Origin of the sequence: Streptomyces changchenzhani (genome assembly GCF_039766235.1) — a bacterium.
Classification (GTDB): Bacteria; Actinomycetota; Actinomycetes; order Streptomycetales; family Streptomycetaceae; genus Streptomyces.
In genome coordinates this window covers 1-57,671 of sequence record NZ_JBDHNH010000006.1, presented here as the reverse complement: position 1 = coordinate 57,671, position 57,671 = coordinate 1, and the positions used below count along the sequence as shown (strand labels likewise).

Annotated in this window: 46 protein-coding genes, 1 rRNA gene and 1 pseudogene (1 of these 48 running past the window's edge); 27 read left to right on the top strand and 21 right to left on the bottom strand. The window is 71.1% G+C overall.

All coding sequences use genetic code 11. The features are described from left to right. Both ABCR94_RS19750 and ABCR94_RS19745 read left to right on the top strand, forming a co-directional pair. Nucleotides 1-513, top strand: partial view of a hemolysin family protein gene (locus ABCR94_RS19750; RefSeq protein ID WP_347120824.1) — the 3' end only. Its footprint begins 819 nt before the window's first position; the window shows 513 of its 1,332 coding nt (coding positions 820-1,332); the start codon falls outside the window, past its left edge; it ends in the stop codon at nt 511-513. Then, nucleotides 510-1,613, top strand: coding sequence for a hemolysin family protein (locus ABCR94_RS19745; protein ID WP_347120823.1), 1,104 nt, complete (start codon nt 510-512; stop codon nt 1,611-1,613). Before ABCR94_RS19750 ends, ABCR94_RS19745 begins: the two co-directional genes overlap by 4 nt. A 46-nt stretch (nt 1,614-1,659) precedes the next feature. On the opposite strand, the gene ABCR94_RS19740 is transcribed toward ABCR94_RS19745, so the two are convergent. Together ABCR94_RS19740 and ABCR94_RS19735 are read right to left on the bottom strand one after the other, a co-directional pair. Then, nucleotides 1,660-3,576 (bottom strand): AAA family ATPase, encoded by a 1,917-nt coding sequence (locus ABCR94_RS19740; protein ID WP_347120821.1) that lies wholly within the window; start codon nt 3,574-3,576, stop codon nt 1,660-1,662. Nucleotides 3,577-3,929: 353 nt separating this feature from the next. Further along, nucleotides 3,930-4,568 (bottom strand): uridine kinase family protein, encoded by a 639-nt coding sequence (locus ABCR94_RS19735; RefSeq protein WP_347120820.1) that lies wholly within the window; start codon nt 4,566-4,568, stop codon nt 3,930-3,932. Nucleotides 4,569-4,751: 183 nt separating this feature from the next. Between ABCR94_RS19735 and ABCR94_RS19730 the strand changes: the two genes are divergently transcribed. After that, the gene (locus ABCR94_RS19730; protein ID WP_347120818.1) at nt 4,752-6,110 is read left to right on the top strand and encodes a C39 family peptidase; all 1,359 of its coding nucleotides are present in this window, start codon (nt 4,752-4,754) and stop codon (nt 6,108-6,110) included. Nucleotides 6,111-6,132: 22 nt separating this feature from the next. Beyond that, the gene (locus tag ABCR94_RS19725) at nt 6,133-6,372 is read left to right on the top strand and encodes an SCO1431 family membrane protein (protein ID WP_347120816.1); all 240 of its coding nucleotides are present in this window, start codon (nt 6,133-6,135) and stop codon (nt 6,370-6,372) included. A 250-nt stretch (nt 6,373-6,622) separates the two neighbouring features. On the opposite strand, the gene ABCR94_RS19720 is transcribed toward ABCR94_RS19725, so the two are convergent. Beyond that, nucleotides 6,623-7,561, bottom strand: coding sequence for a DUF6114 domain-containing protein (locus tag ABCR94_RS19720; protein ID WP_347120815.1), 939 nt, complete (start codon nt 7,559-7,561; stop codon nt 6,623-6,625). Then, nucleotides 7,552-8,100, bottom strand: a complete 549-nt coding sequence (locus ABCR94_RS19715) for a DUF6230 family protein (RefSeq protein WP_347121359.1) — start codon at nt 8,098-8,100, stop codon at nt 7,552-7,554. Before ABCR94_RS19715 ends, ABCR94_RS19720 begins: the two co-directional genes overlap by 10 nt. 253 nt (nt 8,101-8,353) lie before the next feature. On the opposite strand from ABCR94_RS19715, the gene ABCR94_RS19710 reads away from it, so the two are divergent. The 4 genes from ABCR94_RS19710 (at nt 8,354) to ABCR94_RS19695 (ending at nt 13,377) form a co-directional block, all read left to right on the top strand. Beyond that, entirely contained in the window at nt 8,354-8,983 is a 630-nt protein-coding gene (locus tag ABCR94_RS19710; RefSeq protein ID WP_347120814.1) for a TetR/AcrR family transcriptional regulator, read from the top strand. Between the two features lie 169 nt (nt 8,984-9,152). Next, nucleotides 9,153-10,325, top strand: a complete 1,173-nt coding sequence (locus tag ABCR94_RS19705; RefSeq protein WP_347120813.1) for an acyl-CoA dehydrogenase family protein — start codon at nt 9,153-9,155, stop codon at nt 10,323-10,325. Nucleotides 10,326-10,814: 489 nt separating this feature from the next. After that, nucleotides 10,815-11,939, top strand: coding sequence for an Rv3169 family protein (locus ABCR94_RS19700; RefSeq protein WP_347120811.1), 1,125 nt, complete (start codon nt 10,815-10,817; stop codon nt 11,937-11,939). Nucleotides 11,940-12,276: 337 nt separating this feature from the next. Then, a complete protein-coding gene (locus ABCR94_RS19695) occupies nt 12,277-13,377 on the top strand; it encodes a phosphotransferase family protein (RefSeq protein ID WP_347120809.1) in 1,101 nt (366 codons plus the stop codon). Between the two features lies 1 nt (nt 13,378). Here ABCR94_RS19695 and ABCR94_RS19690 read toward each other — a convergent pair whose 3' ends face one another. Then, complete coding sequence (locus tag ABCR94_RS19690) at nt 13,379-13,801, bottom strand: hypothetical protein (RefSeq protein WP_347120807.1); 423 nt, start codon at nt 13,799-13,801, stop codon at nt 13,379-13,381. Nucleotides 13,802-14,006: 205 nt separating this feature from the next. Between ABCR94_RS19690 and ABCR94_RS19685 the strand changes: the two genes are divergently transcribed. The 4 genes from ABCR94_RS19685 (at nt 14,007) to fxsA (ending at nt 18,053) form a co-directional block, all read left to right on the top strand. Next, nucleotides 14,007-14,447: an Lrp/AsnC family transcriptional regulator gene (locus ABCR94_RS19685; RefSeq protein ID WP_347120806.1), complete on the top strand. Its 441-nt coding sequence runs from the start codon at nt 14,007-14,009 to the stop codon at nt 14,445-14,447. A 44-nt stretch (nt 14,448-14,491) separates the two neighbouring features. Then, nucleotides 14,492-16,135, top strand: coding sequence for an amidohydrolase (locus ABCR94_RS19680; RefSeq protein ID WP_347120804.1), 1,644 nt, complete (start codon nt 14,492-14,494; stop codon nt 16,133-16,135). 506 nt (nt 16,136-16,641) lie between these two features. Continuing rightward, nucleotides 16,642-17,409, top strand: coding sequence for a polyprenol monophosphomannose synthase (locus ABCR94_RS19675; protein ID WP_347120803.1), 768 nt, complete (start codon nt 16,642-16,644; stop codon nt 17,407-17,409). A 47-nt stretch (nt 17,410-17,456) separates the two neighbouring features. Continuing rightward, complete coding sequence (gene fxsA, locus ABCR94_RS19670; RefSeq protein WP_347120801.1) at nt 17,457-18,053, top strand: FxsA family membrane protein; 597 nt, start codon at nt 17,457-17,459, stop codon at nt 18,051-18,053. Between the two features lie 224 nt (nt 18,054-18,277). Here fxsA and ABCR94_RS19665 read toward each other — a convergent pair whose 3' ends face one another. The 4 genes from ABCR94_RS19665 to yczE form a co-directional block, all read right to left on the bottom strand. After that, nucleotides 18,278-18,652, bottom strand: coding sequence for an RNA polymerase-binding protein RbpA (locus ABCR94_RS19665; protein WP_250970851.1), 375 nt, complete (start codon nt 18,650-18,652; stop codon nt 18,278-18,280). Nucleotides 18,653-18,908: 256 nt separating this feature from the next. Beyond that, on the bottom strand, nt 18,909-20,318 hold the full coding sequence (locus ABCR94_RS19660; protein ID WP_347120799.1) for an MFS transporter: 1,410 nt from the start codon (nt 20,316-20,318) through the stop codon (nt 18,909-18,911). 50 nt (nt 20,319-20,368) lie between these two features. After that, nucleotides 20,369-21,133 (bottom strand): glycerophosphodiester phosphodiesterase family protein, encoded by a 765-nt coding sequence (locus tag ABCR94_RS19655; RefSeq protein WP_347120797.1) that lies wholly within the window; start codon nt 21,131-21,133, stop codon nt 20,369-20,371. Next, a complete protein-coding gene (gene yczE, locus ABCR94_RS19650) occupies nt 21,130-21,777 on the bottom strand; it encodes a membrane protein YczE (RefSeq protein WP_347120796.1) in 648 nt (215 codons plus the stop codon). Before yczE ends, ABCR94_RS19655 begins: the two co-directional genes overlap by 4 nt. Before the next feature lie 101 nt (nt 21,778-21,878). Between yczE and ABCR94_RS19645 the strand changes: the two genes are divergently transcribed. Then, nucleotides 21,879-23,378, top strand: coding sequence for an SCO1417 family PLP biosynthesis transcription factor (locus ABCR94_RS19645; RefSeq protein ID WP_347120795.1), 1,500 nt, complete (start codon nt 21,879-21,881; stop codon nt 23,376-23,378). A 20-nt stretch (nt 23,379-23,398) separates the two neighbouring features. Here ABCR94_RS19645 and ABCR94_RS19640 read toward each other — a convergent pair whose 3' ends face one another. Then, nucleotides 23,399-24,991, bottom strand: a complete 1,593-nt coding sequence (locus ABCR94_RS19640; protein ID WP_347120793.1) for a hypothetical protein — start codon at nt 24,989-24,991, stop codon at nt 23,399-23,401. Between the two features lie 37 nt (nt 24,992-25,028). Next, nucleotides 25,029-25,223 carry a hypothetical protein gene (locus ABCR94_RS19635; RefSeq protein ID WP_073757949.1) on the bottom strand — a complete coding sequence of 65 codons (195 nt, stop codon included), beginning with the start codon at nt 25,221-25,223 and terminating at the stop codon, nt 25,029-25,031. Nucleotides 25,224-25,485: 262 nt separating this feature from the next. Here ABCR94_RS19635 and ABCR94_RS19630 point away from each other — a divergent pair, with 262 nt between their 5' ends. From ABCR94_RS19630 to ABCR94_RS19605, 6 genes are all read left to right on the top strand, one after another. Beyond that, on the top strand, nt 25,486-25,878 hold the full coding sequence (locus ABCR94_RS19630) for an ankyrin repeat domain-containing protein (protein WP_347120792.1): 393 nt from the start codon (nt 25,486-25,488) through the stop codon (nt 25,876-25,878). A 257-nt stretch (nt 25,879-26,135) separates the two neighbouring features. Continuing rightward, nucleotides 26,136-27,554, top strand: coding sequence for a HEAT repeat domain-containing protein (locus ABCR94_RS19625; RefSeq protein ID WP_347120790.1), 1,419 nt, complete (start codon nt 26,136-26,138; stop codon nt 27,552-27,554). Nucleotides 27,555-27,783: 229 nt separating this feature from the next. Then, the gene (locus tag ABCR94_RS19620; protein ID WP_347120788.1) at nt 27,784-28,509 is read left to right on the top strand and encodes a GntR family transcriptional regulator; all 726 of its coding nucleotides are present in this window, start codon (nt 27,784-27,786) and stop codon (nt 28,507-28,509) included. A gap of 138 nt (nt 28,510-28,647) precedes the next feature. After that, a complete protein-coding gene (locus tag ABCR94_RS19615; protein ID WP_347120787.1) occupies nt 28,648-30,192 on the top strand; it encodes a hypothetical protein in 1,545 nt (514 codons plus the stop codon). Between the two features lie 439 nt (nt 30,193-30,631). Next, entirely contained in the window at nt 30,632-31,582 is a 951-nt protein-coding gene (locus tag ABCR94_RS19610) for a hypothetical protein (RefSeq protein WP_347120785.1), read from the top strand. A gap of 174 nt (nt 31,583-31,756) precedes the next feature. Continuing rightward, entirely contained in the window at nt 31,757-36,730 is a 4,974-nt protein-coding gene (locus ABCR94_RS19605; protein ID WP_347120784.1) for a hypothetical protein, read from the top strand. Nucleotides 36,731-36,924: 194 nt separating this feature from the next. On the opposite strand, the gene ABCR94_RS19600 is transcribed toward ABCR94_RS19605, so the two are convergent. Beyond that, nucleotides 36,925-37,440 (bottom strand): hypothetical protein, encoded by a 516-nt coding sequence (locus ABCR94_RS19600; protein ID WP_347121358.1) that lies wholly within the window; start codon nt 37,438-37,440, stop codon nt 36,925-36,927. A 445-nt stretch (nt 37,441-37,885) separates the two neighbouring features. On the opposite strand from ABCR94_RS19600, the gene ABCR94_RS19595 reads away from it, so the two are divergent. From ABCR94_RS19595 to ABCR94_RS19580, 4 genes are read left to right on the top strand one after another with little or no spacing between them, the layout of a single operon-like run. After that, nucleotides 37,886-40,642 carry a nitrate- and nitrite sensing domain-containing protein gene (locus tag ABCR94_RS19595; RefSeq protein WP_347120783.1) on the top strand — a complete coding sequence of 919 codons (2,757 nt, stop codon included), beginning with the start codon at nt 37,886-37,888 and terminating at the stop codon, nt 40,640-40,642. Next, nucleotides 40,639-41,079 (top strand): roadblock/LC7 domain-containing protein, encoded by a 441-nt coding sequence (locus ABCR94_RS19590; RefSeq protein WP_283521651.1) that lies wholly within the window; start codon nt 40,639-40,641, stop codon nt 41,077-41,079. The genes ABCR94_RS19595 and ABCR94_RS19590 overlap by 4 nt, the downstream gene beginning before the upstream one ends. 10 nt (nt 41,080-41,089) lie before the next feature. Then, nucleotides 41,090-41,488 (top strand): DUF742 domain-containing protein, encoded by a 399-nt coding sequence (locus tag ABCR94_RS19585; protein WP_283521652.1) that lies wholly within the window; start codon nt 41,090-41,092, stop codon nt 41,486-41,488. Then, nucleotides 41,469-42,074 (top strand): GTP-binding protein, encoded by a 606-nt coding sequence (locus ABCR94_RS19580; protein WP_347120781.1) that lies wholly within the window; start codon nt 41,469-41,471, stop codon nt 42,072-42,074. Before ABCR94_RS19585 ends, ABCR94_RS19580 begins: the two co-directional genes overlap by 20 nt. Before the next feature lie 105 nt (nt 42,075-42,179). Here the strand turns inward: ABCR94_RS19580 and glpK are convergent, their stop codons facing one another. The 6 genes and pseudogenes from glpK to ABCR94_RS19550 all read right to left on the bottom strand — a co-directional run bounded on the left by glpK (nt 42,180) and on the right by ABCR94_RS19550 (nt 47,400). Then, nucleotides 42,180-43,715, bottom strand: a complete 1,536-nt coding sequence (gene glpK, locus ABCR94_RS19575; protein WP_347120779.1) for a glycerol kinase GlpK — start codon at nt 43,713-43,715, stop codon at nt 42,180-42,182. Nucleotides 43,716-43,801: 86 nt separating this feature from the next. Beyond that, nucleotides 43,802-43,951, bottom strand: a pseudogene (locus ABCR94_RS19570) (aquaporin); the annotation flags it as partial. A gap of 470 nt (nt 43,952-44,421) precedes the next feature. Next, complete coding sequence (locus tag ABCR94_RS19565) at nt 44,422-45,612, bottom strand: lipid-transfer protein (RefSeq protein WP_347120778.1); 1,191 nt, start codon at nt 45,610-45,612, stop codon at nt 44,422-44,424. Continuing rightward, nucleotides 45,609-46,061 carry a Zn-ribbon domain-containing OB-fold protein gene (locus ABCR94_RS19560; RefSeq protein WP_521977486.1) on the bottom strand — a complete coding sequence of 151 codons (453 nt, stop codon included), beginning with the start codon at nt 46,059-46,061 and terminating at the stop codon, nt 45,609-45,611. The genes ABCR94_RS19565 and ABCR94_RS19560 overlap by 4 nt, the downstream gene beginning before the upstream one ends. Nucleotides 46,062-46,132: 71 nt before the next feature. Further along, nucleotides 46,133-46,480 carry an Mpo1-like protein gene (locus tag ABCR94_RS19555; protein WP_347120775.1) on the bottom strand — a complete coding sequence of 116 codons (348 nt, stop codon included), beginning with the start codon at nt 46,478-46,480 and terminating at the stop codon, nt 46,133-46,135. Between the two features lie 113 nt (nt 46,481-46,593). Continuing rightward, entirely contained in the window at nt 46,594-47,400 is an 807-nt protein-coding gene (locus ABCR94_RS19550; RefSeq protein WP_347120774.1) for a M15 family metallopeptidase, read from the bottom strand. A 213-nt stretch (nt 47,401-47,613) separates the two neighbouring features. Here ABCR94_RS19550 and ABCR94_RS19545 point away from each other — a divergent pair, with 213 nt between their 5' ends. Beyond that, nucleotides 47,614-48,141 (top strand): NUDIX domain-containing protein, encoded by a 528-nt coding sequence (locus tag ABCR94_RS19545; protein ID WP_347120772.1) that lies wholly within the window; start codon nt 47,614-47,616, stop codon nt 48,139-48,141. 167 nt (nt 48,142-48,308) lie between these two features. Here the strand turns inward: ABCR94_RS19545 and ABCR94_RS19540 are convergent, their stop codons facing one another. Further along, on the bottom strand, nt 48,309-50,648 hold the full coding sequence (locus ABCR94_RS19540; protein WP_347120770.1) for a glycoside hydrolase family 31 protein: 2,340 nt from the start codon (nt 50,646-50,648) through the stop codon (nt 48,309-48,311). 215 nt (nt 50,649-50,863) lie between these two features. On the opposite strand from ABCR94_RS19540, the gene ABCR94_RS19535 reads away from it, so the two are divergent. Both ABCR94_RS19535 and ABCR94_RS19530 read left to right on the top strand, forming a co-directional pair. Then, nucleotides 50,864-52,840 carry an acetoacetate--CoA ligase gene (locus ABCR94_RS19535; RefSeq protein ID WP_347120768.1) on the top strand — a complete coding sequence of 659 codons (1,977 nt, stop codon included), beginning with the start codon at nt 50,864-50,866 and terminating at the stop codon, nt 52,838-52,840. Nucleotides 52,841-52,911: 71 nt separating this feature from the next. Continuing rightward, nucleotides 52,912-53,829, top strand: a complete 918-nt coding sequence (locus tag ABCR94_RS19530) for a DUF8829 domain-containing protein (RefSeq protein WP_347120767.1) — start codon at nt 52,912-52,914, stop codon at nt 53,827-53,829. Between the two features lie 71 nt (nt 53,830-53,900). On the opposite strand, the gene ptsP is transcribed toward ABCR94_RS19530, so the two are convergent. Beyond that, on the bottom strand, nt 53,901-55,571 hold the full coding sequence (ptsP, locus tag ABCR94_RS19525; RefSeq protein WP_347120766.1) for a phosphoenolpyruvate--protein phosphotransferase: 1,671 nt from the start codon (nt 55,569-55,571) through the stop codon (nt 53,901-53,903). A gap of 80 nt (nt 55,572-55,651) precedes the next feature. Next, nucleotides 55,652-56,101, bottom strand: a complete 450-nt coding sequence (locus ABCR94_RS19520) for a PTS sugar transporter subunit IIA (RefSeq protein WP_347120764.1) — start codon at nt 56,099-56,101, stop codon at nt 55,652-55,654. Between the two features lie 694 nt (nt 56,102-56,795). Here ABCR94_RS19520 and ABCR94_RS19515 point away from each other — a divergent pair. Beyond that, a 16S ribosomal RNA gene (locus tag ABCR94_RS19515) occupies nt 56,796-57,671 on the top strand; the annotation flags it as partial.

Sequence of the window (57,671 nt, the reverse complement as noted above, 5' to 3'; positions counted from 1 at the left end):
GTGCCGGTGGCCGAGCGGCTGCGGACCTCGGTGTACCGGGTCGCCGTCCCGCCGCTCCTGGTGCCCGAGACCCTGCCGGTTCAGCAGCTGCTCGACCGGCTGCGCAGCGAGCAGCCGATCGCCGTCGTCGTCGACGAGTACGGCGGCACCGCAGGGGTCGTCACCCTGGAGGACATCGTCGAGGAGCTCGTCGGAGAGGTCAGGGACGAGCACGACGACGAGGGCGCCGAGCGTCCTGAGCTCGCCGCGGTGCACACCGAGGACGGCCAGGCCGCCTGGGAGGCCGAAGGCAGCTGCCGGGTCGACGGCCTGCGGTGCATCGGCCTCGAAGTGCCCGAGGGCCCGTACGAGACTGTGGCCGGTCTGGTCGCCGATCTGCTGGGGCGCATCCCCGCCCCCGGAGACCGGGCCGAACTGCCCGGCTGGCGCCTGTGCGTGCGGCAGGTGGACCGCCACCGCGCCGAGCGGGTGCGTCTGGTCCGTACGGCGCAGGTCCCGGAGGCCGTGCGATGAGCGTGTTGCACCTGCTGTTCGCCCTGCTGCTCGTCCTGGCGAACGGGTTCTTCGTCGGGGCCGAGTTCGCGCTGATCTCCGTACGCCGCAGCCAGATCGAACCGCTCGCAGCCGGCGGCTCCGCCCGCGCCAGGAAGGTCCTGCACGGCCTGGAGCACCTGCCGCAGATGATGGCGGCGGCCCAGTTCGGCATCACGATCTGCTCGCTGACTCTCGGCGCGGTGGCGGAGCCGACCGTCGCGCATCTGCTGGAGCCCGTCTTCCACGCGGTGCACCTGCCCGAAGGCCTGATCCATCCACTCGGATTCATGATCGCGCTCGCCGTGGTCGTGTTCCTGCACCTTGTCATCGGCGAGATGGTCCCCAAGAACCTCGCCCTGGCCGCCCCCGAGAAGACCGCGCTGTGGCTCAGCCCCGGACTGGTCGGCTTCGCACGGCTGTGCCGCCCGGTGACAACCGGGCTCGGCGCCTGTGCGCGTCTTGTGCTGCGGCTGTTCCGCGTCGAGCCCAGGGACGAGGTCGGGTCGGTCTTCACCAGCGAGCAGCTGAACCGCCTCGTCGAGGACTCGGGGCAGGCCGGACTGCTGGAGCCGGGGGAGCAGGAACGCCTGGAGGACGCGCTGGAACTGGGCAGCCTCCCGGTTACCGACGTCCTGCTCGACCGCGCCTCGTTGATCACTGTGGACGCCTCGGTCACACCCCGCGAGATCGAGGAGCTCACGGTCAGGACCGGGTACTCGCGCTTCCCGGTGTGCGCCGACGGCGGTGCCTTCATGGGCTACCTGCACGTCAAGGACGTACTGGACCTGGAGGAGACCGAGCGGGCCGTGCCCCAGCAGATCTGGCGTCCGATGGCCGTCCTCAGCGCCGAACTGCCGCTGGACGACGCCCTGACCGTGATGCGCCGCGCCGCGACGCATCTGGCGCAGGTCGCGGACGGGGCGGGACGGGTGCTCGGGCTTGTCGCGCTGGAGGACGTCCTGGAGATGCTGGTGGGCGAGGTACGCGATCCCGCCCACCGGGTGGCGGTGCCCCGGCTGCCCCGGGACGCCACCCCGGCAGTCGGGAACGCCGCCGACCAGGTGGCCCTGGTCGGGTGACGTACGGGTGGTGTGCGTGCCCCGGCCGGGGCACGCACACCACCCGTCACAACAGCGGTGGTTCCTGCTGGCCGCGCCCCACCGGACCGCGGCCCGAAAGCACCTCGCCGTACGCCTGCATCAGGTCCGGCAGCCGCAGCGTGGCCAGGTCGTCGCGGGTGGGGGTGGCCGGGTAGCCGGAGAGCCTCAGGTCGCGGTACGCGCAGCTCTTCTCGTACAGCGTGCGCAGGAACCGGCCGTTGCCCAGCTCGTCGATCCAGCCCTGGTCGACGACGTGCCCGCTGATGCTGCGCAGCTCCTCCAGTGCCTCCTCGTCCCACGCGTCACCGTTCTCGGTGGCCAGCACCCCGCCGATGGCGGTCAGCTCCAGCGGGCGGTAGCTGGGGAAGTCGACGCGGGTGGTGAAGCGTGAGGAGAGCCCCGGATTGACGGCCAGCAGGCGGTCCATGCCCTCCGGGTAGCCGGCCAGGATGACGACCAGGTGGTCCCGGTTGTCCTCGGCGCGCTTGAGGAGCACCTGAAGAGCCTCGTCGCCGTACGCATCGCCCTTGCTGTACCCGGTGTTGGAGAGGCTGTACGCCTCGTCGACGAAGAGCACCCCGCCGAGTGCCGAGTCGATCAGCTCGTTGGCCTTGACCGCGGTCTGGCCGAGGAACTCGCCCACCAGGTCGGACCGTTGGGCCTCCACCAGATGGTCGCCGCCCAGCAGTCCGAGCGCATAGAAGACCCGACCCAGGATCCGGGCGACGGTGGTCTTGCCGGTGCCGGACGGCCCGGAGAAGACAAAGTGACGTTTCGGCGGCTGTACGGGAAGGCCCTCGCCGGACCGCAGACGAGCCATGTTCAGCTGCGCGGAGAGCGCCTTGACCTGGCGCTTCACCGGATCCAGACCCACCATCCGCTCCAGCTCCGCGAGCGCGTCGGCGAGCAGCGCGGGGTCGGCCGCACCGGCCGGAAAGGACGGCACGGCCGCCCGCACCGGGATGACCGCCTTCTCCCGTACGCCATCACCCACGACCGGCGGGACAACGCCACCGAGCGGCGTCTGGACCCCGTCGCCGAGCCGCAGGTCCCGGCCCTCCGGCGGGTCCGGGCCGATCAGGGTGTCCGCATCGCCGGTGGCGTCCGCGGTGTCCTGGCCGAGCCCCGCGAGCGACATCGCGGCGAAGTCCGTGGAGTCCTCGTACCCGTCCCCCTCGGCGATGGCCGCGAGCCGCGCCGAGGTGTCCATGAAGGCCGGGTCCACCCGGTGCACGGCCCGGTAGAGCGGCAGCGCCGCGGCGCTGCGCCCGGTGCCCTCGTGCGCGCGGGCCAGCCAGTAGCGCAGCTCCTTGCGCTGCGGCTGCTCACTGCGACAGCGCATCAGGGCGGCCGACAGCATCGGCTCGGCCTGCCCGAACACCTCCAGGCGCACCCGCGCCATGCCGCCGAACAGACCCGTCTCGATGCCCAGCAGCGGGTCGTTGACGAGCGGGTCCGTATGCCGTACGAGCTGCTCCCAGTCCTTGACCAGATACGCGCGGCACGCGTGCAGGAAACGCACCTGCGGGTCGGCGTCCACCGGCGGCAGGCCCGCCAGCGCCCGGTCCAGCTCGGGTACATGGCGGCCGTCGAGCCAGTGCGAGGCGTGCGCGAGCAGCAGATCGCGCGGGCTCTCCAGCACGGGTTGCACCCACCAGCCCAGCCAGTACCAGGAGTTGATGGTGCGACGGTGCCGGGCGCGCTGCTCGCCGAAGCGCTCGCGGTGGCGGTACATGCGCAGCAGGGCGGTGGTCGTGTCGACGCGCAGGGCGTGCAGCCCCAGCCAGCCGTCGGCCATGCCGGGATCCATTCGCACGGCGGCCCTGAACTCCTCCTCCGCCTGTGGATATCCGCCCATCGTGTAGGCATCGACACCGCGCAGCCAGGCGAGGTCGGCCGGGGCGTTCACACCCTGCGTGCCGAAGTCCGTCACGTCCACCACAAACTGTGCCCCCCGTGATGTGCCGCCGGGCCGGCGCCCGTCGGCAGGTCGCAGAACCAGATCAGAACCGCCTTGCCGCGGACGGGATTTGACCGCACCGAAGGGCATCGTACCTGTGCAGAGAGCTACGGCCCAAGGGTGGCGCAGGTCGGCCGCACACGGTGACCGAGGGTGAGCGAATGACGCCACTGGGCGGCCCGACGGGGGCTGCGGAGGCAGAACGAAGCCCCCGATCACGGGGGAACAACCGGGGGCTTCGCGTCTGCGGCGGCTCCGGAAAGCCGCACATTGAGAACGTAAGACCTGTACGCCCCCTGGGTCAAGCGGAGTTGAGGCACTCCCGAGGGCGGTTTTCAAGCCGTTTCGGGAGGCGGGGGCTGGTGGTCACGCGCAGTGACCGAAAGGGTCGGCCGCGCTGTCGCTGAGGGCCCACAGTGCCACTTGTACCCCTCCTGCCCCTCCTGTACCAGCGCATTCGCGTACGGGCGGGACGGGTCGGCCGCGAAATGGCGCGTCTCCGCCGCTGTCCACCCGTCCCAGAAGCCGGACTGGGCCGGTCCGTCCCTGCGCCGGCCCCGCTCCCACGACTGTCGCGCGTCCAGATCCATCCACAGCAGCCACGCGAGATCCGGGCGCACCGCCCCGCGCCCGGCTCCCACTCCCTCGACGATCACCACCGGCGCGGGGCCCAGGAGCCGCGGCGGGCCGAAGCGGCGCAGCGACCAGTCGTAGGGGGCGTAGTGCGCGCTCTCGCCGCGGGAGAGCGGTCCGGTCACCTGCTCGCGCAGCCGTCCGGTCCAGGCGAAGAGCTCCTCATGGGTGGCCAGGTCGTCGAGATGCAGTACGGGGGCGCCGCCGAGCGCCGCCGCGAGCCGGGCCGCGAAGGTGCTCTTGCCCGAGCCCGCGTGCCCGTCGACGGCGATCAGCCGCACCGGGCCGCAGGAGGGCGGCAGTGCGGTCAGCAGGGCGGCGAGCCGGTCGAGGTGTTTCACTCTGTCCACCCTAGGAGATGTCCGGCCCCGGGCGCCTCGCAGGTCACACCAGTGGTCGATACCAATATTGGTGGGAACCACGCGGTGTCAGGTGCTGGCAGAAGTCCGCCGTAACCGACCATAGTTGGGCCCACTGTCGTGCACCTGCCGCGCCATCCGCATCTCATTTGGGGGTCCATGACCATGACCAGATCCGCTTCGCGCCGAACTGTTCTGACCGCCGCAGTCGCGGTGGCGGCGGGCGCGGCCGCGGCATCCGCCGCGGTCCCCGCCGCCGCTTCGCCCACCGGTGCAGCGGCCGCCCCGCGCACCCCGCTCGTCGACAACCGGTTCTGGTCCACCTACCGGGACTGGCGGGGCGGCGCCGGCTCGGGCACCAGGGTCGCGGCGGGCCGCCGGCCGTCGCTGGTCATCGCCACGCCGTCCGGCCGCACCGAGTACACCGATCCGCACACCGGCACGACCTCCACCTGGGAGAGCGCGACCTGGACCTCGCCGGTCCACCGGTGCCCGGTCCCCGCGACCGAGGTCATCGCCTCCTGGAACGCGCACACCCCGGCCGGCACCTGGCTGGCGGTCGAGCTGAGCGGCACCTACTCGGACGGCGGGAAGACGCCCTGGTACGTGCTGGGCCGCTGGGCCGCGGGCGACACCGACATCAAGCGCACCTCCGTCGACGACCAGAGCGACGGCAGGAGCAGCGTCTGGACCGACACCTTCGCCATCGACGACCCGGCGAGCGGCCTGCGCGTGGCCTCGTACCAGCTGCGGCTGACGCTGCACCGCAAGCCCGGCACCCGGCTCACCCCGGCGGTCTGGCGGGCCGGCGCCATGGCGTCGGACATCCCGGACCGCTTCACCGTCCCGGCTTCCACGCCGCGGGCCGGCCGGGAGCTGATCGTCCCGCGCTACTCGCAGAACACGCATGTCGGGCAGTACCCGGAGTACGACAACGGCGGTGAGGCATGGTGCAGCCCCACCTCCTCGCAGATGATCATCGAGTACTGGGGCCGCAAGCCCACCGCACGCGACCTGGCCTGGGTGAACCCCGCTTTCGACGATCCGCAGGTCTGTCACGCGGCGCGCTACACCTTCGACTACCAGTACGACGGCTGCGGCAACTGGCCCTTCAACGCCGCGTACGCCGCGACGTACAAGGACATGAGCGCGGTCGTCACCCGGCTCCACTCGCTGAGCGACCTGGAGACCCTGGTCCGCGCGGGCATCCCGGTCATTACGTCGCAGTCCTTCCTGGAGAAGGAGCTGACGGGCGCCGGCTACGGCACGGCGGGCCACCTGATGACGGTCATCGGCTTCACTCCGGACGGCGACGTGATCGCGAACGACCCGGCATCGCCGAACAATCAGGCCGTACGCCGCGTCTACAGACGACGTGAGTGGGAGAACATCTGGCTCAGGACCAAGCGCTACAACGCGGCGGGGAAAGTGGTGTCCGGCACAGGCGGCGTCTGTTACGTCTACTGGCCCGCCCACCCGAAACTCGCCCAGCAGCGGGCTCTGGGAGCCGTCGGCATCCGCTGAGCCGTTGGAGGCCCCGGGGTGCGTGACCAACGTCATGTACCTCGGGGCCGGTCCCGCTGTCACTGTGGGGCGTCTCTCGGGGGACATCGACTGCCACGCGACCGAGTGGGATCCCATGACTGCCGCGACCGTGAACACTGCCGAAAGCGCCCGCGCCCGGACCGGCGGCCCCAAGGACGGCCCCAAGGTGCTTGAGCACCTGCTGGGCTGGACCCTGGTCGTCCTCCTGGCCATGTTCGTCACCGGCGCCGGACTCATGTGACCCGAAGCCGAATCTGCCCAGCCGGCGCTCAGGCGGCCCGGGTGAGCTCCTCGTCGGCCCTCCAGCGCTGACGGGGGACGCCCATCAGCCCGTACAAGGGTGAGCGCGAGATGGGGATGGGCGGCGCGGCTGCGCGTCCGTGGGCCATCGCGTCGCACCGACCGCTCCCACCACTGGAGTTGGCGCCCCGCCGGCAGGGCGAAGGTCGCCCCGATCGCGTACGACCAGAACAGCGCCGCCTGGATCTGGATCACGACGCCTCCAGCGTCAGCCCGTCGGTGACGATCAAGTCCGAGGTGACCAGGGCCTGTTCGGCGCTGACATCGGTCATGAAGACGAAGGGCGGCACAACGGGAGGCACCGGCAGGCCGTCCGGGGTGAAAGTGAGGCACAGGATCCCCTGGAGGCATCCGCTGAACTTGGTGAGGTAGAGCGTCACATCGCCGCTCAGGTCCAGGGTGTCCGCGCCGAGGGCGAGTTCGTCGTGGCCGTCGCGGGTCTTGAGCCGGTAGTCGGAGAGGGACGCGGACCGCATCTTGAGGACCATCGCCTTCACCGGTCCTTCGACCGTCTGGACCTCCCGCACCCCGGCGATCAGAAAGCCGTCCGGGGCGAAACGGGATGTGGTCACGGTCGGCGTCGTGCGCGGCACGAGGACGGCGCCGGGCTCCGGTGCCTTGTGCACCGGGCCGCCGCCGAGCGTGGCCAGCAGGACGACGGGCAGCGCGGCCGCGAGGGTCCGTGGTCCCTGCCCGTCGTGCAGCGGTGAGCGCTCCTGCTCCTCCTGCCCGTCCGGGGCGGGCGTCCAGCCGAAGCCCATCGCGCTGCCCGCGATCCCCAGCCCCATCCCGACCAGGAACCCGCCCAGATTCGTCGCGGCGAAGGACAGCACCGACAGCAGCAGCGCGTTGATGCTCACGTAGTGGCGGGTGTGCGGCAGGTACCACAGGAACAGCCCCGCGACGATCAGCGCGAGCCCGATGCCGATCGCCGCGAGCCCGCCGAGCCCGAGACTCACCAGGACCGTCAGCGGCGACAGCGGCACGAGCAGCAGCTCGACGCCCCCGAGCAACAGCAGCAGTCCGCCCCAGAACGGCCGGGTGCGCCGCCAGGCCCGCAGACGGCGCCGCGCGTCGGGGTACGGGAGCCGCTTCTCCAGCCGGCCCCTGACCGGATTCGTCAGAAGCACTTCTTGCCGTCCAGGCTCACATCGATGCTGAGCCCCTTCAGCCGGAAGTTCCCGCCGGTCGCGGACCAGGCGTGCGACTTCACGCCCGCGACCTCGATGTCCCCGGCCTGCAGCCCGAACTTCCCCGCCTCGCCCTTCACCCCCGGCACCTGGTCGAGGGTCGAGGCGTCCCGGCCGATCTCCGCCGTACCGAAGCGGGCGTCACCGACGAGGTCCTCGGCGTCGATGACCAGGCTGCTGGCCGTCACCTCACCGGCCTTGCCGCCCGCGGTCAGCTTGAAGACGACTTTCCCGACGGGCGTCTCGACCTCGGCGGCCTGGCAGATGTCGCTGAGTCTGGCGTCACCGATGCCAAGGAGCGCGACGGGATGCCCCTTGCCGTCCGCCGACCGGTCCGTCTGTACATAACTGGACAGCCCCTGGCTCGTCAGTTTTCCCGACGCCACCTGGAAAGTCGTGCCCGAGACGGCGAACGACGCGGCCAGCGCGCCCTCGCCCATCATGGAAGCCATCACCCCGACCGCCAGCACCGCCGGCATCGCGACGACCGCGGTCTTCTTCCAGGCCGTTCTGCCCTCGGCAGGTGGCCGCTTGGCTGCGCTCACTGTGTTCCTCCCGTACGTCGTCCGGTGCGCAGGGGGAGTGCGTGGAGGTGCGTGGAGGTGCTTGGAGGTGCGTTCAAAGCATGCTGAAAGCACCTCGAAATACCGCCGACAGGACGACGCGGGACCGGAGTTGGGCAGGTCTGTCATACTGCGGGGATCCTGTGGCAGTTGGAGACTAGGGCCGAATTTGAATATTAGTCAACAGCGCGGATCGACCGAACGATCCCAGCTGCGCCGCGCCGAACTCCTCGCGACCGGAAGGAAGTTGTTTGCCGACACGTCGTACGACGCACTGTCGATGGACGACATCGCCCGGCACGCGGGCGTCGCCAAGGGCCTCATCTACTACTACTTCAAGAGCAAGCGCGGCTATTACCTCGCCATCGTCGAGGAATCGGTCGCCGAACTGGTCGCGCGGGCGGGCAGCGACACCGACCTGGCGCCCACCCAGCGCCTCCAGCGCACCATGGACGGCTATCTGCGCTACGCCCAGCACAACCAGGCGGCGTACCGCACGATCGTCACCGGCGGCGTCGGCTTCGACACCCAGGTCCAGGCGATCCGCGACGCGGTGCGCGAGGAGCTGATCGCCACCATCGCGGAGGGTGCCTACGGCCGCCGTGACATACCGTTGATCGCCCGACTGGCGCTGATCAGCTGGATGACCGGCGTCGAAGGGGTCACGCTGGACTGGCTGGGCCATCAGGAGCTGGACCGCGACGAGGTGCGTGAGCTGCTCGTGCGGCTGCTGCGCTCCACTCTTCGTACGATTGGGGAGCTGGTCCCCGAGTGCCCGGCGCCGGCGCCCGCCCCATGACCCGTGACGGAACCCCTTCCATCGGGCATACTCAACCCGCCACAGCCGCTGGCCAGCAACTTCCGTGATCCGGGAGTACGCGGAGCGGCTCTGGTAGTGAGACCCGGCGGCGCCGCCACACCCTGCGCGTGCGACCGCCGCAGTGCCCGAAAGGGAGGAGTACGCCGCAATGCCCGACCGCGCCCCGCAGCCGGTGGAACGACAGCTGCCCACCGAAGAGTCCCGGGATCTGCTCGCGCTCGTACGCGACATGATCCAGCGCGACATCGCACCCCAGGCGGCAGCGGAGGAGGACGCCGGGCACTTCCCGCGCCCCGTCTTCTCGCTGCTCTCCGAGTCCGGCCTGCTCGGCCTGCCGTACGACGCCGAGTACGGCGGCGGCGACCAGCCGTACGAGGTCTATCTTCAGGTACTCGAAGAGCTCGCCGCAGCCCGCCTCACGGTCGGCCTGGGCGTGAGCGTCCACAGCCTCGCCTGCCACGCGCTGGCCGGATACGGCACCAAGGAGCAGCGGCGCGAGCACCTGCCCGCGATGCTGGGCGGCGGCCTGCTCGGCGCCTACTGCCTCTCCGAGCCCGCCTCCGGCTCCGACGCCGCCTCGCTGAGCACCAAGGCGGTGCGCGACGGGGACGACTGGATCATCACCGGTACGAAGGCCTGGATCACCCATGGCGGGATCGCCGACTTCTACACCGTCCTGGCGCGCACCGGCGGCGAGGGCGCCCGGGGCATCTCGGCGTTCCTGGTGCCCGGCGACGCAGCGGGCCTGACCGCGGCGCTGCCCGAGAAGAAGATGGGCATGAAGGGCTCGCCCACCGCCCAGCTGCACTTCGACGGCGTACGGGTGGCCGACTCGCGCCGTCTCGGCGAGGAGGGCCAGGGCTTCGCGATCGCGCTGTCCGCGCTCGACTCCGGCCGTCTGGGTATCGCGGCCTGCGCGATCGGCGTGGCGCAGGCGTCGCTGGACGAGGCGCTGTCGTACGCGACGGGAAGGCAGCAGTTCGGCCGGCCGATCGCCGACTTCCAGGGGCTGCGCTTCATGCTCGCGGACATGGCCACCCAGATCGAGGCGGGCCGGGCCCTGTACCTCGCGGCGGCGCGCCTGCGGGACGCCGGGCGGCCGTTCTCACGGCAGGCCGCCATGGCGAAGCTGTTCTGCACGGACGCGGCGATGCGGGTGACGACCGACGCGGTCCAGGTGCTCGGCGGCTACGGCTACACCCTGGACTTCCCGGTCGAGCGCTTCATGCGGGAGGCGAAGGTGCTCCAGATCGTCGAGGGTACGAACCAGATCCAGCGCATGGTCATCGCCCGCCACCTAGCGGGGCCCGAGTCCCGCTGATCCGCTCTGCCTGCTCCACCCGGGCTCCGGCCAGCCGGGGGACGCCACGAGCCGGACCCACTCCGGGTCGCGGCGTCCCGGCAGGGTCCGCCCCGCGCTGTGCCACTGGTACATGAGGGCGCGGTAGAGGGGCGGATCCGCAGGCTGCGGAACCGATTCTTCCGGCATGGGGGACGCATGGCGCCGGCGTCCCTCACCGATCGCGGTGGTGAAAAGCTGGGTCATGCATGACCAACTGCGCCAGGCCGCCGGGGTTATCGCCCGGCCGATTCGAGCGTCTGTTCATGGTGTGACCGTCCCGTGGGCGGACGGCGGGCGGGCGGTGACACGAGTATGGCCCTGAACGCAGTTTCTGACGTACCGTCATATCTGCCGCCGGGGGCCGCGCCACCTGGTGGCGCCGCATCCCGTCAGGGGGTGTCCGGCGGCTCCCCGTTCACGCCGCGGTGACCCGGCGAACGCCCCACGTCCGCGCCCAGGAGGACAGCCATGGCCGAGGACCGCCCCATCGCGCTCGACGAATACCCCATCCACCAGGCCCCGTTGTCGATGAAGCATGTCGCGACGGGCGACCGCAACGCCTACGACCGGTGCATCTTCCACCTGGTCGACCACACCGGCCGCGCCCTGCTGATCGCAGGCCTCGGCGTCTACCCCAACACCGGGGTGATCGACGCCTACGCGACGCTGCGCATCGGTGATCAACTGCATGCCGTACGCGCCTCCGACGCGCTCACCGACGACCGGATGAACCTCCGCGTCGGCCCGCTGCGGATCACCGTCGACGAACCGCTGCGCCGCTTCACCCTGCACTGCGACGCCGACCCGGAAAACCCGGACTCCCTGTCGTACGACATCACCTGGACCGCGGACTTCCCCGCCGTCTGGGAACCGCACCACGTCCAGCGGCGCGGCGACCGCCTGATGCTCGAAGGGCGCCGCTTCGTCCAGGCCGGCGGCTGCACGGGCGTGATCCGCGCCGGCGGCGAAGAGATACCCGTCGCGGCGGGGGAGTGGACGGGGACACGCGACCGCAGCTGGGGCGTGCGGCCCATCCCGGGCGAGGACGGCGGCCGGGCCGCCGAGGAACACCGCCCCGAGGGCTTCCACTGGCTCTGGGTCCCGGTGCGCTTCGACGACCGCTTCCTGATGGTGATCGCCCAGGAGGACGCCGACGGACACCGCAACCTCAACGAGGCACTCTGGGTGCGCGACGGCGAACACGACATCCAGCTCGGCTGGCCGCACGCCGACATCACCTACCGTCCGGGAACCCGTCACCCGGAGAGCGCCGTCATCCACCTCTCCGACCCCGCCCGCAAGCCGCTTGAGCTGGGCGTGGAGATCCTGAACTCCTCGCCGTTGGCCGTCGGAGCCGGCTACCCGCCCGCCACCGACTGGCAGCACGGCACCTGGATGGGCCGCGACTGGACAGACCGGCGCACCTACGACCTGTCCGACCCCGCGGCCCACCCCATGGCGGCGTACGGCGTCACCGACCACGCCGCCCGCTTCACCCTCGACGGGCGCATCGGCCACGGCATCTTCGAGCACGGCACCTTCGGCCGACACGACCCCAGCGGCTTCACCGGCTACGACTCGGTGGCGCCCTAGGGGGCGCCCGGTCGATCTCCGCGGCGTCGCGGGCCCCGGCGCCCACGCACGGCACGGACGGCACGGACGGCACGGCACGGCACCGCTCACGCACGGCACCGCGCGCTCGGCAGGCACGTACGCCCGGGGCGCACGCCGGGGGCCCGCAAGCCCGCGCCCGCTTATTCGGTGCCCCATCGACCCGCACAACCGGGGCCCGCACCCCCGCAGGCCTCCGAGCCCCGTCAGCACTAAGCCCTGGCCTCCCAGCGGGCCGCCACCTCAGGGGCTCTTGGTCCCGGGGCCCCGGAGCCCGCGAATCGTGAAGTTCCGGAGTCCCCCAGACGGGAGTACCGCCATGACCACCGCACCTCGCCCCCGCACCACCACCCGCGACCCCGAGGAGCTCGGCCGCCGCCTGACCGCCTGGTTCGCAGGCCGCCTGCCCGGCGCGCGCGTCACCGGCGTCCACGCCCCCGCGTCCAACGGCATGTCCAGCGAGACCCTGCTCTTCGACCTCGACCACCCGTCGGCCCCGGCGCCCCGCTGCGCCCTGCGACTGGCCGCGGACCCGGCGGCGTACACCGTCTTCCCCGTCTACGACATGGCCCGCCAGCACCGCGTCATGAGCCTCGTCGCCGAGCACACCGGCGTCCCCGTGCCGCGCGCCCTGTGGCTGGAGGAGGACCCCGGCCCGCTCGGCGCGCCCTTCTTCGTCATGGAGCGGGCCGAGGGGCGCGTCCCGCCCGACGTCATGCCGTACACGTACGAAGGCAACTGGCTGCACTCCGCCACCGACGCCGAGCGCGCCCGTCTCCAGGACGCCACGCTCACCGTCCTCGCGCGGCTGCACGACCAATTCCCGGCGAAGGAGGCGCGGTTCCTGCTGCCGCCGGGCGCGGGCAGCCCGCTGCGCCGCCATGTCGAGGGGCAACGGGCCTACTACGCCTGGGTGGTGGACGGCGTCGCCCGCTCACCCCTCATCGAGTCCGCCTTCGACTGGCTGGAGACGCACTGGCCCGAGGAGTCCGCGCCGGCCGTGCTGAGCTGGGGCGACGCCCGTATAGGCAACATCATTTACGACGGTTTCGAGCCCACCGCCGTACTCGACTGGGAGATGGCGGCCTACGGCCCGCGCGAACTCGACCTGGCCTGGACGGTCTATCTGCACCGCTTCTTCCAGGACCTGACCGAGTCCATGGGACAGCCCGGCCTGCCGGGCTTCCTGCAGCGGGCGGACATCGAGCGTCGCTACGCCGAACTCACCGGCCACACACCGCGGGACATGGAGTTCCACACGCTGTACGCCGCCCTGCGGCACGCCGTCCTGATGCTGCGCATCGGCTACCGGCAGGTGCACTTCGGTGAGGTCCGGGTCCCCGCGGACCCGGACACCATGATTCTGCACAGGGCGTCACTCGACGCCATGGTGCGTGGGACGTACTGGAGTGCCGACTGAGTCAGGCGGCGCGCCGCAGCTGCGCGGCCTTGAGCGGGCGCGAGCCCTGACCGCCGACGTGCGAGAAGGGCTGCGTCCGCCAGTCCAGTCCCTGGGGGAGTGTCAGAATCAGCGCGGTCTCCTGCTCCTGCACGTCCAGGGACGCGTCGGCGGGCTTGGCGTCCGACGACGGCCGGCCCGTGCCGGTGCACGCCGTGAGCCCGAACGGGTTCCACGGGGTGGGGCACTTCGCGTGCTCGGGCAGGACGGTCTCGTCCGCGAGCAGCGCGATGGGCTGGGTGCAGTCCGGGCAGAGCACCCGGTACATCTCGAAGGTGTCGTAGTCGTCGAACTCGTCCTCATCGACGGATTCGAAGGATTCGACAGATTCGACAGATTCGACGGACTCCGGTCCGGTACGTCCGGTGCGCTTCAGTCTCTGCATGGAAGTTCTCCCCCTCAGGTGGGCCGACAAAGGCACTGCGACCTCGACCACAGCAAGCACTTCCCGTCGCGCTCGCGCGGTAACCGTGCAGGCTCGGTGGACACGGCCACAACCCTGTGGTCTTCGTCACATGCCCGCCGCAGGTGCCCCCGCGGACCGCCTCAGGCTGTGCCGGAAGCCCTCCGGGGCAATAGGTTGATCCGTTATGGAGGAGCTGGATCGTCAGATCGTGGATTTGCTCGTCAAGGACGGGCGGATGAGCTACACCGACCTGGGCAAGGCCACGGGCCTGTCCACCTCGGCCGTGCACCAGCGGGTGCGCAGGCTGGAACAGCGGGGCGTCATCCGCGGCTACGCCGCCGTGGTCGACCCGGAGGCCGTCGGTCTGCCGCTCACCGCCTTCATCTCGGCGAAACCGTTCGACCCCAGCGCCCCCGACGACATCGCGGAGCGGCTCGCCGAGGTCGACGAGATCGAGGCCTGCCACAGCGTCGCGGGCGACGAGAACTACATCCTCAAAGTGCGGGTCGCCACCCCCCTCGAACTGGAACACCTGCTGAGCCGGATCCGCTCCCTCGCCGGGGTCTCCACCCGCACTACCGTGGTCCTCTCCACCCCGTACGAGGCGCGCCCCCCGCAGCTCTGACCCCGCGGGCAAAACCCCCCGCGCGAGGGGCGAGACTGGTCGGCATGACCGAGCACAACGCCCCAGGGGCCGCCGAACACCGCACCGTGCTGCTGCGCGGTGGAGAAGTCCACAGCCCCGCCGACCCGTTCGCCACCGCAATGGTCGTCGAGCGGGGACACGTCGCCTGGGTGGGCTCGGAAGGGGCGGCCGACGCCTTCGCCACGGGCGTCGACGAGGTAATCCACCTCGAAGGGGCGCTGGTCACCCCGGCGTTCACGGACGCGCACGTCCACACCACATCCACCGGCCTCGCGCTCACCGGCCTGGACCTGTCCACGGCGCGTTCGCTCACCGAGGCCCTGGAGCTGGTACGGGCCCACACCGCCGCCCGCCCGGACGGGCAGGTCGTCCTCGGGCACGGTTGGGACGCCACGCGCTGGCCCGAGCAGCGCCATCCCTCGCGCGCCGAGCTCGACGGGGCGGCGGGCGGCCGACCGCTGTACCTGCCCCGGGTCGACGTCCATTCGGCCGTCGTCAGCACGGGGCTGCTCGACCTGGTGCCCGGGGTCACCCGGATGGCGGGCTATCACCCCGAAGGACCGCTCACCGGCGCGGCCCACCACGCGGTGCGCACGGCCGCCCACAGGGCGATCACCCCGCGCCAGCGGGCCGACGCGCAGCGCGCGGCGCTCGCGCGGGCCGCCTCGCTCGGCATCGGCGCCGTCCACGAGTGCGGCGGGCCGGACATCTCCGACGAGGAGGACTTCACCGGCCTGCTGAGGCTCGCCGCCGAGCAGCCGGGGCCACAGGTCTTCGGCTACTGGGCCGAGCAGGTCGCCGACGCCGAGGACGCCCGTCGCATCCGCGAACTCGGCGCCATCGGCGCGGCCGGCGACCTCTTCGTCGACGGCTCCCTCGGCTCGCACACGGCCTGCCTGCACGAGCCCTACGCCGACGCGCCCCACACCGGCGCCGCCCACCTCGACGCGGCGGCCGTCGCCACCCATGTGACGGCCTGCACCGAGGCCGGGCTCCAGGCGGGCTTCCACGCCATCGGGGACGCCGCGGTCGGCTCCGTGGTCGACGGGGTGCGCGCGGCCGCCGAGAAGCTCGGTATCGCCCGGGTACGCGGCGCCCGCCACCGTATCGAGCACGCCGAGATGCTCACCCCCGCCACGATCGCCGCCTTCGCCGAGCTGGGCCTCACCGCCTCCGTGCAGCCCGCCTTCGACGCGGTCTGGGGCGGCTCCGACGGCATGTACGCGGGGCGCCTGGGCGCCGAGCGGGCCCGTACGCTCAACCCGTACGCCGCCCTGCTGCGCGCGGGTGTGCCGCTGGCCTTCGGCTCCGACAGCCCCGTCACCCCCCTCGACCCTTGGGGCACGCTGCGCGCCGCGGCCTTCCACCGCACGCCCGAGCACCGGATCTCGGTGCGCGCCGCCTTCGCCGCCCACACGCGCGGCGGCTGGCGGGCGATCGGCCGGGACGACGCGGGCACCCTGGTTCCCGGCGCGCCCGCCGACTACGCCCTGTGGCGCACCGACGAGCTCGTGGTGCAGACCCCGGACGACCGGGTCGCCCGCTGGTCGACCGACCCGCGCTCGGGAACGCCGGGGCTGCCGGATCTCACTCCCGGCGCCGAACTCCCCGTCTGTCTGCGGACGGTGCTCTTCGGACAAACAGTTTTCCTGCGACCGAATGAGTGATGTGTACGGGCCCGATACGGCCGATCGGTGTTCCCGAAGGCTCTCGTGTCACTTGGCCACCTTCCGCACTGACCTGGTGATTTGACCCAAACCCGCAGGTCGGGTGGCTGTTGACAGAAAGCGGCCATCCACGGGTAGGTTCGGCCGGGTCCACCGCAGGACGTCCGACCGCCGAACCTCCACGCAGTCGTCGAACGCCGCTGGGTCATGGGGCGGTGTGCCGCACCGGCGCATCCGCACCCGGAGCCAGGTTCAGCGCCCGCGCCTCGGGGCGAGGGAAGGTTTCAGCAGGTCGGCGGGTGGTACCCGGGTGGGGCCCGGACGTTCAGTAGACAACGGCTTTCGGTCGACCCGCAGCCAGCGGGTCCCAGGTCGGCCCGAAGGACGCCGGGCCCCGATCCGCAGAAACGACTTGGCACTGCCCGACACCCCGGAGCACGCCGTGCGGGGGCGACCGGGCATGCTCGCTATGGTGGTCCCTCTGTGCACGACATTAAGGGGCAGTAGTGAACGACGGCGGTCAGAGGCGTTACGGCCCGCTCGGCAGAGTTCTGGTCATCATTCCGACCTACAACGAGGCCGAGAACATCAAGCCGATCGTCTCCCGGGTCCGGTCCGCGGTGCCCGACGCGCACGTTCTCGTCGCGGACGACAACAGCCCCGACGGCACCGGCAAGATCGCCGACGAGATCGCGGCGGCCGACGACCAGGTCCACATCCTGCACCGCAAGGGCAAGGAGGGGCTCGGCGCGGCCTATCTGGCGGGCTTCCGCTGGGGCATCGAGCGGGAGTACGGCGTCCTGGTGGAAATGGACGCCGACGGCTCGCACCAGCCCGAGGAGCTGCCCCGGCTGCTGACCGCGCTCAAGGGCGCCGACCTGGTCCTCGGGTCGCGCTGGGTGCCGGGTGGCCGCGTCGTCAACTGGCCCAAGTCCCGCGAGATGCTCTCTCGCGGCGGCAGCACGTACTCGCGTATGCTCCTCGGTGTCCCGATCAGGGACGTCACGGGCGGCTTCCGGGCCTTTCGCACCGAGACGCTGGTCGGGCTCGGCTTTGAGGAAGTCGCGTCCCAGGGCTACTGCTTCCAGGTGGACCTCGCCCGCCGCACGGTCGAAGCCGGCTACAACGTGGTCGAGGTGCCCATCACCTTCGTCGAGCGTGAGCTCGGGGACAGCAAGATGAGCCGCGACATCGTCGTCGAGGCACTGTGGCGCGTGACGGCGTGGGGCGTCGGCTCCCGGGCGAACAAGCTGCTCGGGCGCAAGCCCTCCTGATCTTGTCCTTACGCCGTTCAGGCGCCCGCCCAGGCACACTGGGAGGCATGACGACCGGCTCACCGCCCCCGACAGTCCCCAAGCGCTCACGCGCGCGTACCTTCGTGCCGCTGGGCATCGCAGCCTGGCTGGTGCTCGAAATCTGGCTGTTGACCGTCGTGGCGTCCGCCGCCGGCGGACTCACGGTCTTCCTGCTGCTGGTCGCGGGCGCCGTGTTCGGCGCCGTGGTCATCAAGCGGGCCGGCCGCCGCGCCTTCCGGAACCTCACCGAGACACTCCAGCGCCAGCAGGCGGGCCAGACGCCCGAAGAGGCCAAGGAGGAGCGGGGCAGCCAGGGAAACGGCTTCCTGATGCTCGCCGGCCTGCTGCTGATGCTGCCGGGGCTCGTGTCGGACGTGGCCGGACTGGTATGTCTCCTGCCGCCCGTCCGCTCGCTGCTGAGCCGCTACGCGGAGCGGTCGTTGGAGCGCCGGATGAGCGCTGCCGGCGCCGGCAGCCTGGGCAGCGCCTTCCAGCAGGCCCGTATCCACCGCCCCGACGGCAAGGTCGTCACGGGCGAGGTCATCCACGGCGAGGTCATCAGGGAGGACGGCTCACCCGCGCCGCGCCGCGACGAGGGCCCGAGGCCGCCGCTCACCTCCTGAGCCGCCAGACCCGCTGCAGGACTTACTACGGGGCCCGACCGCCTCGGCCCACGACCATTGCGGCCCATGACCGCTTCGGAGCACGATCACTTCAGCGCACGACAAGAGCCGCGGGGCTGTGACACACACTGGGTGTGTCACAGCCCCGCGGCTCTTGTGTTGTACGACTTGCCGTTGTGCGACTGCTTATTGTGCTGACTGCCGTAGGGCGCAGCGCCGAGGCGCTACGCGGACTTGCGGCTGTCCCGCGGATGCACCGCAATGTTCATGGCGCCTGAACGCAGTACCGCCAGCCTTTCGGCCAGAACCTCTTCAAGTTCTTCGCGGGTGCGCCTTTCCATGAGCATGTCCCAGTGCGTACGCGCGGGCTTGCCCTTCTTCTCCTCAGGCCCGTCGCCGTCTACAAGGAGTGCCTGGGCGCCGCACGCCTTGCACTCCCACTCCGGCGGAATGTCTGCCTCAACCGAGAACGGCATCTCAAATCGATGTCCGTTCTGGCATGCGTACTCCACCGCCTGGCGCGGGGCCAGATCGATGCCGCGGTCCGTCTCGTAGCTGGTAACCACGAGTCGCGTGCCGCGGAGAGCTCGCTCACTCATGAATCGTGCCTCCCGGGCTTGTCGCCCACAGGACAGGTGTCGCTGTCGTCGTCATCCGGTCAACGTCCGGTCGTCGGTAAAGATTCCCGTTGCCGGTCATGCGTCGCCGGGCGTGCCGCCCCTTGTTGTACCCACCAGTGCCCGCTTTGTCACCTCTGGCAACATAATGTCACCCAGCGTTGTTGGTATCTGAGCGCGCAGTAACGGTCCGCCTGGCAGGCCAAAGGCGTACACTACCGGCCTTTCACTTCAAGGCCTAAATTCGCGTCGGCACGGGGTTTCCCGCCGCCTCCACGGCCCGCCGTACGGGTACCCGTACGAGCAGCACGAAACCCACCGCGAAGAAGACCACCAGCGAGACGATCGCATCGCGATAACTGCCGGTCAGCTGGTACGTGAGCCCGAAAACCAGCGGCCCCAGCCAGCTCATGCCCCGGTCGCTCATCTCGTAGGCCGAGAAGTACTCCGCCTCCTTGCCGCGCGGCACCAGATGGGAGAAGAGGGAGCGGGAAAGTGCCTGGCTGCCGCCCAGCACCAGGCCGATCGCCGAGGCCAGCACGTAGAACCAGACCGGTGATCCGGCGGGCAGGAAGTAACCCGCGCCGATCGTCACGGTCCACGCGGCGAGCGAGCCGAGGATGGTGCGTTTGGCCCCGAACCGCTGGGCCAGTCTGCCCAGGCCGAGCGCGCCGGCCACCGCGAGCACCTGCACCAGCAGGATGGCTGTGATGAGGGTGGTCTGGTCGAGATCCAGCTCCTCGGACCCGTAGATCGATGCCTGGGAGATCACCGTCTGGATGCCGTCGTTGTAGACCAGATAGGCGAGCAGGAAGGACAGCGTCAGCGGATGGCGGCGCATGTCCTTGAGCGTGGCGATCAGCTGACGCCAGCCCGCGCCGACCCGGCCGGCCACCACATCCTCCTGCCGCACCCGCCGGTCGCGCAGCCGCCGCAGCGGTACGAGCGTGAAGGCACCCCACCAGACGCCCGCCGAGGCCAGACAGATCCGTACCGCGGTCCCCTCCGTCATCCCGAAGCTCTCGTGTCCCGAGTAGAGGACGAGGTTGAGGACGAGGACAAAGGCGCCGGACGTATATCCGAAGGCCCAGCCCCGGGAGGAGACCTTGTCCCGCTCCTCGGGACCGGCGATCTGGGGGAGGTAGGCGTTGTAGAGCATCATCGACACGGACAGCGAGGCGTTGGCGACGATCAGCAGACCGGCGCCCAGCAGGTAGCGGTCCCCGTTCAGGAAGAACATGCCCGCTGTCGCGGCCGACCCCAGGTACGCGGCGACGGCCAGCAGCGGCTTCTTGCGGCCCGTGCGGTCCGCGACCGCGCCCGCCAGCGGCATGATCAGCACGGCCAGCACCACGGAGATGGAAACGGCGTAAGCGAAGACCGAGCCCGCCCGCAGTGGGACGCCCAACGGGTGGACGAAACCGTCGGCGTCCGCGGCGGCCTTGGCGATCGACGTCAGATACGGGCCGAGGAACACGGTGAGCACACTCGTCGAGTAGACCGAGCACGCGAAGTCGTAGAAGTACCAGCCGTGCTGCTCACGCTTACGGGCCGCGGCCGACCCACCTGCTTCGTCCGACCCGTCGACTCCACTGCTCTCGTCGAATCCGTCCGGCCCGCCGGTCCGGTCCACGGTGTCAGCGCTCACCGCGCCCCCTTGCTCGTCCCGTGCCGATGCGGGCCACGGGCGGGCGGGGTTCAGTTCCAGGCACCCCGCTCGGTCAGTACCGTGCGCAACGTCTCTGTGCGATCCGTCATGATGCCATCCACCCCGAGATCAAGGAGCGCCGCCATCCGCTCGGGCTCGTTGACCGTCCAGACGTGGACCTGCAGGCCCAGCGCGTGCGCGGTCCTCACGAAGCGCCGGTCGACCACCCTGACGCCGTTCTGCACCTCCGGGACCTGGGCGCACACGGCGCCGCGGCGCAGGGCGGCGGGGATCTTGTGCCCGCGCAGCCACAGGCCGAGTATCCCCGTGGCGCCGTACGAGGTGGCGAGGCGGGGGCCCGCCAGACGCTGCGCCCTGGCCACCCGGCCCTCGCTGAACGAGCCGACGCACACCCGGTCCCAGGCGCCGGTCCTGCGCACCAGTTCGATCAGCGGGCCCAGGGCCCGCTCGGCCTTCACGTCCACGTTCCAGCGGGCGTCGGGAAACTCCTCCAGCAGCTCCTCGAAGAGGGGCAGCGGCTCGGTTCCCGCCACGCGCGCGTGCCTCACCCGGCTCCACGGGAGCGCGGCGATGCGCCCGCCCGCGTCGGTCACGCGGTCGAGCGTCGCGTCGTGGAAGGCGACGAGACGGCCGTCCGCCGTCGCGTGCACATCGGTCTCGAAGTAGCGGAATCCGACCCCGGCGGCCCGCCGGAAAGCGGCCGCGGTGTTCTCCAGGCCGTCGGCCGCCCCGCCGCGATGGGCGAAGGGGATCGGCGAGGGGTGGTCCAGGAAGGGGTGGCGTACTCGATTCACCCTGAAAGTATGGCGCCTTCCGGGGTGTCGTCGGCGACGACCGCGGTGACCGGGGCCGGCGGGGGCACGGCGAAGAGCTTCAGGAAGAACTGGGCGAGCGGTCCGATGGCGAGGGCGTAGACGACGGTGCCGGCACCGAGCGAGCCGCCCAGGGCGAAGCCGGTGGCGACGACGGCGACCTCGATCGCGGTGCGGACCAGCCGGATGGAGCGGCCGGTGAGCCGGTGCAGCCCGGTCATCAGTCCGTCGCGAGGCCCAGGTCCGAAGCGGGCCGCGATGTAGAGGCCGGTCGCGACGCCGTTGAGCACGATGCCGAAGGCCATCAGCGGGATCTGCCAGCCGAGGCCGTGCACGTCCGGTACGAGGGCGAGCGTGCCGTCCATCGCCACGCCGATCACCACGACGTTGGAGACGGTGCCCAGGCCGGGACGCTGCCTGAGAGGTATCCACAGAAGCAGCACCGTGGCGCCGACGATGATCGACACCACGCCGATCGTCAGGCCTGTCCGCTCGGCCAGCCCCTGATGCAGGACGCCCCACGGCTCCAGACCGAGACCGGCGCGTACAAGCAGCGCCGAACTCACCCCGTACAACGCCAGACCGATGTACAGCTGCGACAGCCGACGGGTGAGTTCCCTGGACAAGGATTGCCCCCTGTGTAGTGGTAGTGGACCGACACATGACACTCTGTGGCTTGTCAGGACAGGTATTCCAGGGCCAATTCGGGTTAGGTGGACCGGTAGATATGGCGCAGTGGACCTCAGCGGTCGGTGCGGCTCAGCTCGCCCGCCAGCTCAACGCCCAGCAGTCCCGCCCGGCGGGCCCCGGCACCCGCAAGCCGCCGGCCTACCGCGCGCTCGCCGACGGCATAAGGCTGCTCGTCCTCGAAGGCCGCGTGCCGGTCGCCGCGCGGCTCCCCGCCGAGCGTGAGCTCGCCTTGGCGCTGGCCGTCAGCAGGACCACTGTTGCAGCCGCCTACGAGGCCCTGCGCGCCGAGGGCTTCCTGGAGTCGCGCCGCGGAGCGGGCAGCTGGACCGCCGTTCCCGCGGGCAACCCGCTGCCCGCACGCGGCCTGGAGCCCCTGGCGCCCGAGTCGCTCGGCTCGATGATCGACCTCGGCTGCGCCGCGCTGCCCGCGCCCGAGCCGTGGCTCACCCGGGCCGTCAAGGGCGCCCTTGAGGAGCTGCCGCCGTACGCCCACACCCATGGCGACTACCCGGCCGGCCTGCCCGCGCTCCGCCAGACGCTCGCCGACCGCTACACCGAGCGCGGCATCCCCACCATGCCCGAGCAGATCATGGTGACCACCGGCGCGATGGGCGCGATCGACGCGATCTGCCACCTCTTCGCGGGCCGCGGCGAGCGCATCGCCGTGGAGTCGCCGTCGTACGCGAACATCCTTCAGCTCATGCGCGAGGCCGGCGCCCGCCTGGTGCCCGTGGCGATGGCCGACGGTCTTGCGGGCTGGGACCTGCCCCGGTGGCGGCAGGTGCTGCGCGACGCCGCGCCCAGGCTCGCGTACGTCGTCGCGGACTTCCACAATCCGACCGGCGCGCTGGCCGACGAGGACCAGCGGCGGGCGCTCGTCGACGCGGCGCGCTCGGCAGGCACCGTCCTGGTGGTCGACGAGACCATGTCGGAGCTCTGCCTGGACCCGGACCTGGAGATGCCGCGCCCGGTCTGTGCCTTCGACCCCGCGGGCAGCACGGTGCTGACCGTGGGATCGGCGAGCAAGGCCTTCTGGGCGGGGATGCGCATCGGGTGGGTGCGGGCCTCCCCCGATGTGATCCGCAGTCTGGTGGCGGCCCGCGCGTACGCCGACCTCGGCACGCCCGTCCTTGAGCAGCTGGCCATCAACTGGCTGATGAGCACCGGGGGTTGGGCGCAGGCCGTCGACATCCGCCGCGACCAGGCCAGGGAGAACCGGGACGCGCTCGTGGCGGCGCTCGGCAAGGAGCTGCCCGACTGGGAGTACGACGTTCCGCGCGGCGGGCTGACGCTGTGGGTCCGTACCGGCGGGCTGTCCGGTTCGCGGCTCGCCGAACTGGGTGAGCGGGTGGGGGTCCGGGTGCCGTCCGGACCGCGTTTCGGGGTCGACGGGGCATTCGAGGGGTACGTCAGGCTGCCGTTCACCGTGGGCGGCCCCGTGGCCGTGGAGGCGGCGGTGCGGCTGGCGGCGGCCGCGAGGCTGGTCGAGACCGGAGCGAGATCCGGTTCCGAGGCCCCGCGGACCTTCGTCGCCTGACGGGCGTTGCCCCGGGGGGCTCAGCCCTCTGCGGGCACCGGCTCCGCGGTCGACTCCGGGGCCTGCGCCTGCGCTGACGGCGTTGCCTCGGGTTGTGCCTCGGGCGGCACCTGGCGCTCCGGGAGCAGGTCGAGGACGGCCTGCCGGTGGGCCTCGCTCGTCGCGTCGTCGTACGGGTCGGGCGTGGCCGGGACCTGGAGCCGCAGGACCGGCCCGGTGCCCAGTCGCGCGTAGCCGCGGCCCGGGGGGTTGTCCCGGGTCGCTGTGGTGTGCGGCGGCTCGCCCAGCACTTCCGCCAGCAGCTCCGGGGCGGCGGGTCCGAGCACGGCCCGCGCCCGGGTGTGCGAGCGCACTGGCTCGCTGAGGGTGTCCAGGGCGTCGAACTGCTCCGCCACGACCACCGTCACATTCGCCGCCCTGCCGTGCCGCAGCGGCACCTGGAGGAGCTGCTGCGGGTCGGTGCGTCCGTCGGCCGCCGCCAGATGGCCGAAGACGCTCGGCCGGTCCAGCAGGATCCACAGCGGACGCTTGGTGTCCTCGGGCGCCGGATGACCGGCTTGGCGGGCCCGGTTGGCGGAGATGAGCCGCCGTTCGGTCTCGTGTGCCGCCCACTCCAGGCTGGCCAGTGCCCCGGAGAGGCCGCACTCGACGGCCAGTACGCCCCTGCGCCCGGTCAGGCAGGCGTACTCGCCGGTGCCGCTGCCCTCGATGATCAGTACGTCGCCGTACTGGAGGGCCTGCAGTGTGATGGAGCGCAGCAGGCTGGTCGTGCCGCTCCCCGGCTGCCCGACGACGAGCAGGTGCGGCTCGGTCGAGCGCGCCCCCGTCCGCCAGACCACCGGGGGAGCGTCACGGGCCTCGCCGCCCTCGGTGACCGGCATGGTCCGCTGGACCGCGTCGGCGTCGGTGAAGCCCAGCACGGTCTCGCCGGGGGACGTGACGAACCGCTGGGCGGCGATGGTGGTGGGAAGCGCGTCGAGCACCGTCATGACCAACTGGTTGCCCTCCTCGTCCCAGGCGAAGTGGTACTCACGGCCGCGGCCCGACTTGGCGTGCAGCAGCTGTTCGATGCGGGCCCGGGACAGGGGCTCGCCGTCGGTGAAGTACGCGGGGTAGCGCAGCACGAGCCGGACGAGCCGGCCGTTGTCGTCGAAGGTGTGGTCGCCGAACGCCGTGGTCCAGTCACCGCCGTGGGTGAACAGCGGACTGGGGTCCTCGGGCACAGAGAAGTACGGCACCAGGGCCTCGTAGAGGGCCTGGAGCCGCTGTGTCTCGGCCGGATCGGGACCGGTGTGCACCGGAGTGCGGTCCCGGCCCTTCCAGGCGGCCGCGGCCATCACCGTGATCAGGGCGAGCAGCGGCCCGTACGGGATGAGCGCGACCACCAGGACGATGGCCGCCACCAGGAACAGCGCGGGACCGCGCCGTTCCTTGGGCGTGCCGGCCCACTTCAGCCGGCCTGCTGCGGCCAGCTGTCGCAGGCCACGGGTGATCGTGATCAGCGGATGGAGAACGTCGGTGGCGCTGTCGGCTGCCGTGCGCGCGATCTCGCGGCTGCGGACGATCGAGGCACTGCCGCTGCTCAGAATGCGGGGGAGTGGACGCCGGACCACTTCGGTCTCCTGATGGTGTGGAAGCGGGAACGGCAGGTCAGAACTTGATCCCGCCCAGAAGGCTGGCGAGGCTGGCGCCCCCGGCCGTGATGCTCGGGGCGATGGCGGTGCCCGCGAGGTAGAAGCCGAACAGTGCGCAGACGAGGGCGTGGGATGCCTTGAGTCCGTCTTTCCGGAAGAAGAGGAAGACGATGATTCCGAGAAGCACGACGCCTGAGATGGACAGGATCATGTGGGGTCTCCTGATTGAGGGGGACAGTCACCATGAGTTCTTCCAGGCTCACAGCATGTATCTATACGGCAAAAGGTGCAAATGGGTTACTTTTGGGCTTTTTCACTGGAGTGGCGGAGGGGGGTCCACCTGCCGTGATCTTTGCCACTGCCGGGTCGGGTCATGTCGTCCGACGGGCAGTACCCTGACGATTCACTCGTACGGCGCTGATGCCGTACGTACAGGTCACAGCAGTGGACGGCAGTGGAAGGCGGACCGAGCGATGAGCGAAACCCCGGAGCCCGAGGTGGTCGAGCTGGCTACCAAGATCTTCGATCTGGCACGCCGGGGTGAGGCCGAGGCGCTCGCCGCGTACGTCGACGCGAGCGTGCCCGCGAATCTCACCAACGACCGGGGCGATTCCCTGCTGATGCTGGCCGCGTACCACGGCCACGCTCCGGCGGTCGAGGCGCTGCTCGCCCGGGGCGCCGACGCGGACCGGGCCAACGACCGGGGGCAGACGCCGCTCGCCGGGGCGGTCTTCAAGGGGGAGGACGCGGTGATCCGCGCGCTCCTCACCGGCGGCGCCGACCCGGCCGCCGGCACACCGTCCGCGGTGGACACGGCACGCATGTTCGACAAGAAGGACCTGCTGGAGCTGTTCAGGGCCCAGTGACGGTGCGCCGTAAATGTGGTCGCGGTGGCGAAATGGGTGGGTCATCATGACGTCGGAATCACATGCACGGGTTACGGGCAGAAGATGCCGAACCACGGGGGTTGTGAGAGGGCCCGCACCGGGCCCCAGCGATGAAGGGCAGAGGAAATGGTCTACACCAGGCAAGAGATGACGGCGGACTGCCGAACATGTTGTCGCGCGGCCTAGGCACGGCACGTTTCCCGGTTGCGTCGACAGCTTGATGTGAGGCATTTTCCATGTTCGATCCAGTCATAGCGCCGAGCGGCACGCTGCTCGGCCTCCTGCAGAGGGGCCGTGGTGACGGGACGCTGCACGCGCTCGCAGCCCCCCGCCCCGAAGCACTCGCGGCCCTCAATCACTGCGTACTCGACGACCCCCGCCACGACTGGCAGGTCGAGAACCGATCCCTCTACTACGCACGCCTCTACGTGGACCTCGAAGGAGGACTCGAAGAGATCGAGCAGCACCTTTTCGACACCGTGGATCTCGTCGACACCGACGAGACCAGGACCGGACTGGCGCTCGCCGTGCTCGGCCACCTCGCCTCGTACGGCAGGGCGGACGCCCTGGCGCTGCTGCGGCAGTACGCCAGGACCGGCTCCAATTGGGCCTGGGCCCTCGACGAGCTCGCGCTGCGCGACGACGACGCCGGGCTGCGCCAACTCGCCGTCCCCGTCCTCGCCAGGTTCCCCGGCACCCCGCAGGGCGAGGCCGAACTGGCCACCGCGGTGCGGGACGCCTTCGAGCCCAGGCCCTGGCGGCTGTGGGCACAGGACCCGCGCGAAGCGATCGGCGCCCGGGTGCGGGCGGCCGGCGAGCAGGGATCCTTCGACCGCTGGCAGCGCCAGATGCGGCCGACCGGGCCCCGGCCGGGCTGGAGCGTCCAGGCCGTCTTCGACTGGGCCCAGCAGGGCCTCGACCGAGGCGCGCCTCTGCACGTGCCGGCCGCCAGGTGCCTGACCGCGGTGGCCGGACCCGCCGACCGGGCCGCGATCGTCACGGCGGCGCTCAGTGGTGAGGACGGGGCGCGCAGCACAGCGCTGCACTACCTCGCCGAGTCGCAGGACCCCGCGGTCCTCGACCTCATCGAAGCCGCCGCCCAGAGCCCCTCACGCAGCGTCGCGGACGCCGCTGTCGCCTCTTTCGAGCGGATGTGCGGCGCCGCCGCGGTGGACCGGGCCCGCGGCTGGGTCCACCGTCCGGACGCCCTGGGTGCGTCGGCGGCGGGGGTGCTCGCCTGCCGGGGCGGGGCGCAGGACGCCCCGCTGGTGCTCGGTGCGCTGCGGGAGACCGTACGGTCCGACGGGCCTGACGCGCCGCTCCTGTGGGCCCTCGTCGACGGGGCCGGCCGGCTCGGCATCTGCTCGGCCGCGCCCGTACTGCGCCACGTCTACCGGGAGACCGCCTCCTCGCACCTGAGAGGCCGCGCCGCCCGCGCCCTGGCCGCCACCGACCCCTCGTACGCCACCGGCTTCGCCGTCGAGTGCCTGTGGGACTGCGAGGAGACCACCCGCGAAGTGGCTGCGCTGCACGCCGAGACCGCCGACGCGCGCGTGGCCGACAGACTGCGGCGGCTCGCCGCCGACCCGGCCGAGGAGGCCGAGGTACAGACCGCGGTGCGCAGCAGGATCGGGCCCGACGCGCCGGCTCTCTGAGCTGACGCGACGGGCACGGGGGCCCGAAGACCGTCGCGCACCTCTCCACGATCCGCAGGTCCCTGATGACGGGGCCGGATGCACCCGCGCGGCCAGAGGCGGACTGTCGTTCAACGATCCTCCAAGAGTTGTGTTGTCCCGCTCCGGTATCTGCGATTCACTTCAAGGGCATTTCTGTGAAACCGGGAACACCCCGGGGGCGGCCGGGACCAGAAGGACGGGACACCGCGTGGGAACGAGTGGGGTCGAAGTGGGCGGACTGGCGGACGACCGCCCGCTGCTGGGGCGCACCAGCACGGCCGAGCGGGTCGCCGACATCCTGCGCAGCCGCATCGCGGAGGGTTTCTTCCCGCCGGGCACCCGACTGTCGGAGGACAGCATCGGCGGCGCGCTGGGGGTCTCGCGCAACACGCTCCGCGAGGCCTTCCGGTTGCTGACCCACGAGCGGCTGCTGGTCCACGAACTCAACCGAGGGGTCTTCGTCAGGGTCCTCGCCGTCGAGGACGTCGAGGACATCTACCGCATCCGACGGCTGATCGAGTGCGCGGTCGTACGGGGTCTTGGGGAGCCGCCGTATGCGCTGGACGGGCTGAACTCGGCGGTCACGGACGGCGAGCGGGCCGCCCGGAAGAAGGAGTGGAAGGGTGTGGGCACGGCCAATATCCACTTCCACCGTGAACTCGTCGCGCTCGCCGACAGCCCGCGCACCGACGAGCTGATGCGCAGCGTCCTGGCCGAACTGCGCCTCGCCTTCCACCTGGTGGCCGATCCACGCATGCTGCACGAGCCCTATCTCGTACGGAACCGCCAGATTGTGGACGTGCTGCGGACCGGGGACAGGGCGGGCGGCGAACATCTGCTCGACGCGTACCTCGACGACTCGCGCACTCAGCTCGTAGAGGTGTATGCACAACGGATCGAGGTCGGCGCGCAGAGCAACGGGCGCAGCGGCTGACACGCAGGCCGGCGTACCGGTCGGGGCGCGGAGACCGCGGTGCGTCGGGTGGCCGAGCCGCCTTGTCCCGGTCCCGCGCGAGGGGTCGCTTCTGCGCCGTTTCGACCGTTGTCAGTGTGAGGACCTAATCTGTGCCACGTGACTTCGCCTGCATCGACGGAATTCGTTCCGCCCCAGCTCAGCGCGGGGCCGCGGCCCGCACTGGGCCCGGCCGCCGACGAGGGGCTCGCGCGGCGGCTCCGCGCGCTCGCCTGCACGGCGCCGCTGCACGATCTCGACGTACGCAAGGCGAACCTCGCCGGTGAGTACTCGGGCTACGCGATGGCGGAGGTCGCGCTCGCCGCGATCGACCTCGTCACGCTCAACATGGACTTCGACACGGGCGCCGACCACGAGCAGATAGTGGCCAGACTGCTGCCCCGCGTCGCTGCCCAGTCCCCCCGGCGCCCGCTCGCCGAGCACGAGCGCGTCGCCCGTTGGGTCCTGGAGAACCTGATCAACGTCGGAAGCGTGGACCGCGGCTTCCGCGCGGTCTACGGCACATTCGGCCCCGACGGCGCCTATGTGCGCAGGGACTACGACTTCAAGCTCATCGAGGAGGTCCCTGGGTACGGCGGCAGCGTCTACCTGCGGACCACCGACGAAGCGGTCAACGTCCTGGTGGGCGCCCTCGACACCGACGTCACCAGTGCCCAGATCGCCGCCGAGGTGAAACTCGAAGTGCTGATCAGCCGGGGCAGGCTGGCCGACGCCCAGCTCGCCGCGGAGCAGGCCCGCTATCGGACCGTGCAGTACGCCGAGACGCTCCGCAGGACCTTGGAGGCGACCCGGCGCAATGTGCGCGCCGTGGACTGGCTCAACGCCGTACCGGACATGATCGCCGAGGCGCTCGACCACATCGCCGACCGATACCGCCACGAGAACGCCATCCTGACGAACATCCGCAAGGCCCGTGACGAGGCCGAGGCTGGTTCTGATCCAAAGACGGCCGAGCACAAGCGCCGCGCCGCCGAGCTTGTCGACATCGTCAAGGACTGCATCCGCCGGCACACGCAACTGCAGTCGCGGCTTCTGGAGGCCGGGCCGCTGTTCCGCGCCGAGCAGGACCGGCAGGCCTTCGCCACGCCCACCGCGCGGGTCGGGCTCGACCTGTACGGGCAGCTGCTCGCCCCACTGCTGCCGCTCCCCGTCGAGCAGGCGATCCGGATCACCGACGCGTTCTTCACCGCCGGCACCGGACTGCGCACTCCGGTGGCGGTCCGGGTGGGGGACCTGGTCGACATTCTGCTGACGCCGACGGTGGAGCGGGAGCATCTGGGCGCCGAGATGCCGGAGCCCGAGCTGATCACCACCCCCGACGACAGCCGGTTCAGCGAGGAGCAGCTCGCGAGCGCCATGGAGCTGCTCGACCTTCCGCACGACGCCCCGCGCAGGCTGTCGGGCCTGCTGGCCGACGCCCGGCTTCGCGATCCCGACCTCCCGTACCTCGTCGCGCTGCTCGCGGTCCACGCGGCGAGCCCGCCGGTCGGTACCGCCTACCGGCAAGGTGAGAAGCGGCTGCTGTTCTCCGTCGACGACGGGACCCAGCTCGATGATCCGGAGTTCGGCGGCGCCGACCTGATCGTGGGAATGGCTCTGCTCGACTCGGCCGCCATGACCGCCGACCGCAAGGAGGCGGCATGACGGCTTCGACGGGGGCGGCTTCGCCCCGCACGACGCGCGCGGGTGCGGCTTGTTCGACCAGCGCGACGCCGGCCGGTGCGATTCCGGCCGGTGCGACCGTGGTCGGCGCGACTTCGGCCACGGCCACTTCGGCCACTGGGGCTCCGAAGGCCGGGGCTTCGGCCACAGGGGCCTCGCGCGGCTTGGCTGCGCCTGCGGCGGTTCGGGCCGTCCCGGCTTCGCCCACGGCGGCCTCGCTCACGGCGGTTCGGGCCGTCCCGGCTTCGCCCACCCCTGCGTCGGACCGTACGACCCCGCCCAAGTCGGCGGCCACATCGATGACATCGGCCGGCGCGAGAGCGCGGGCGGGCCGCAGCGCCGGGCATGGCCCGTGTGCGGGCCGACCGCCTGCCCGCCACCGCCCCGCACCCCAGACCTTCCGCAGCAAGGAGCAGCAGTCGTGAGCGACCACCACGCAGAGCACGCCGGCGCGTGGAGCGAGCGCGGTTCCGAGGCCGCCGCGGAGGCGGCCACGGCAGTCGACCCGGCCGAGGTACCCACCTTCGGGGCCACGCCCGCCGGGAGCGGCGCGCTCACCCCCGCCGACGCCGCCGACGCCGCGCGGCTCGTGTCCTTCGGGCTGCAGCCCAAGCTGCTGCCCGCACGGGACGCCGAGTATGCCGACCTGCTCCGCCGCTACCGGGAGGAGCCCGCCTTCGCTCGGCTCGCCGACGCCGTCGCGACCGGGCTCGGGCTCATCGTCCTCGAAGTTTCCACGCGCGCGGGCATGGCCGTATCGGCCGGCGAGGACTCCGTCTTCGCCGTGCGGATGGGGGACTACGCCCGACGTGCCTCCGCAGAATCGGCCGACCGGTTCCTGCACGGCCTCGCCCATCTGGCCGTCGCCGCCCTGGCGTTCCCCCGCCCAGAGGACCTGGCCGACGACGGTTACATCGGCCGCATCACCGTCAACGGCGTCGACGCCTTCGTGCGCCAAGCCTGCCGCCGCCTGGAGGAGCAGGCCGAGGAGCACGGAGAGAACACCGACCCGGCCACCGAAACCCCCGGCCTCGAAGCGGCCTGGCGGATATACGCACGCCGCAGCGCGACCGGCGCCACCAAGGACGCGCGACGGCTGGCCGGTTCCACCACCGGCATCATCGGCAAGGCCGTCGCCTTCCTCACCGACTCCGGCTTCCTGCAGCGCACGGGCGACGACGCGGGAGGGGCGTACCGCACCACCGCCCGCTACCAGTTGCAGGTCCGCGACATGGCGGGCAGCGCCGCCATGGCCGAGCTCCTGGAGCTGGGTGTGGTGCCGGTGACCGACGGCAGCGCGACGCTTCTGCCGCCCTCGGACGCCGACGACCTGGAACTGACCGCCGACGCCGGCCTGCCCTTCCACAACTGACCCGTCACCCGACCGGCTGCCCCACGATCCGGCTGCCGGACTACCCGACTGCCGACCACTCGATCGCCCCCGAGCCGCCAAGCCCGACCCGCCCCACGCCTGATTCACGCCTCCTTCTGCCTGATCCACGCGTGGTCCCTGCCGCTTCACGACTTACGACGAGAGTCCGCCGCCATGTACGAGCTGTCCCGGGTCCGCCTCTACTCCATCGGCCCTGCCGGTGCGCGCTACGCCGACACCGTGCTTGACCTGCGTGGAGTCGGCAAGCCCGTGCCCAACCCCGCCCCCACGCAGGCGGAGTTCTTCGAGGACGAGCCGGTCGGCCCGCCGCGCCGCCCGGCCCCCGCCGGTGTGCTCTTCCTGGAGAACGGCGGCGGCAAGTCCGTTCTCCTCAAGCTGATCTTCTCGGTGATGCTGCCGGGCCATCGCAATACGCTCGGCGGCGCCAGCTCCGGCGTGCTGCGCAAGTTCCTGCTCGCCGACGACTGCGGTCATGTCGCCCTGGAGTGGCAGCACACGCTCACCGGCGAGTGCCTGGTCGTGGGCAAGGTCAGTGAGTGGCGGGGGCGGCAGGTCTCCAACGACCCGCGGAAGTTCGCGGAGGCTTGGTACTCCTTCCAGCCCGGCCCCGGACTAAGCCTCGACTCACTGCCGGTCGCCGAGTCCACCGCCGTCCGTCCGTACGGCGAAGGCGTGTCCGGCGCGCAGGGCCGCCGCCGCACCATGAAGGGCTTCCGCGACGCGATCACGGACGCGGGCAAGGCGTATCCGCACCTCGACATCCACTGGGAGGAGATCCACGACCGGTGGAACGAGCACCTCGGTGAAGTCGGCCTCGACCCCGAACTGTTCCGATACCAGCGGGAGATGAACTCCGACGAGGGCGAGGCGGCCGGCCTCTTCGCGGTCAAGAAGGACTCCGACTTCACCGACCTGCTGCTGCGCGCCGTCACCGACACCCGGGACACGGACGGCCTCGCCGACCTCGTCCACGGCTTCGGCAACAAGCTGGGACGCCGGGCCGAACTGATCGCGGAGCGGGAGTTCACGGCGGGCTCCGCCGACCTGCTCGGCCGCATCGTCGACGCGGCCGACACACGGCTGCGCTCCCGTGACGTCCACGCGGCTGCCGAGCGCCGGACGCGGACGCTCTCCCGCAGGCTCACGGTCCGCGCCGCCGAGGAGCGCGGCCGCACCGGCGAGCTCGCGCAGCAGGTCACCGCCACCGCTCACAAGGTCACCGAGGCCGAGCAGGTGCGCGGCCGCAGCTCACTGATCGCCGCCGAGCTCGCCTACCGGCACGCCTCGCTGGCCCTCACCGCCGCCGAGAAGGCAGCGGGCGGCCAGCGTCGTGAGCTGGCCGACGCCCGTACGCTGCACGCCGCCTGGCAGACCGCCGAGATCGTCCTGCGCCACCGCGCCGCCGCCGACCGCGCCGCGCGCGTGACCGTCGCGATCCGCGAGGCGGAGCGGGACGCGGCACCGGCGCTGGCCGCCCGTGGCACCGCCGCCGGTGAGCTCGTACGGGCGCTGCACACGGCAGCCGAGGACGGCGAGCGCGTAGCGGCCGAGGAGGAAGAGCGCTCGGCGGCGCTCCAGAAGACGGGCGAGGCGGCGCACCGCGATGCCACCACCGCGGCGACCCAGGCACAGCGTGCCCGCAGCGAGATCGGGTACCTGCGTCAGCGCCTCGGCGAGGTCGAGCAGGAGACCGCGGAGGCGGTACGGGCCGGGTGGCTCGACGACACCGCCCCCGACGCCGACCCGGCGCGCGCTGCGCTCGCCGCCGTCGACGCGGAGAAAGCGGCGGTCGCCGCCTGGGAAACCGCACGGGACGCCGCCCGCACAACGGGCGACCGGGCGAAGGAGGCCGCCGCCACGGAGAGCCGGGCCGACCTGGCTGCAGCACGCGCGGCGGACGCCGCGCAGGGCGCTGAACACGCGTACCAGGCGGAGTACCGGGCGGCCGAATCGATCGCCGCGCACGACCGCCTGGCAGAGCTTCTGAGTCTGCCGTCCACTCCGTCGGCGGCCGGGGGTGTACCGCAGCCCCGCCGGAGCGCGGCACAGGCCGGCCACCCGGATACGCAGGGCACGGACGAGGCCGCACGAGCCGCCGACGCCGACGCCGACGCCGATGAGTATCCGGCGGGAGGAGCCGGTGACGGTCACGCTTCGGTGGACGCCGCGGCCGAGGCCGGCGGGTCGGTGTCTGCGAGCGGTGACACCAAGTACGGGGCTGCCGGCGCCGCGATCCGTACCCAGGACGCGGCAACGGCCCGCCCGATCGACGAGGCGGACGACGCCAACGGCACCGACGACGCGCGGAGCGGCGTCCCTCACGAGCCGGGAGCCACCGCGGGCGCCCACCGCCCCCGCACCCCGCGCCCCGCCGCGGAGGGCCCGCTCACCGTCGCGGAGCTGGACCGCAACGCCGAAGACCTTCTCCACCTGCTCGACCAGGGCGTCACCTCGGCCGAGCGCCGGCTCTTCGGCATGCGTACGGCCGCCGCCGACGACGCGCGGATTCTCGGCGCGCTCGGCGACGGCGGTCTGCTGCCCCCCGGCCCCGATGTCCTCGCCACCGTCGAGTTCCTCGGTGAGCACGGCATCCCCGCCCTGCCCGGCTGGCGCTATCTCGCGCAGGCCGTCGCCCCGGCCGACCACGCCGCCGTGCTCGCCGCACGCCCCGAGCTGGTCGACGGCGTGGTCATCACCGATCCCGAAGCGCACGAACGGGCCCGCGAGGTCCTCGCCGGCGCCGCATTGCTGCCCCGCTCGGCCGTCGCCGTCGGCACCGCCGCCGCGCTGCTGGCCCCGGTGCCCGCACCCGGCACCGGCGCGTCCGACCGCGGCGATGTCTTCCTCGTACCGCCGAACCCGGCGATGCACGACGAGCACGCCGCCGACGAGGAGCGCCAGGCACTCAGGGCCCGGGTGGCCGCCCGCGACGAGGAGATCCGCGAGCTCGCCGCCAGGCTCACCGGCGACCGTGCCCTCGCGGCCCGCCTCGGCTCCTGGCGCGCCGACTGCCCGCCGGGCAGGCTCGACGAGCTCGCGGAGACGGCCAGGGGCGCGAGCGCCGCGGCCGAGACTGCCGAAGCCGCGCTGGCCGAGGCCCGTACGGCCCGCGCCGAGGCCGACGAGGCCGCGGCGGACGCGGCCCGCGTCCGGGACGATCGACAGGACGCCACCCAGCGTGCCCGTCGCGTCGCCGACGCCCTCGCGGGGCTCGCGCACCGGCTGCGCGAGCGAGCCGGCTGGCAGATCAAGCTGCGCGAACTGACCGAGGAGGCAGCCGAGTCGGAGGCCAGGGCCACGGTCTGCCTGGAGCGTGCGAGGGCCGCCGACGAGGACCGCCGCGCCGCCCAGCGCACCGCCGACGACGCCCACCGGACGGCCCGCACCCTGCGGGCCGAGCGGGCCGAGATCGCCGGCGCGCCCGAGACCCTTCCGGAGCGCGAGGAGAACGCACGGCGCATCGCGCTGCCCGCCCTGCGCGAGGCGTACCGCGCCGCTTCGCAGCTGTACGAGAAGGTCGGCGTGGGAGCGGATCTGCGTGCCGAGCAGGCCAGGGCGGAGAGCGACGAGAGCACCGCCCTCGCCGAACTCAACCGGCTCACCAACAAGGTCCGCACCAAGGCCGCCCTGATGCTGGAGGGCACCGACGGGGCCGACGGCCCGTCCCGCCAGGCCGCCGCGGCCCGCGCCGAATCCCTCGTACAGATGCTGGAGTCGAGGGCGTCCGCCGCCAGCGAGCAGCTCGGCCGACTGCGCGGCGAGGCCGAGCGCCTCGCGCCGCAGGACGCCCCGGCGCACACCGAGCTGCCCAACAACCTCGTGCCCACCGACGCCGAGCAGGCGCAAGCCCTGCTGCGCACCGCCACCGCGGAGCTCGCCACCTGCTCCGACGCCCTGGAGTCGGCCCGCGAGGCCCACGCCGAGTTGCTGCGGGCGCACCGCACGGCGGAGGACGCGGCAGGCGGCTTCGAGGAGACGGCCGCGATGCTGCGTGACCTCCTCAGGGACCAGCAGCGGTCCGCGGAGGCGGCGGAGGCCGCCGAAGGAGCCGACGCCCCCGAGCCCTACCCGGGCAGCCTGGAGGAGGCGCGGCAGTCCGCCGCCGAGTCCCGCCGCTCACTGCGCGGCTGCGCCGCCGACCTGTCCGCCGCCGACGCCGCGGTGCGCGAGACGAGCGATGTCCTCGTACGGCATGCCAACTCCACGCGGTACGAGCAGGTACGCACCCCCGCGCGCCAGCAGATCCGCGAACTTCCCGCCGCCGCGCTGCCCGAGCACGCCGCGGCCTGGGCGGCGGCCTTCGCGCCCCGGCTGCGGGTGCTGACCGACGAGCTGGAGCAACTGGAGCGCAATCGCGGCAGCATCGTCGACCGGCTCCGCGGCCTCGTGGAGTCCGCGCTGACGACGCTCCGTTCGGCGCAGCGCCTCTCCCAGCTGCCCGAGGGTCTCGGCGAGTGGTCCGGCCAGGAGTTCCTGCGGATCCGCTTCGAGGAGTCGGATCAGGCGACGCTCGTGGAGCGGCTCGGCGAGGTCATCGACGAAGCCACCCGCTCCGCCGTCAAGAAGAACTCGGACCTGCGCAGGGACGGAATGTCCTTGCTCCTGCGCGGTGTTCAGGCGGCCCTGCAGCCCAAGGGCATCTCCGTCGAGATCCTCAAGCCGGACGCCGTACTGCGCGCCGAGCGGGTGCCGGTCGGGCAGATGGGCGATGTGTTCTCCGGCGGTCAGCTGCTGACCGCCGCCATCGCGCTGTACTGCACGATGGCCGCACTGCGCAGCAACGACCGGGGCCGCGACAAGCACCGGCACGCCGGCACGCTGTTTCTCGACAACCCCATCGGCCGCGCCAACGCCACGTATCTGCTGGAGCTCCAGCGCGCTGTCTCGGACGCGCTCGGCGTCCAGCTGCTCTACACGACGGGCCTGTTCGACACGACCGCGCTCGCCGAATTCCCGCTGGTCATCCGGCTGCGCAACGATGCCGACCTCAGGGCGGGGCTGAAGTACATCAGCGTCGAGGAGCACCTGCGGCCCGGCCTGCCGCAGCAGGACCCGGAGGCCGAGACGGTGCACGGCGAGATCACAGCGACACGCATGTTCAAGCGGACGCCCACGCCTGCGGAGTGACTGCGGCGGACGCCCGCGCGCCCCGAGTGACCACGTGGGCGCCCGCGCCTGCCGGGTGACTTCGGCGGATGTCCACGCGCGCCGAGCGACCTCGGCGGCTGCCCGCGCGCCCCGAGCGACCACGTGGGCACGCCTGGGCACGCGCGGGCGCACGAGCGGGCAGCGGGGACGGGCGGAGGAACGGGCAGCGGGCCTCAGGCGGCCTGGGAGAGTCGGCCCGTCCCCGGCTGGCCCTGCGGCTCCCGTTCCCGTATTCGCGTCGACCGGCGGGCCGTCCGGCGGGCCCGGCGGCGCTCGCGGCGCAGACTGCGCGCCGTGCTGCTCGGCACGGACACCACGCCGTGCCGCTGATTCCACACCTGTCGGGTGACCCACACGTCCAGCACGCCCCAGGTCGCGACCACCGTACTGGCGACGCTGCTGAGGACCATCGGGAAGGCGAGCCAGGAGCCCGCGAGCGTGCACAGGAACGCCACCATCGCCTGGATCATCGTCAGCGACATGATGATCACGGCGCGCACGGCGGCCGTACGGACGGGGTCGGCCATCCGCGGCCGTACGGCAGGCTCCTCGACCCACAACTGCCGTGGTGCCCCGGCCTCCTCTGCCGATTCCGCCGCACGCGGGGCCGCCTTCGCATTCGCGTCAGCCGCCGGGCCCGGAACCGCCACGGTTGCTGCGGACGTCCTGCGGTGCTCTTCCGTGTCCATGGTGTCCATCAAACCTTCACTCCCCACCACCTGGCCCCACGACCTGGCGTGCCGCTCAACCCGGGCGTGGGACAACCGCCTTCACGAACGGCTGCCCGCCTTACGCCCTTTTATGCCGATCCGCCGGGCCCAATGTGATAGGTGCGTCCCCATCGTTCCCGTTCCCCCGTACAACAGGATGAATGACCGACCTCGAAGATTCCCGCCGAGCTGAGAATTTCAGCCATCTGCCTCGATGGGGAACGAGGCGTCTCTTCAGGCGCCCTAAGCCCCAGTAGGGCGGTCAACTGCCGGAAATCCAGGGCAACTCATGATCAACCAGCCACAGTGCGGCTGAAAATCGCCCGTACAGGTCTTCGAGTTGCCGGAGCGACAGTAGTAGGCTCACGCCGTTTGTTGACGGAACATTTACCCCCGCCCGACGGGGGTTGAGCTGGGGGAGGCCATGCGCTTTCGCGGGAAGTCCATCCGCAGGAAGATCGTGGCGTTGCTGCTGGTGCCGCTCGTCTCCCTCACCTCACTGTGGGGATTCGCCACCGTGATCACTGGGCGCGAGGCCGACCAGCTTCTTGACGTCGCCTACATCGTCGAGCAGGTGGGCTACCCCATCGAGGACACGGTCAGGGTCATCCAGCAGGAACGCCGACAGACGCTGATCTATTTGGCGGACCCCCGGGCTTCGGACGCCCTTGCCGCTCTCCGCCGTGAACGCGCCGTGACCGATGCGTCCGTGGCGAAGATCAAGGAGCGGGCCCGGCAGCCCAATGTGCGCGACGAGATGCGCAGCCAGACGGAGCGGCGCCTCGCCTCGCTCCTGGAAGCCTTCGAAGGCATCGAAGCGCTGCGCAGCTCCGTCGAGAACAGCACAGTCACGAGGCGACAGGCACTCGACCGCTTCAACCGGCTGGTCGACCCCTGCTACGCCTTCCTGATGACCCTCCACGCCCTTGAGGACGTGGAGATGGACAAGCAGGGCCGCGCACTGGTCGGCGTCGCCGAGGCCCGCGAGATGCTGTCCCGCCAGGACGCACTGGTCGCCTCGGCACTGGTCGCCCGGCAGTTCGCCGCGCCCGAGCTGCGCGAGGTCTCGGGCCTGGTCGCGAACCGCAAGCTGCTCTACACCGTCAACCTGGAGAACCTGCCCTACGAAGAGCGTGAAATCTTCGAGCGGTACTGGCGCAGCCCGGACACCGAGCCCCTGCGCACCGCCGAGGATCGCCTCATCGCGTCGGGCGCGGGCAAGGACCCGAAAGCCGTCAGCGCCAAGAGCTGGAACGAGGCCGCGACCGGCGTTCTCGATCGCCTGGCCGGCGAGGCCCAGGCCGCGAGCGACCGCTACCAGGACCGGGTCGACCCGGTTGCCTTCGGCGTCCTCGTCCGGGCGGGCCTGGCCGGTGTGCTCGGTTTCCTCGCGCTGCTCATCTCGCTCGTCCTGTCCGTACGGATCGGCCGCAGCCTCGCCCGCGACCTCTCCCGGCTCCGCAAGGAGGCCCACGAGGCATCCGGTGTCCGCCTGCCGAGCGTGATGCGCAGGCTCGCCGCGGGCGAGGAGGTTGACGTGGAGACCGAGGCCCCGCGTCTGGAGTACGAGAGGGACGAGGTCGGCCAGGTCGGCCAGGCCCTCAACACCCTCCAGCGCGCCGCCGTCGAATCGGCCGTCAAACAGGCCGACATGCGCCGCGGCGTCTCCGAGGTCTTCGTCAACCTGGCCCGCCGCAACCAGGTTCTGCTGCACCGCCAGCTCACGCTCCTCGACACCATGGAGCGCCGCACCGAGGACACCGACGAGCTCGCGGACCTTTTCCGTCTCGACCACCTCACCACCCGCATGCGCCGCCACGCGGAGGGCCTGGTCATCCTTTCCGGCGCGACAGCGTCCCGGCAGTGGCGCAAGCCCGTCCAGCTCATGGACGTCGTACGCGCGGCCGTCGCCGAGGTCGAGGACTACGAGCGCATCGAGGTACGCAGGCTGCCGCGCATCGGCGTCGGCGGTCCCGCGGTGGCCGACCTCACCCACCTGATCGCCGAACTCCTCGAGAACGCCACGGTGTTCTCGCCCCCGCACACCGCAGTCCAGGTGCACGGTGAGCGCGTGGCCAACGGCTTCACGCTCGAAATCCACGACCGCGGCCTCGGCATGATCCCCGATGCCCTGCTCGACGCCAATCTGCGGCTCGCCGAGACCCCCGAGTTCGAGCTGTCGGACACCGACCGGCTCGGACTCTTCGTGGTCAGCCGACTTGCCCAGCGGCAGAACGTCCGGGTCTCGCTCCAGCCGTCCCCGTACGGCGGAACCACCGCGATCGTCTTCATCCCCGCCGCACTGCTCACCGACGCCCCGGAGACCAACGGCACCGGCTTCCGGCTCGACCGCAAGCACGCTGCCGACAGCCCGGGTATCGGGGAGGGCGGCCGTCGTCAGCCCGTCACGACGCTCGCCCGCGTCCCCGCGGAGCTCGCCGCCCAGGCGGTCCTCGACGGACCGGTGGAGCTCGAACCCCCGCTGGGCGTCCTGGGCCTCGAAGAGGCGACGCTCGGCGGACTCGCCGACATCGAGGACATCGAAGACACAGAGAGCGGGCGCGGCGGCATCTTCCGGGCGCGTGAGCGCCCGCGGGACCGCGGCCGGGACGCTCTCGGCGAGCAGCACCAGCAGGCCTCCGAGCCGTTCCCCGAGAGCGGCGAACGCGCCCACCCGGGCACCGCGGTCCCGCTGCCCCGCCGCAAGACGCCGAGTCCGGCTCCGCCGACCGCGCAGCACCCGCCGAAGCCGCCGACCCTGGTGTCCGACAACGGCCGCCTCGTCGGCGGCCGCAGGCGCCCCCCGGCGGACCGTACGGACCGCACCTTCTCCACTCCGCCCGCACGGGAACCGGCCACGACGAACGAGCCCCCGGGCCTTCCGTCGCTGGACGGACTGCCCCGCCGCGTCCGCCAGGCCAGCCTCGCCCCGCAGCTGAAGGACACCGACACCGCCGGCCGCACCGGATCCGCCACTGACGCGCCCGTCACCGAGCAGGACACCGAGCGCGACGCGCACGAAGTACGCAGCCGCATGGCCTCGCTCCAGCGCGGCTGGCAGCGCGGCCGTCGCGAGAACGACGTGCCCGACGAGAACGGCGCGACGCGCGGAACCGGCGGGAACGACGCAGCACCGGGCGAGACAGCACCAGGAACCACACCAGAGGGGAACGGTCGATGACCGCACCGAACGCCGCAGCACACAACGCCACAGGCAGGGGTTCCGGGGAGCTCAACTGGCTCCTCGATGAATTGGTCGAGCGCGTCGGCAGCATCCGCAAGGCGCTGGTGCTCTCCAGCGACGGCCTGCCCACCGGCGCGTCGAAGGACCTGACGCGTGAGGACGGCGAGCACCTCGCCGCCGTCGCCTCCGGCTTCCATAGCCTCGCCAAGGGGGTCGGCCGGCACTTCGAGGCGGGCCGCGTCCGGCAGACCGTCGTGGAGCTCGACGAGGCCTTCCTCTTCGTCACCGCCGCCGGCGACGGCAGCTGTCTCGCCGTGCTTTCGGACGCCGACTCCGACGTCGGCCAGGTCGCGTACGAGATGACGTTGATGGTCAAGCGGGTCGGCGTGCACCTGATGACCGCGCCCCGCTCCGGTCTGCCCGCCGGAGGGTGAGTGGGATGGCATGAGCGAATCAGGCCAGCAGGGATCGCCGCACTGGTTCGACGACGACGCGGGTCCCGTCGTACGCCCGTACGCGATGACACGCGGCCGGACCAGCAGTGCGACCCGGCACCGGCTCGACCTGATCGCGCTGGTCGTTCCCGAGCCCGCTGCCGACGACCCCGGACGCGACCAGACGCTCGCCCCCGAGCATGTCGAGATCGTCGAACTGTGCAGTGAGACACCGCAGTCCATCGCCGAGCTCGCCGCGGGCCTCGACCTCCCTGTCGGGGTGGTCCGGGTGCTCGTCGGTGACCTCGTCGAGGACGAACTGGTGCATGTGACCCGACCCGTACCTCCGGCGGAGCTGCCGGACGAGAGCATCCTTCGCGAGGTAATCAATGGTCTTCGGGCGCTCTAGCCGCAAGAAGCGACCGGTGGACCCGGTGACGCTTAAGATCCTGGTGGCAGGCGGATTCGGGGTGGGCAAGACCACCTTGGTGGGCGCGGTCAGCGAGATCAGACCGCTGCGCACCGAGGAGACGCTCACCGAGGCGGGCCGTCCCGTCGACGATGTCGTAGGGGTCGAGGGCAAGACCACCACCACGGTGGCCATGGACTTCGGGCGCATCACGCTCCGCGAGGACCTGGTGCTCTACCTCTTCGGCACCCCCGGTCAGGACCGCTTCTGGTTCCTGTGGGACGAGCTGGCCCAAGGGGCGCTCGGCGCCGTGGTGCTCGCCGACACCCGGCGCCTGGAGGACTGCTTCGCGGCCATCGACTACTTCGAGCGCCGCGGCATCCCCTTCGCCGTCGCCGTCAACTGCTTCGAGGGTGCCAACCGTTATCCGCCGGAGACGGTGCGCGCTGCGCTCGATCTTGACGAGAACGTGCCCCTGTTGCTGTGCGATGCACGGGACCGCGAAACGGTCAAAACCGTGCTTATCGCCGTCGTCGAGCACGCCCTGACCCGCTCCGCCGACCGGCGGCAGACCGCGTCCACCTGACTCCCGGAGCCTGAGCATCGCAGCGGCCCGTACCCCCCCCGCCGACAGGGGTACGGGCCGCAGTCCTTGAGGGCTCGTCGAAGCCGACCGCGCGAGCCGTCGTACTCAGGAGGTGCCCGGCCCGTCCTCCTGCCAGCCGAAGCTCCGCTCAACGGCCTTGCGCCAGTTGTGGTGCTCGCGGTCACGCTCCTGCGCCTCCATCCGCGGCGTCCACTCGACGTCGCGCTGCCAGTGCGCCTTCAGCTCGTCCAGGTCCGACCAGACCCCGGTCGCGAGGCCCGCCGCGTACGCCGCGCCCAGGCAGGTCGTCTCGGAGATCTTCGGCCGGATGACGGGTACACCCAGAACGTCCGCCTGGTGCTGCATCAGCAGGTTGTTGCCGGTCATGCCGCCGTCCACCTTCAGCGTGGTGATGGCGACGCCCGAGTCCTGGTACATGGCGTCGACGACCTCCTTCGTCTGCCAACTGGTGGCCTCCAGGACCGCCCGCGCCAGGTGCGCCTTGGTCACGTACCCCGTCAGCCCGGTGATGACCCCACGGGCGTCGGAGCGCCAGTACGGCGCGTAGAGCCCGGAGAACGCCGGCACGATGTACGCCCCGCCATTGTCGTCGACGCTCGCCGCGAGCGTCTCGATCTCGTCCGACGTACGGATGATCCCCAACTGGTCCCTGAACCACTGGACCAGGGCGCCGGTGATCGCGATCGACCCCTCCAGGCAGTAGACCGGCGCCTCGCCACCGATCTTGTAACCCATGGTGGTGAGCAGCCCGTTCTTCGAGGCAACCGGCCGGTGGCCGGTGTTGAGCAGCAGGAAGCTGCCTGTCCCGTACGTGTTCTTGGCCGTCCCGATGTCATAACAGGCCTGTCCGAACACGGCGGCCTGCTGGTCACCGAGCGCCGAAGCCACCGGCACCCCCGCCAGTTGCCCCACGGCCGTCCCGTACACCTCGGACGACGACTTGATCTCCGGCAGTACGGCCTGGGGCACGTTCATCGCGGACAGGATCGAGGTGTCCCACTGGAGCGTCGCGAGGTCCATCAGCATGGTGCGGCCGGCGTTGGTCACATCCGTGACGTGTACGCCGCCGTCCGTACCCCCGGTGAGATTCCAGATCAGCCAGGAGTCGATGGTCCCGAAGGCGATCTCGCCCCGCTCGGCGCGACCGCGCAGCCCGGGGACGTTGTCCAGCAGCCAGGTCACCTTGGGGCCGGAGAAGTAGCTGGCGAGCGGCAGGCCGGTCGTCTCCCTGAAGCGGTCCTGGCCGTCCGTGCCGCCCAGTTCCTTGCAGAGCGCGGACGTGCGGGTGTCCTGCCAGACGATCGCGTTGTGTACGGGCTTGCCGGTCGCCCGGTCCCACAGCACCGTCGTCTCACGCTGGTTGGTGATGCCCAGCGCACTGAGTTGCTCGGGGCGCAGTCCCGCCTTGGCGATCGCGCCCGCGACGACGGCCTGCACCTTGGACCAGATCTCGGTCGCGTCGTGCTCCACCCAGCCCGGCTTGGGGAAGATCTGGCGGTGTTCGCGCTGGTCGACGGCGACGATCGCACCGGCGTGGTTGAAGATGATGCAGCGGCTCGATGTGGTGCCCTGGTCGATGGCGGCGACGTACTTCTCGGTCTGCCCAGTATTTTCCGTCATGACGTCCCCTCGGTCGGAAGTGTCGGAGGCTTGAGGACCCAACGGCCCTGCGGAGCATTCGGGGCCCTTTCGGGCGCTCAGGGTGTTCAGAAGGCCAGGTTGTAGACGACGCCCCCGAGGGCCCCGCCGATCAGCGGACCCGCCACCGGCACCCAGGCGTAACCCCAGTCGGAGGTCCCCTTGTTGGGGATGGGCAGCACGGCGTGGACGATGCGCGGCCCCAGGTCGCGGGCCGGGACGAGCCAGGCGAGTACGGCCCCGAGTACCGCACTGACCATCTGCCCGAGTACGTACACCCAGACCTGGCCCCACACGCCGGCGCCGAAGAGGATCAATATGGCGGTGCCGATGATCTCACCGACGAAGACGTCCCCGTTGCTCATGGCGGCTCCTAGGCCCTCGCCCGGGGTCGAAGCCCCGGTCCTGAAGTGCAGGGTGCGTTTTCCATGGCTGCGGAGCCGAAAGCGAGGCAGTCCCATACCTCGCCGGGCCCCGTGACGTGCGTGCCGAGCCGGTGGGATCGCCCGTGGGGGAGGCCCCCGGGAGGTGCCCCGGACGCAGGGCTGTGCCCCGCGTGTCTGGGAGCCGTCGTACGGCGACGCCGACTGACACGGGAAGTGTTCACCGGCGGTGATGGACCGTCAAGGTCGCCGACAGCAACCGCTGGCCGGGGCGCCACCGCCCCGCCCAACGGGTTTCCGGACCCTCAACGCACGGCGACCACCGCGGAGCCGTGCCCGAACAGCCCCTGGTTCGCGGTGAGTCCGACCCGCGCCCCCGGCACCTGCCGCTCGCCCGCCGTACCGCGCAGCTGCCAGGTCAACTCGCAGACCTGCGCGACGGCCTGGGCGGGCACCGCCTCGCCGAACGACGCCAGACCGCCGCTCGCATTGACCGGGATCCGTCCGCCGAGCGCCGTCGCGCCTTCCCTCAGGAGCTTCGCGCCCTCCCCTGCCGCGCACAGCCCGATGTCCTCGTACCACTCCAGCTCCAGAGCGGTGGAAAGGTCGTAGACCTCGGCGAGGGAGAGATCCTCGGGCCCGATGCCCGCCTCCTCGTACGCCGCCCGCGCGATCGAGGCCCGGAAGGAATCGGGGGAGGGGGCCACCGCGACGGACGAGTCGGTGGCGATGTCGGGAAGGTCCAGCACGGCCTTGGGATAGGTGGGCGTGATGGTCGAGACAGCGCGGATACGAACCGGGTCGGCCACCCCGCGGCGACGCGCGAACTCCATGCTGCACAGGACCAGCGCGGCGGCGCCGTCGGAGGTGGCACAGATGTCGAGCAGCCGCAGCGGATCGGCGACCACAGCGGACGCCGCGACCTCCTCGGCGGTGACGGCCTTGCGGTAACGGGCGTTGGGGTTGAGCGCGCCCGCCGCCGCGTTCTTCACCTTGACCTGGGCGAAGTCCTGCGGCGTATCCCCGTACAGAGCCATGCGGCGGCGCGCGTACAGCCCGAAGTACGCGGGGTTCGTCGCCCCGAGGACCCTGAAGCGCAACCAGTCGGGATCGTCGGGCCGCTCGCCGCCCACCGGGGCGAAGAATCCCTTGGGCGCCGCGTCCGCGCCCACCACCAGCGCCACATCGGCCATGCCGGACAGGATCTGCGCACGGGCGGTGTTGACGGCCAGTGCACCGGACGCGCAGGCGGCGTACACACTCGTCACGCGCGCCCCCTGCCAGCCGAGCGCCTGCGCGAACGTAGCGCCCGCCACATAGCCGGGGTAACCACCACGCACCGTCTCCGCGCCGACGACCGACTGCACGTCCTGCCAGCCGACCCCGGCGTCGGCGAGCGCGGCCCGCGCCGCCAGCGTGCCGTACTCGATGAAACTGCGCCCCCACTTGCCCCACGGGTGCATGCCCGCGCCCAGCACCGCCACATCGCCGGTCATGACCGCACCCCGGCCGCGTCCGCCGCGACGGGCCGCCAGTGCCAGGTCGTCCAGGTGGTCCCCGCCGCCTCGTCCTCGTTGAGCACTCCGGGGACGACTTCGACCTCCATGCCCACCGCCAGATCCGCGGTCGTCAGGCCCGGAGCGGCCTGCCCGAGCACCACCATGCCCTCGGCCGCGAGCTTGACGGCGACCAGCGTGTACGGCGTCCAGTCCACGGCCGGGTCGCTGACGTACGGCGCGGGCGGGCGGTAGCGGCTGTCGGTGTACGACCAGACGCGGCCCCGCTTGGACAGCGGCACCTCGGCCAGCTCACCGCCGGCGCAGGCCGGATTGCGGCAGAAGGCGTCCTGTCGGGGGAAGAAGACCGAGGCGCACGCCGAGCAGCGGGTGCCCAGCAGCCGGAAGTCCTCCCGGTCCGTTTCCACGGTGAACCAGCCGGCCACCACGGGTGTACGCACGTGCGTCAAGAGCCCTCCCCAGCACAGGAACTGACGGTACGTCAGAAGTGTGCCACGGGTCAGCGGTTCTCCGCGAGCCACTTGGCGGCGGTCTCCGCCAGCTCACTGTCGCGGCCCGCGAGCATCGTGCGGATCATCTGCACATCGCCGCGCAGTGACCAGGCGGGATGCCCGAAGGTGGCGGGATTGTTCTTCTCGATCAGGAAATGCGAGGGCCACGCGGCGCCGTATCCGATCAGCGGCAGCGCGGCGGCATACCGCTTCCGGCCGCGCGCCAGACCGTACGCGCTGACGGCGAGCCCGGTGAGCGTGCCGGTGAGATGGATCCAGCGGGTCGCCGCCCTAGAATGCATCGCGACGTAGTAGGGCCAGAATTCCTCGTACGAATCAAAAGTCGGCTGCTCCATACGGGCACCGTAATGGCCCGGCGGAGAACCGGATACGGCCGATGCGCGTCCGAAAGGGAGAGCGGAGGGCCGGGGCCCACGGGGGTGGCCCCGGCCCTCCGCCAACGCGACCACTAGTGACCGGCGACCGAGCGGCGCGACACCGGGAAGTCGAAGAACGTGTCGGGGAACAGCTCGGGTTTGAAGGTGTAGTGCCACCACTCCTCAGGCAGATTCACGAAGCCCACGTCCGCCAGGGAGCCCTTGAGCAGCTGCCGGTTGGCGCGCTGCTCGCCCCCGATCCGCGGATCGTCGGTGTGCGACAGGGTGTCGAAGCAGTCGTAGCCCGTGCCCATGTCCACGGAGTTGTCCGGGAAACGCTCGGCCTTCGGCGCGAAGCAGGACGCGAGGGGCTCACCCGGCACGTACGGTCGCGTGGGCTTGGCCGGCAGCTTCACGATCGTCAGATCCACCGTACTGCCCCGGCTGTGCCCGGACTTCTCAGCGATGTACCCGTCCGCGAACAGCCGCGACTTGTCGACCCGGGGATAGAACTCGTTCTTCATCACCTCGTCGTCGAGGTCCTTCGCCCACCGTACGAAGTGGTCGACGGCCCGCTGCGGGCGATAACAATCGTAGACCTTCAGCGAGTAGCCGCGACGCAGCAGCTTCAGCTGGGTCAGCTGCAGGGCCTTCGCCGCGGGCCTGGTGAGGATGCACACCGGCTGCCGGTATCCGTCGACCGGCTCACCCATGAAGTTGTGCCCGGTGGTGTAGCGCATCTCCTGGATGATGGTCGGCGCCACGGACCGCAGGGCCACGAACTCCCGGGGGGCCTTCGGCTCGGGGTTTGCCTGCGCCGTGGGCGGGACGGCGGCGACGGTGAGCAGGGCGACGGCCGCGGTGGCCAGGGCGCGGAGTGCGGAGGCAAGTCCTGTCATGGACCTTCGTCTATCAGATCAACGGCCCGCGGGGGAAGGGCGATCGGATACAGTCCGCGCGTGCCCGGACCCACGAACAAGCCCGCCCAGGTCTTCGCGGGGGCCCCTGCCGAGCCCCCCGCGGCGACGTCTGCCCAGACCCACACGGGTGCCTCTACCCAAGCCTGTGCCGGGCCTCCGGCCCAGCCCCAGCCCCAGCCCCAGCCTCCGGCCGTGGCCGTCCCCGTTCGGGACTCCCACTGCTCCAGCTGCGGGGCGCCCTACCCGCCGGGCGTCGGCTGGCCCCGCACCTGCCCCGCCTGCGGCACCACGGCGTACCGCAATCCGCTGCCGGTCGCCGTCGCCCTGCTGCCCGTGCGTGACGTGCGGGGCACGGGACTCGTCGTGATCACCCGCACCATCGAACCGCAGCTCGGCGGGACCGCGCTGCCCGGCGGTTTCATCGACCACGGCGAGGACTGGAGGCACGCGGTCGTACGCGAACTGCGGGAGGAGACGGGCGTCCGCGCCGACGAGGAACAGGTACGCCTGGCCGACGCACGGAGCTCCCCGGCGGGCCACCTGCTGCTCTTCGGCCTGCTCCCCGAACGCGCGCTCGCGGAGCTGCCGCTGTCCGTCCCCACGGACGAGACGACCGGCTGGCACATCCTGCGCGAACCGGCCGAACTCGCCTTCCCGCTCCACACGGAAGCAGTAGAGGCCTGGTTCGCAGGCAACTACACGCACGCCCCTACAGCCTGACCGACACACCTAGCACCGCCAGCACCCCCACCCCGCCCAGCAAATCTCTCCGCCCGGCAAATCCGGCCCGTCCGGCGTTTGAGGACAATTTGAGGACAAAGGGGGCCCGGGGCCCCGCCCCCGGTTTCGGGAAGGGGCGGGTAGGGGAAGTCCCCCGGGCCCCCGCCTCACACCCCCCGCACCCGAACCGGCAGCCCCACCTCCCCGCCCCCCTCCCGCTCCACCACGACCCGCCCCTCGTGCACCCGAGTCGTGAACCGCTCCACCTCGGCCGGCTCCCAACCGTCCCCCGCGTCCCTGACGACCAGCCCACCGCCCGTACGTCCCGCCGCGGGCGCCCACACGTCGAGCGCGAGCCCACCGTCCTCACCCCGCACAGGAATCACCGCACCGGCCCGTGCCAGTACCGGGATACGGGAGAGCGGCGCGTCGATCAGCACCTGCCCCGGGCCTTCGTACGCCTCACCGGTCGCCGTGTCGTACCACCGCCCGCGCGGCAGCCGCACCGCCCTCCGGTCGGTCCCACGCTCCAGTACGGGCGCCACCAGCAGGCAGTCCCCGAGCAGGAAGGCGTCCTCGCAGTCCCGCAGCGCCCGATCCTCCGGGGCACCCCACCAAACGGGCCGCACATAGGGCGCCCCGGTGAGACGGGCCAGCTGGGACAGCGTCATGAGATAGGGCCGCAGCCGCTCCCGTTCCACCAGCGCGGCCCTCGCGTGCTCAAGCACCTGCGGACCGAACTCCCAGGGCTCCCGACGGCCCGCGGTGAGCGCCGCGTGCGTACGGAAGAGCGGCAGGTACGCGCCCAGCTGGAACCAGCGCAGATACAGCTCGGGTGAAGGACTGCCATTGAAGCCACCCACATCGGGCCCGGAGTACGGCACTCCGCACAGCCCCATGCCGAGCACCAGGGACAGCGAGGCGCGCAGCCCCGGCCAGCCGGTCGACACATCACCCGACCAGGTGCCGCCGTACCTCTGCATCCCGGCCCACCCGGAACGCGAGAAGAGAAAAGGCCGCTCGTCGGGACGCAATCGGCGCAAGCCCTCGTAACCGGCGCGCGCCATCGCCAGACCGTAGACATTGTGGGCCTCCCGGTGATCACCGCCCCGCCCCTCCAGATCGTGCCGCGCGGAACGCGGCAGCGTCGGGTCACCGAAGGCGGAGAAGGAAACCGGCTCGTTCATGTCGTGCCACACCCCGGAGAACCCCTGCGCGAGACGCTCCTCGTACAGTGATCCCCACCAGTCACGCGCGCGTGGAGCGGTGAAATCGGGATAGACGCACTCGCCGGGCCAGACCTCCCCGCGCACCTCATTGCCCCGCGCGTCCCGCACGAAAAGCCCGGCGGCCGACCCACTGTCGTACAACGCGCTGCCACGCTCCGCCCTGACGGCGGGATCGACGATCGACACGAGCCGCACCCCCGCCTCCCGGAGGTCGGCGGCGAGCCGAGGAAGATCGGGGAACCGCTCGTGGTCGACGGTGAAGACCCGGTGCCGGTCGTAGTGGTCGATGTCGAGATGCAGCACGGACAGCGGCAGCCCCCGCTCCTGATAGCCCGCGACGATCCGCCGCACCTCCCGCTCGCTGCCGAAACCCCACCGCGCATGCTGGGGACCGAGCGCCCACGACGGGGGGAGCGCGGGCGAGCCCGTGAGCGCCGCCCAGCCATGCAGCACACGCGCGGGCGCGCCGGCCACGACCCAGCAGCGCAACGGCCCGCCCTCCATGCGTATTTCACTGGTGCCCGGCCGGTCGTGCCCCGAGCCCGCCCCCTCCTCGCCCTCGCGCAGCGTCACCCGGCCGTCCCACGTGTTGTCGTGGAATGCCAGATGCGTGCCCGCGTCGGAAACGATCAGCTGCACCGGCATCGTGATGTAGAGCGGATCGTCACCCGGCGCGAAGCTCCCCCCGGGGTCGGTGTTCCACAGCCGATACGTGCCGTCACGCAGCCGGGGCCCGGAAGCCCGGCCGCCGAGGCCGAAGAAGCGCGCGTCGGCCGGCACCTCGCTGCGCTGCACCCAGCGCGCGGGCCCCCCGGCAACGGGCTCCCACCAGCGCGGCGGCAGCTCCCGGCGGAGCACCACCCCGCCGGGCGTACGGATCTCGACGGCGCCGTGCCGTGACACGGCGACCGTGAGCCGCTCCGACACCACCCGCCAGCCGCCGTCCTTGTCGGGCTCAAGACCGGCCCTCGGGTCGGGCTCGGGGCAGGCGCCCGCGAGCGCGTACGAGGGCTCGGGCTCCGCACCGTCCCAGCCCCAGAAGACCGCCCCGCCCACCGCCACCATCACGCGCAGCTCCGAACGGGCGAACCGCACGACCCCGCCGCCCGGCTGGGGCTCCGCCCCGGTCACCGGACCCGGCACCCGGGCACGCTCAGGGACCCTGGGGGGCAGCCCCCAGGCATCCGTGCGATGCCGCCGCCAGGCCGAGCGCGCCGCGCGCAGCCCCTGCACCGTGCCGACCATTTTCACCGAGCGCACCAGGTCACGACCGTCCATACGGCTCACCCTGCCACCCGGCGGACCGTACGCGGGAGGCGTTCAACAGCCGTTCACCCGTGGTATGCCCACACGACGGGATGTCCGACTGTGTGCGGCCCGCCCTGGTGCCGAAGACGATCACATGGCATCGTCCGTGTCAGCCGCCGCGTGCGCACACCCTCCGCACGCGCGCGCCACAACGCACACCACGCGTACAGCCCGGGAGCCGCCCCATGACCTCAGCACCCAACGCCGCGCCCCTCTGGCAGCCGGACGCAGACCGCATCGCCGCCGCCACGATCACCCGTTTCCAGGCCTGGGCGGCCGAGCGGTACGGCGCGCCGGCGGAGGGCGGCTACTCGGCGCTGCACCGCTGGTCGGTCGACGAGCTCGACACGTTCTGGAAGGCCGTGGCCGACTGGTTCGACGTCCGGTTCTCGACCCCGTACGAGACGGTCATCGCCGACCGCTCCATGCCCGGCGCACGGTGGTTCCCCGGCGCCACCCTCAACTACGCGGAGCACGCGCTGCGCACCGCCGAGGACCCGGCCCGCGCGGACGACCCGGCCCTTCTGTGTGTCGACGAGACCCACGAGCCCATCCCGGTGAGCTGGGCCGAACTGCGCCGCCAAGTGGGGTCGCTCGCCGCCGAACTGCGCGCCCTCGGCGTACGCCCTGGAGACCGGGTCAGCGGCTACCTGCCCAACATCCCCCAGGCGACCGTCGCCCTGCTCGCCACCGCCGCCGTCGGCGGCGTCTGGACCTCCTGCGCCCCGGACTTCGGAGCGCGCAGCGTCCTCGACCGCTTCCAGCAGGTCGAGCCGGTCGTCCTGTTCACCGTCGACGGCTACCGCTACGGCGGCAAGGAGCACAACCGCACCGAGGCCGTCGCCGAGCTGCGCCGCGAACTACCCACCCTGCGCGCGGTGGTCCACATCCCGCTCCTCGGCACCCCGGCCCCCGAAGGCGCCGTCGAATGGTCCGCGCTCACCGCCGCCGACACCGAGCCGGTCTTCGAACAGGTCCCCTTCGAGCACCCCCTGTGGGTCCTGTACTCCTCCGGCACCACCGGCCTGCCCAAGGCCATCGTCCAGTCCCAGGGCGGCATCCTCCTGGAGCACTTCAAGCAGATCGGCCTGCACTGTGACCTGGGCCCCCAGGACCGCTTCTTCTGGTACACCTCCACCGGCTGGATGATGTGGAACTTCCTCATCTCCGGCCTGCTCACAGGCACCACGGTCGTCCTGTACGACGGCAGCCCCGGGTACCCGGACACCGGCGCCCAGTGGCGCATCGCCGAACGCACCGGGGCCACGCTCTTCGGCACCTCCGCCGCCTACGTCATGGCCTGCGCCAAGGCGGACGTCCACCCCGCCCGTGACTTCGACCTCTCCCACATCAAATGCGTCGCCACCACAGGCTCCCCGCTCCCGCCTGACGGCTTCCGCTGGCTCCACGACGAGGTCGCGTCCGACCTGTGGATCGCCTCCGTCAGCGGCGGCACGGACGTCTGCAGCTGCTTCGCCGGCGCTGTCCCCACGCTCCCGGTCCACATCGGAGAGCTTCAGGCACCCTGCCTCGGCACCGACCTCCAGGCCTGGGACGCCCAGGGCAAGCCGCTCACGGGCGAAGTGGGCGAACTGGTGGTCACCAACCCCATGCCGTCCATGCCGATCCGCTTCTGGAACGATCCCGACGGCACCCGCTACCACGACAGCTACTTCGACACCTATCCCGGCGTCTGGCGCCACGGCGACTGGATCACCCTCACCGACCACGGCTCGGTGATCATCCACGGCCGCTCCGACTCGACGCTCAACCGCCAGGGCGTGCGCATGGGCTCCGCCGACATCTACGAGGTGGTCGAGCGCCTCCCCGAGATCCGCGAATCCCTGGTTATCGGCCTCGAAGAGCCCGACGGCGGCTACTGGATGCCCCTGTTCGTCCACCTCGCCGACGGAGCGACGCTCGACGACGACCTGCGCGCCCGTATCAAGCAGGCCATTCGCACCCAGCTCTCCCCGCGCCATGTTCCCGACGAGGTGATCGAGGTCCCCGGCGTGCCCCACACCCTCACCGGCAAGCGCATCGAGGTCCCCGTCAAGCGTCTCCTCCAGGGCGCGGCCCTGGACAAGGCCGTCAACCCGGGTTCGGTGGACAACATCGGCCTCCTGCGCTTCTACGAGGACCTTGCCCGCACCCGCCGCTGACTCCCGGCCATGATTGTCAGTGCCTGCGGTTACGGTGAGTGAGCAATCATCGACTGCGCGCAGGGGGAGTCATGGCGCACACCAAGCACACCAAGCACACCAAGCACACCAAGCACACCATGAGCAAGAGCATGCGACGGGTGCTCCGCCGCGAAGTGCCCAGCACGGTAGGCCTGTTGGCCGACGAGCAGGACTTCGCGGCGATGAAGAGGTACGGCAGCTTCGTCTTCGACGACCACGCGGCGTACCTCCATCAGATCGACGACCTGCTGCGGTCCCTCGCGGCCCAGGGCGTGCACACCACCGTCGCCCTCTTCGACCCGGAGGAGTTCCTGGAGTTCTGCGAGGCCACCGGCCTCGACCCGGACACACCAGTGAGCCGGACCCGTTTCACCGCAGAGCTCGCGATCTGCGGGGCGTCCGTTCCGTACAGCGGCCAGCCCATCGACCGGCTAGTGCCCCTGCTGATCAACGAAGCGGTCCGCCAAGCCACTTGGGACTACGCGACGCTCCTGCTGGCCGATCTGGGCAACTGCGCCGAGTGCGGCAAGGACATCGGCCGAGAATCCTTCGACCGCGCCTCGCGCCTTGTGCTGCGCCTGCTCGAAGCGGCCGGCCCAGGTACCCACCATCTGGTCTGCAGTGTCCCGGCCGAGCAGGCACAGCTGCTGGCCGTCCTGCACGCGGAGCGCACAGGCGACGAGCCGGTCCACCTGCCCGAATCCGAAAGCGCGGAATTCATGACGGTCCTTGCGGCCGGCATCGCCATGGAAAGCCCCGGGGGAGTGGTGCTCAGGACCACCGAGCCCGGCGAGCCGGCCAGGCTCCGCGGCTGGAGACTGAACCGCGGCAGCCTCGTCGCGCTCAGCGCCGGTGAGGTGTTCAGCGCCTACTGCACGGACGCGGACACCGGCGACCCGGTCTCACCGGAGCCGGGCGTCGAATACTGCCCCGGTTTCGACGTCGAAGATCCGGAGCCCCGCCACTGAACGACCGCGGGGCTGACCGCACCCGGCGGACAGCCCCGCGACCCGGATCACGTCCGGTCACTCCCCGGAAATCACTCCCCGGAAAGCACCGCCTGCGCGGCCGCACGGGCCTCGTCGGCGGTGTCCGTGGCACGCGCCGCCGCGGCTGCGCGCTCACACTGGGCGAGGGTGTACTTCGCCAGCGAAGCACGGACATAAGGAATGGCCTTCGCCCCCATCGAAAGGGAGGTCACACCCAGCCCCGTCAGCACACAGGCGAGCAGCGGATCGGCCGCGGCCTCACCACACACACCACAGCTCTTGCCCTCGGCCCTGGCGGCGTCGGCGGACATCGCGACCAGGTCGAGCAGCGCGGGCTGCCACGGGTCCTGGAGCCGCGACACCGCACCGACCTGGCGGTCGGCGGCGAAGGTGTACTGCGCCAGGTCGTTGGTTCCCAGCGAAAGGAACTCCACTTCCTGCAGGATCGACCGAGCCCTGAGCGCGGCGGACGGAATCTCCACCATCGCGCCGAACTTCGCCTGCAGCCCGGCCTCCCGGCACGCGTCCGCGAATGCTTTGGCGTCCGTACGGTCCGCGACCATCGGCGCCATGACGTCGAGGTAGACCGGCAGACCCTCGACGGCCTTGGCCAGCGCGGTCAGCTGGGTGCGCAGCACATCGGGGTGCTCCAGCAGGGAACGCAGCCCACGCACACCCAGCGCCGGGTTCGGCTCCTCGGCGGGCGTCAGGAAGTCGAGCGGCTTGTCAGCACCTGCGTCCAGCACCCGCACCACGACACGGCCCTCGGGGAAGGCCTCAAGCACCTTGCGGTAGGACTCGACCTGCTTCTCCTCGCTCGGCGCCTGCGCGCTGTTGTCGAGGAAGAGGAACTCCGTACGGAACAGGCCGATGCCCTCGGCGCCGGCCTCGACCGCGGCCGGCACATCGGCGGGACCACCGATGTTGGCGAGCAGCGGAACCTTGTGTCCGTCGGACGTGGCACCGGGGCCGGTCGAGGCGGAAAGCGCCGCCCGGCGTTCGGCGGCAGCGGCTTCGAGTTCCGCACGCTTTTCGGCGCTCGGCTCGACGAAGATCTCACCCGTGCTGCCGTCCACCGCGACGACCGTTCCCTCGGCCAGCTCACCGGCGCCCGGCAGGGCCACCACGGCAGGTACACCCAGCGCACGCGCGAGAATCGCGCTGTGGCTGGTCGGCCCGCCTTCTTCGGTCACAAAGCCCAGAACCAGAGTGGGATCGAGCAGCGCGGTGTCGGCGGGAGCGAGGTCCCGGGCGATCAGTACGTACGGCTCGTCGCTGTCCGGCACACCGGGCATCGGCACGCCGAGGAGGCGCGCGACGATACGATTCCGCACGTCGTCGAGGTCGGCCACCCGGCCGGCCATGTACTCGCCGGCGCCGGCTAGGAGTTCCCGGTAGGTGGCGAACGCGTCGTACACACCACGCTCGGCACTGCTGCCGACGGCGATCCGCCGGTCCACATCAGCCATCAGCTCGGGATCCTGGGCCATCATGGCCTGTGCCTCAAGCACATGCAGTGCCTCGCCGCCGGCCAGATTGCCGCGTGCAATCAGATCGGCCGCCACAGCCTCAACCGCCTGGCGGGCACGCCCCTGTTCGCGCCCTGCCTCCTCGGCGGGAATCTGCTTGGCAGGCGGTTCGAGAACTGCCGTGCCCATGTGCCGAACCTCGCCGATCGCCACACCGTGGCTCACGCCGACGCCTCGCAGCGTTGTCTCCATTTCACCCGTCTCCGGTTATTGCGGCGGACCCAGCCGCCACGATGAATGTCGTACCCGCGGCCGTCACTACGGCGCGAGCGTCACTTCCAGCTGAACAGAGCGTCGCCGGACTTCACTTCGCCGTCCTCGACCAAGCCGGAGAGGGAGTCGGCCGTAGCCTCCAGTGCCACGATCGGACATACCGGCGACTTGCCGGCCGCTTCCACGGCCGCAGGGTTCCAACGTACGACCTCCTGGCCGCGCGTCACGGTGTCCCCCTTATTGACGAGCAGCTCGAAGCCCTCGCCGTTGAGCTGCACCGTGTCGATGCCGAGGTGCGTCAGCACGCCGTGGCCCTCGTCGTCGACCACGACGAAGGCGTGCGGGTGCAGGGAGACAATGACTCCGTCAATAGGGGCCACGGCCGACGACGGCTCACGCACGGGGTCGATGGCGGTACCGGGACCGACCATCGCTCCGGAGAACACAGGGTCGGGGACTGCGGCGAGTCCGATGGCGCGTCCAGCAAGAGGGGATGTAACGCTGGTCATGGGGAGCCTCCCAGGGGCGGAGATTCGTGCCGCCGTCACTACCTGTCCTGGACGGCGTACTGTTCAGAAGCGTAGGTCATGAGAAGTCCCGGTTCCGCACGAGACGTACTACTTGGCGGACCTAGGGACGCACCACAAACGATTTGCCTCGTCTGCTGGTGCCATGTACTGTCGTACCTCTGCCTGACACCAACACGCACTCCATCGTGAGTCGTGGGTCGGCAGCGTCTATCAAGCCCTGATCCTATCCTGAATTCTGACTTCTGCGTGCTCGCAGAACGATGGTCAAGGTCGCGGAAAAGGCCTGATAGAGTCGGAATCGCCGGAAAGGGAAACGCGAAAGCGGGAACCTGGAAAGCGCCCCGCCGACGGGGAATCGGACGCGAAAGCGTCTGGTAGAGTCGGAAACACGAAATACCGAAGGGAAGCGCCCGGAGGGCCCCGTGAAAAGGGACCAAAGGAAGCGTCCGTTCCTTGAGAACTCAACAGCGTGCCAAAAGTCAACGCCAAATGTTGATACCCCGGCCCATCCTTTGCGGGTGGGTTGGTGGTTCCTTTGAAAAGACCCGGACGGCCCTTTTGCTTCGGCGGGGGGTGCGGCCGGGCAACACTAGCGAGGACGCTGTGGACATCACGCCTTATTCCGGCTGTGGTGTCCCGCTCGTCGTGTGTGTCTCCCGATTACGGGAAAACATTCACGGAGAGTTTGATCCTGGCTCAGGACGAACGCTGGCGGCGTGCTTAACACATGCAAGTCGAACGATGAAGCCTTTCGGGGTGGATTAGTGGCGAACGGGTGAGTAACACGTGGGCAATCTGCCCTTCACTTCGGGACAAGCCCTGGAAACGGGGTCTAATACCGGATAATACTTCCTGCCTCATGGGGGGAAGTTGAAAGCTCCGGCGGTGAAGGATGAGCCCGCGGCCTATCAGCTAGTTGGTGGGGTAATGGCCTACCAAGGCGACGACGGGTAGCCGGCCTGAGAGGGCGACCGGCCACACTGGGACTGAGACACGGCCCAGACTCCTACGGGAGGCAGCAGTGGGGAATATTGCACAATGGGCGAAAGCCTGATGCAGCGACGCCGCGTGAGGGATGACGGCCTTCGGGTTGTAAACCTCTTTCAGCAGGGAAGAAGCGCAAGTGACGGTACCTGCAGAAGAAGCACCGGCTAACTACGTGCCAGCAGCCGCGGTAATACGTAGGGTGCGAGCGTTGTCCGGAATTATTGGGCGTAAAGAGCTCGTAGGCGGCTTGTCACGTCGGTTGTGAAAGCCCGGGGCTTAACCCCGGGTCTGCAGTCGATACGGGCAGGCTAGAGTGTGGTAGGGGAGATCGGAATTCCTGGTGTAGCGGTGAAATGCGCAGATATCAGGAGGAACACCGGTGGCGAAGGCGGATCTCTGGGCCATTACTGACGCTGAGGAGCGAAAGCGTGGGGAGCGAACAGGATTAGATACCCTGGTAGTCCACGCCGTAAACGTTGGGAACTAGGTGTTGGCGACATTCCACGTCGTCGGTGCCGCAGCTAACGCATTAAGTTCCCCGCCTGGGGAGTACGGCGCAAGG

What these genes read in the sequence shown, in the direction of transcription:
- ABCR94_RS19730 (WP_347120818.1), top strand. Translation starts at nt 4,752, where the DNA reads ATGACCAGATCCGCTTCGCGCCGAACTGTTCTGACCGCCGCAGTCGCG.
- ABCR94_RS19695 (WP_347120809.1), top strand. Translation starts at nt 12,277, where the DNA reads ATGACCACCGCACCTCGCCCCCGCACCACCACCCGCGACCCCGAGGAG.
- ABCR94_RS19565 (WP_347120778.1), bottom strand. Translation starts at nt 45,612, where the DNA reads ATGACCGGCGATGTGGCGGTGCTGGGCGCGGGCATGCACCCGTGGGGC.
- ABCR94_RS19590 (WP_283521651.1), top strand. Translation starts at nt 40,639, where the DNA reads ATGACCGCACCGAACGCCGCAGCACACAACGCCACAGGCAGGGGTTCC.
- ABCR94_RS19530 (WP_347120767.1), top strand. Translation starts at nt 52,912, where the DNA reads ATGGCGCACACCAAGCACACCAAGCACACCAAGCACACCAAGCACACC.
- ABCR94_RS19595 (WP_347120783.1), top strand. Translation starts at nt 37,886, where the DNA reads ATGCGCTTTCGCGGGAAGTCCATCCGCAGGAAGATCGTGGCGTTGCTG.
- ABCR94_RS19645 (WP_347120795.1), top strand. Translation starts at nt 21,879, where the DNA reads ATGGCGCAGTGGACCTCAGCGGTCGGTGCGGCTCAGCTCGCCCGCCAG.
- fxsA (WP_347120801.1), top strand. Translation starts at nt 17,457, where the DNA reads ATGACGACCGGCTCACCGCCCCCGACAGTCCCCAAGCGCTCACGCGCG.
- ABCR94_RS19635 (WP_073757949.1), bottom strand. Translation starts at nt 25,223, where the DNA reads ATGATCCTGTCCATCTCAGGCGTCGTGCTTCTCGGAATCATCGTCTTC.
- glpK (WP_347120779.1), bottom strand. Translation starts at nt 43,715, where the DNA reads ATGACGGAAAATACTGGGCAGACCGAGAAGTACGTCGCCGCCATCGAC.
- ABCR94_RS19580 (WP_347120781.1), top strand. Translation starts at nt 41,469, where the DNA reads ATGGTCTTCGGGCGCTCTAGCCGCAAGAAGCGACCGGTGGACCCGGTG.
- ABCR94_RS19535 (WP_347120768.1), top strand. Translation starts at nt 50,864, where the DNA reads ATGACCTCAGCACCCAACGCCGCGCCCCTCTGGCAGCCGGACGCAGAC.
- ABCR94_RS19690 (WP_347120807.1), bottom strand. Translation starts at nt 13,801, where the DNA reads ATGCAGAGACTGAAGCGCACCGGACGTACCGGACCGGAGTCCGTCGAA.
- ABCR94_RS19585 (WP_283521652.1), top strand. Translation starts at nt 41,090, where the DNA reads ATGAGCGAATCAGGCCAGCAGGGATCGCCGCACTGGTTCGACGACGAC.
- ABCR94_RS19555 (WP_347120775.1), bottom strand. Translation starts at nt 46,480, where the DNA reads ATGGAGCAGCCGACTTTTGATTCGTACGAGGAATTCTGGCCCTACTAC.
- ABCR94_RS19685 (WP_347120806.1), top strand. Translation starts at nt 14,007, where the DNA reads ATGGAGGAGCTGGATCGTCAGATCGTGGATTTGCTCGTCAAGGACGGG.
- ABCR94_RS19605 (WP_347120784.1), top strand. Translation starts at nt 31,757, where the DNA reads ATGTACGAGCTGTCCCGGGTCCGCCTCTACTCCATCGGCCCTGCCGGT.
- ABCR94_RS19700 (WP_347120811.1), top strand. Translation starts at nt 10,815, where the DNA reads ATGGCCGAGGACCGCCCCATCGCGCTCGACGAATACCCCATCCACCAG.
- ptsP (WP_347120766.1), bottom strand. Translation starts at nt 55,571, where the DNA reads ATGGAGACAACGCTGCGAGGCGTCGGCGTGAGCCACGGTGTGGCGATC.
- ABCR94_RS19630 (WP_347120792.1), top strand. Translation starts at nt 25,486, where the DNA reads ATGAGCGAAACCCCGGAGCCCGAGGTGGTCGAGCTGGCTACCAAGATC.
- ABCR94_RS19550 (WP_347120774.1), bottom strand. Translation starts at nt 47,400, where the DNA reads ATGACAGGACTTGCCTCCGCACTCCGCGCCCTGGCCACCGCGGCCGTC.
- ABCR94_RS19600 (WP_347121358.1), bottom strand. Translation starts at nt 37,440, where the DNA reads ATGGACACGGAAGAGCACCGCAGGACGTCCGCAGCAACCGTGGCGGTT.
- ABCR94_RS19745 (WP_347120823.1), top strand. Translation starts at nt 510, where the DNA reads ATGAGCGTGTTGCACCTGCTGTTCGCCCTGCTGCTCGTCCTGGCGAAC.
- ABCR94_RS19705 (WP_347120813.1), top strand. Translation starts at nt 9,153, where the DNA reads ATGCCCGACCGCGCCCCGCAGCCGGTGGAACGACAGCTGCCCACCGAA.
- ABCR94_RS19625 (WP_347120790.1), top strand. Translation starts at nt 26,136, where the DNA reads ATGTTCGATCCAGTCATAGCGCCGAGCGGCACGCTGCTCGGCCTCCTG.
- ABCR94_RS19520 (WP_347120764.1), bottom strand. Translation starts at nt 56,101, where the DNA reads ATGACCAGCGTTACATCCCCTCTTGCTGGACGCGCCATCGGACTCGCC.
- ABCR94_RS19680 (WP_347120804.1), top strand. Translation starts at nt 14,492, where the DNA reads ATGACCGAGCACAACGCCCCAGGGGCCGCCGAACACCGCACCGTGCTG.
- ABCR94_RS19715 (WP_347121359.1), bottom strand. Translation starts at nt 8,100, where the DNA reads ATGCCGGCGGTGCTGGCGGTCGGGGTGATGGCTTCCATGATGGGCGAG.
- ABCR94_RS19540 (WP_347120770.1), bottom strand. Translation starts at nt 50,648, where the DNA reads ATGGACGGTCGTGACCTGGTGCGCTCGGTGAAAATGGTCGGCACGGTG.
- ABCR94_RS19665 (WP_250970851.1), bottom strand. Translation starts at nt 18,652, where the DNA reads ATGAGTGAGCGAGCTCTCCGCGGCACGCGACTCGTGGTTACCAGCTAC.